At 68.6% G+C, this 53,532-nt stretch carries 62 protein-coding genes and 1 tRNA gene (1 of these 63 running past the window's edge); 29 read left to right on the top strand and 34 right to left on the bottom strand.

Annotated features, from left to right (window positions below):
* Positions 1-140: 140 nt before the first annotated feature.
* Both AB0M24_RS38125 and AB0M24_RS38120 read right to left on the bottom strand, forming a co-directional pair.
* A complete protein-coding gene (locus tag AB0M24_RS38125) occupies positions 141-1,016 on the bottom strand; it encodes a CU044_5270 family protein (RefSeq protein ID WP_363778347.1) in 876 nt (291 codons plus the stop codon).
* Entirely contained in the window at positions 1,009-1,578 is a 570-nt protein-coding gene (locus tag AB0M24_RS38120) for an RNA polymerase sigma factor (RefSeq protein ID WP_363778346.1), read from the bottom strand. The genes AB0M24_RS38125 and AB0M24_RS38120 overlap by 8 nt, the downstream gene beginning before the upstream one ends.
* A gap of 85 nt (positions 1,579-1,663) precedes the next feature.
* Here AB0M24_RS38120 and AB0M24_RS38115 point away from each other — a divergent pair, with 85 nt between their 5' ends.
* The 3 genes from AB0M24_RS38115 to AB0M24_RS38105 all read left to right on the top strand — a co-directional run bounded on the left by AB0M24_RS38115 (position 1,664) and on the right by AB0M24_RS38105 (position 5,649).
* Positions 1,664-3,082, top strand: coding sequence for a gluconokinase (locus tag AB0M24_RS38115; protein ID WP_363778345.1), 1,419 nt, complete (start codon positions 1,664-1,666; stop codon positions 3,080-3,082).
* Between the two features lie 195 nt (positions 3,083-3,277).
* Positions 3,278-4,462 (top strand): MFS transporter, encoded by a 1,185-nt coding sequence (locus tag AB0M24_RS38110; protein ID WP_363778344.1) that lies wholly within the window; start codon positions 3,278-3,280, stop codon positions 4,460-4,462.
* An 11-nt stretch (positions 4,463-4,473) separates the two neighbouring features.
* Complete coding sequence (locus AB0M24_RS38105; protein ID WP_363778343.1) at positions 4,474-5,649, top strand: MFS transporter; 1,176 nt, start codon at positions 4,474-4,476, stop codon at positions 5,647-5,649.
* On the opposite strand, the gene AB0M24_RS38100 is transcribed toward AB0M24_RS38105, so the two are convergent.
* Positions 5,625-6,677, bottom strand: coding sequence for an alpha/beta hydrolase (locus AB0M24_RS38100; RefSeq protein ID WP_363778342.1), 1,053 nt, complete (start codon positions 6,675-6,677; stop codon positions 5,625-5,627). The two genes, AB0M24_RS38105 and AB0M24_RS38100, sit on opposite strands and share 25 nt — an antisense overlap.
* A gap of 65 nt (positions 6,678-6,742) precedes the next feature.
* On the opposite strand from AB0M24_RS38100, the gene AB0M24_RS38095 reads away from it, so the two are divergent.
* Together AB0M24_RS38095 and AB0M24_RS38090 are read left to right on the top strand one after the other, a co-directional pair.
* Positions 6,743-7,318, top strand: a complete 576-nt coding sequence (locus AB0M24_RS38095) for an NAD(P)H-dependent oxidoreductase (RefSeq protein ID WP_363778341.1) — start codon at positions 6,743-6,745, stop codon at positions 7,316-7,318.
* Between the two features lie 79 nt (positions 7,319-7,397).
* Complete coding sequence (locus tag AB0M24_RS38090) at positions 7,398-7,820, top strand: organic hydroperoxide resistance protein (protein ID WP_363778340.1); 423 nt, start codon at positions 7,398-7,400, stop codon at positions 7,818-7,820.
* 1 nt (position 7,821) lies between these two features.
* Here the strand turns inward: AB0M24_RS38090 and AB0M24_RS38085 are convergent, their stop codons facing one another.
* Positions 7,822-8,718, bottom strand: coding sequence for a DUF4872 domain-containing protein (locus AB0M24_RS38085; RefSeq protein WP_363778339.1), 897 nt, complete (start codon positions 8,716-8,718; stop codon positions 7,822-7,824).
* Between the two features lie 279 nt (positions 8,719-8,997).
* On the opposite strand from AB0M24_RS38085, the gene AB0M24_RS38080 reads away from it, so the two are divergent.
* A complete protein-coding gene (locus tag AB0M24_RS38080; RefSeq protein ID WP_363778338.1) occupies positions 8,998-10,224 on the top strand; it encodes a transposase family protein in 1,227 nt (408 codons plus the stop codon).
* A gap of 69 nt (positions 10,225-10,293) precedes the next feature.
* Here the strand turns inward: AB0M24_RS38080 and AB0M24_RS38075 are convergent, their stop codons facing one another.
* The 4 genes from AB0M24_RS38075 to AB0M24_RS38060 form a co-directional block, all read right to left on the bottom strand.
* Positions 10,294-11,112 (bottom strand): hypothetical protein, encoded by an 819-nt coding sequence (locus tag AB0M24_RS38075; RefSeq protein ID WP_363778337.1) that lies wholly within the window; start codon positions 11,110-11,112, stop codon positions 10,294-10,296.
* A gap of 77 nt (positions 11,113-11,189) precedes the next feature.
* Positions 11,190-11,918 carry a trypsin-like serine protease gene (locus tag AB0M24_RS38070; RefSeq protein ID WP_363778336.1) on the bottom strand — a complete coding sequence of 243 codons (729 nt, stop codon included), beginning with the start codon at positions 11,916-11,918 and terminating at the stop codon, positions 11,190-11,192.
* Between the two features lie 45 nt (positions 11,919-11,963).
* Positions 11,964-13,034, bottom strand: a complete 1,071-nt coding sequence (locus AB0M24_RS38065; RefSeq protein WP_363778335.1) for a hypothetical protein — start codon at positions 13,032-13,034, stop codon at positions 11,964-11,966.
* A 24-nt stretch (positions 13,035-13,058) separates the two neighbouring features.
* Positions 13,059-14,870: a prolyl oligopeptidase family serine peptidase gene (locus AB0M24_RS38060; RefSeq protein WP_363778334.1), complete on the bottom strand. Its 1,812-nt coding sequence runs from the start codon at positions 14,868-14,870 to the stop codon at positions 13,059-13,061.
* Between the two features lie 87 nt (positions 14,871-14,957).
* Here AB0M24_RS38060 and AB0M24_RS38055 point away from each other — a divergent pair, with 87 nt between their 5' ends.
* Complete coding sequence (locus tag AB0M24_RS38055) at positions 14,958-15,368, top strand: hypothetical protein (protein WP_363778333.1); 411 nt, start codon at positions 14,958-14,960, stop codon at positions 15,366-15,368.
* A complete protein-coding gene (locus AB0M24_RS38050; RefSeq protein ID WP_363778332.1) occupies positions 15,365-15,814 on the top strand; it encodes a DUF3291 domain-containing protein in 450 nt (149 codons plus the stop codon). Before AB0M24_RS38055 ends, AB0M24_RS38050 begins: the two co-directional genes overlap by 4 nt.
* Here AB0M24_RS38050 and AB0M24_RS38045 read toward each other — a convergent pair.
* The gene (locus tag AB0M24_RS38045; protein WP_363778331.1) at positions 15,793-16,545 is read right to left on the bottom strand and encodes a heparin lyase I family protein; all 753 of its coding nucleotides are present in this window, start codon (positions 16,543-16,545) and stop codon (positions 15,793-15,795) included. The genes AB0M24_RS38050 and AB0M24_RS38045 overlap by 22 nt on opposite strands.
* Positions 16,546-16,697: 152 nt before the next feature.
* Between AB0M24_RS38045 and AB0M24_RS38040 the strand changes: the two genes are divergently transcribed.
* The gene (locus AB0M24_RS38040; protein WP_363778330.1) at positions 16,698-17,177 is read left to right on the top strand and encodes a GAF domain-containing protein; all 480 of its coding nucleotides are present in this window, start codon (positions 16,698-16,700) and stop codon (positions 17,175-17,177) included.
* Here the strand turns inward: AB0M24_RS38040 and AB0M24_RS38035 are convergent.
* The 5 genes from AB0M24_RS38035 to AB0M24_RS38015 all read right to left on the bottom strand — a co-directional run bounded on the left by AB0M24_RS38035 (position 17,174) and on the right by AB0M24_RS38015 (position 19,286).
* On the bottom strand, positions 17,174-17,467 hold the full coding sequence (locus tag AB0M24_RS38035) for an antibiotic biosynthesis monooxygenase family protein (RefSeq protein ID WP_363778329.1): 294 nt from the start codon (positions 17,465-17,467) through the stop codon (positions 17,174-17,176). The genes AB0M24_RS38040 and AB0M24_RS38035 overlap by 4 nt on opposite strands.
* A 10-nt stretch (positions 17,468-17,477) precedes the next feature.
* On the bottom strand, positions 17,478-17,705 hold the full coding sequence (locus AB0M24_RS38030; protein ID WP_363778328.1) for a hypothetical protein: 228 nt from the start codon (positions 17,703-17,705) through the stop codon (positions 17,478-17,480).
* A gap of 281 nt (positions 17,706-17,986) precedes the next feature.
* Positions 17,987-18,163, bottom strand: a complete 177-nt coding sequence (locus tag AB0M24_RS38025) for a hypothetical protein (RefSeq protein ID WP_363778327.1) — start codon at positions 18,161-18,163, stop codon at positions 17,987-17,989.
* A gap of 76 nt (positions 18,164-18,239) precedes the next feature.
* Positions 18,240-18,313: transfer RNA gene (locus AB0M24_RS38020), tRNA-Pro, on the bottom strand.
* A gap of 19 nt (positions 18,314-18,332) precedes the next feature.
* Positions 18,333-19,286 (bottom strand): metallophosphoesterase, encoded by a 954-nt coding sequence (locus AB0M24_RS38015; protein WP_363778326.1) that lies wholly within the window; start codon positions 19,284-19,286, stop codon positions 18,333-18,335.
* Positions 19,287-19,354: 68 nt separating this feature from the next.
* Here AB0M24_RS38015 and AB0M24_RS38010 point away from each other — a divergent pair, with 68 nt between their 5' ends.
* On the top strand, positions 19,355-19,825 hold the full coding sequence (locus tag AB0M24_RS38010) for a GatB/YqeY domain-containing protein (protein ID WP_363778325.1): 471 nt from the start codon (positions 19,355-19,357) through the stop codon (positions 19,823-19,825).
* A gap of 44 nt (positions 19,826-19,869) precedes the next feature.
* On the opposite strand, the gene AB0M24_RS38005 is transcribed toward AB0M24_RS38010, so the two are convergent.
* Positions 19,870-20,577: a haloacid dehalogenase type II gene (locus AB0M24_RS38005; RefSeq protein WP_363778324.1), complete on the bottom strand. Its 708-nt coding sequence runs from the start codon at positions 20,575-20,577 to the stop codon at positions 19,870-19,872.
* Positions 20,578-20,631: 54 nt separating this feature from the next.
* Between AB0M24_RS38005 and AB0M24_RS38000 the strand changes: the two genes are divergently transcribed.
* A complete protein-coding gene (locus AB0M24_RS38000; protein WP_363778323.1) occupies positions 20,632-21,279 on the top strand; it encodes a GntR family transcriptional regulator in 648 nt (215 codons plus the stop codon).
* On the opposite strand, the gene AB0M24_RS37995 is transcribed toward AB0M24_RS38000, so the two are convergent.
* Entirely contained in the window at positions 21,276-23,726 is a 2,451-nt protein-coding gene (locus tag AB0M24_RS37995; protein WP_363778322.1) for a penicillin-binding protein, read from the bottom strand. The two genes, AB0M24_RS38000 and AB0M24_RS37995, sit on opposite strands and share 4 nt — an antisense overlap.
* 237 nt (positions 23,727-23,963) lie before the next feature.
* Here AB0M24_RS37995 and AB0M24_RS37990 point away from each other — a divergent pair, with 237 nt between their 5' ends.
* Entirely contained in the window at positions 23,964-24,254 is a 291-nt protein-coding gene (locus AB0M24_RS37990; protein WP_045311615.1) for a WhiB family transcriptional regulator, read from the top strand.
* Between the two features lie 3 nt (positions 24,255-24,257).
* On the opposite strand, the gene AB0M24_RS37985 is transcribed toward AB0M24_RS37990, so the two are convergent.
* From AB0M24_RS37985 to AB0M24_RS37975, 3 genes are read right to left on the bottom strand one after another with little or no spacing between them, the layout of a single operon-like run.
* Entirely contained in the window at positions 24,258-25,385 is a 1,128-nt protein-coding gene (locus tag AB0M24_RS37985; RefSeq protein ID WP_363778321.1) for an ArsA-related P-loop ATPase, read from the bottom strand.
* The gene (locus AB0M24_RS37980) at positions 25,382-26,374 is read right to left on the bottom strand and encodes an ArsA-related P-loop ATPase (RefSeq protein WP_363778320.1); all 993 of its coding nucleotides are present in this window, start codon (positions 26,372-26,374) and stop codon (positions 25,382-25,384) included. The genes AB0M24_RS37985 and AB0M24_RS37980 overlap by 4 nt, the downstream gene beginning before the upstream one ends.
* A gap of 44 nt (positions 26,375-26,418) precedes the next feature.
* Positions 26,419-26,670 (bottom strand): hypothetical protein, encoded by a 252-nt coding sequence (locus AB0M24_RS37975; RefSeq protein WP_363778319.1) that lies wholly within the window; start codon positions 26,668-26,670, stop codon positions 26,419-26,421.
* Between the two features lie 68 nt (positions 26,671-26,738).
* Between AB0M24_RS37975 and AB0M24_RS37970 the strand changes: the two genes are divergently transcribed.
* From AB0M24_RS37970 to AB0M24_RS37955, 4 genes are read left to right on the top strand one after another with little or no spacing between them, the layout of a single operon-like run.
* Positions 26,739-26,894, top strand: a complete 156-nt coding sequence (locus AB0M24_RS37970) for a DUF4177 domain-containing protein (protein ID WP_156213051.1) — start codon at positions 26,739-26,741, stop codon at positions 26,892-26,894.
* The gene (locus AB0M24_RS37965; protein ID WP_363778318.1) at positions 26,891-27,346 is read left to right on the top strand and encodes a RidA family protein; all 456 of its coding nucleotides are present in this window, start codon (positions 26,891-26,893) and stop codon (positions 27,344-27,346) included. The genes AB0M24_RS37970 and AB0M24_RS37965 overlap by 4 nt, the downstream gene beginning before the upstream one ends.
* A gap of 1 nt (position 27,347) precedes the next feature.
* Entirely contained in the window at positions 27,348-27,950 is a 603-nt protein-coding gene (locus AB0M24_RS37960; protein ID WP_045311610.1) for a hypothetical protein, read from the top strand.
* Between the two features lie 11 nt (positions 27,951-27,961).
* Positions 27,962-29,104, top strand: a complete 1,143-nt coding sequence (locus AB0M24_RS37955; RefSeq protein WP_363778317.1) for a hypothetical protein — start codon at positions 27,962-27,964, stop codon at positions 29,102-29,104.
* Here AB0M24_RS37955 and AB0M24_RS37950 read toward each other — a convergent pair.
* Both AB0M24_RS37950 and AB0M24_RS37945 read right to left on the bottom strand, forming a co-directional pair.
* Positions 29,098-29,907: an MBL fold metallo-hydrolase gene (locus tag AB0M24_RS37950; RefSeq protein WP_363778316.1), complete on the bottom strand. Its 810-nt coding sequence runs from the start codon at positions 29,905-29,907 to the stop codon at positions 29,098-29,100. The genes AB0M24_RS37955 and AB0M24_RS37950 overlap by 7 nt on opposite strands.
* Complete coding sequence (locus tag AB0M24_RS37945) at positions 29,904-30,698, bottom strand: NUDIX hydrolase (RefSeq protein ID WP_363778315.1); 795 nt, start codon at positions 30,696-30,698, stop codon at positions 29,904-29,906. Before AB0M24_RS37945 ends, AB0M24_RS37950 begins: the two co-directional genes overlap by 4 nt.
* A gap of 39 nt (positions 30,699-30,737) precedes the next feature.
* Here AB0M24_RS37945 and AB0M24_RS37940 point away from each other — a divergent pair, with 39 nt between their 5' ends.
* From AB0M24_RS37940 to AB0M24_RS37930, 3 genes are read left to right on the top strand one after another with little or no spacing between them, the layout of a single operon-like run.
* Complete coding sequence (locus AB0M24_RS37940; protein WP_363778314.1) at positions 30,738-31,094, top strand: hypothetical protein; 357 nt, start codon at positions 30,738-30,740, stop codon at positions 31,092-31,094.
* Between the two features lie 14 nt (positions 31,095-31,108).
* Positions 31,109-31,999 carry a Gfo/Idh/MocA family oxidoreductase gene (locus AB0M24_RS37935; protein WP_363778313.1) on the top strand — a complete coding sequence of 297 codons (891 nt, stop codon included), beginning with the start codon at positions 31,109-31,111 and terminating at the stop codon, positions 31,997-31,999.
* Positions 31,996-32,409 carry a tetratricopeptide repeat protein gene (locus tag AB0M24_RS37930; RefSeq protein WP_363778312.1) on the top strand — a complete coding sequence of 138 codons (414 nt, stop codon included), beginning with the start codon at positions 31,996-31,998 and terminating at the stop codon, positions 32,407-32,409. The genes AB0M24_RS37935 and AB0M24_RS37930 overlap by 4 nt, the downstream gene beginning before the upstream one ends.
* Here the strand turns inward: AB0M24_RS37930 and AB0M24_RS37925 are convergent.
* Complete coding sequence (locus AB0M24_RS37925) at positions 32,381-32,827, bottom strand: HIT domain-containing protein (RefSeq protein ID WP_363778311.1); 447 nt, start codon at positions 32,825-32,827, stop codon at positions 32,381-32,383. The genes AB0M24_RS37930 and AB0M24_RS37925 overlap by 29 nt on opposite strands.
* Positions 32,828-32,884: 57 nt before the next feature.
* Here AB0M24_RS37925 and dnaN point away from each other — a divergent pair, with 57 nt between their 5' ends.
* Positions 32,885-33,976 carry a DNA polymerase III subunit beta gene (gene dnaN, locus AB0M24_RS37920; RefSeq protein ID WP_363778310.1) on the top strand — a complete coding sequence of 364 codons (1,092 nt, stop codon included), beginning with the start codon at positions 32,885-32,887 and terminating at the stop codon, positions 33,974-33,976.
* On the opposite strand, the gene AB0M24_RS37915 is transcribed toward dnaN, so the two are convergent.
* The 3 genes from AB0M24_RS37915 to AB0M24_RS37905 form a co-directional block, all read right to left on the bottom strand.
* Complete coding sequence (locus AB0M24_RS37915; protein ID WP_363778309.1) at positions 33,973-35,229, bottom strand: MFS transporter; 1,257 nt, start codon at positions 35,227-35,229, stop codon at positions 33,973-33,975. The genes dnaN and AB0M24_RS37915 overlap by 4 nt on opposite strands.
* 330 nt (positions 35,230-35,559) lie before the next feature.
* The gene (locus AB0M24_RS37910) at positions 35,560-36,234 is read right to left on the bottom strand and encodes a Crp/Fnr family transcriptional regulator (protein WP_030469453.1); all 675 of its coding nucleotides are present in this window, start codon (positions 36,232-36,234) and stop codon (positions 35,560-35,562) included.
* 207 nt (positions 36,235-36,441) lie between these two features.
* A complete protein-coding gene (locus AB0M24_RS37905) occupies positions 36,442-36,681 on the bottom strand; it encodes a hypothetical protein (RefSeq protein ID WP_363778308.1) in 240 nt (79 codons plus the stop codon).
* 136 nt (positions 36,682-36,817) lie between these two features.
* Between AB0M24_RS37905 and nth the strand changes: the two genes are divergently transcribed.
* Genes nth through AB0M24_RS37885 form a run of 4 tightly spaced genes read left to right on the top strand, consistent with a single transcriptional unit; the run spans position 36,818 to position 39,944 of the window.
* Positions 36,818-37,525, top strand: coding sequence for an endonuclease III (gene nth / locus AB0M24_RS37900; protein ID WP_363778350.1), 708 nt, complete (start codon positions 36,818-36,820; stop codon positions 37,523-37,525).
* Complete coding sequence (locus AB0M24_RS37895) at positions 37,522-38,085, top strand: TlpA disulfide reductase family protein (protein WP_363778307.1); 564 nt, start codon at positions 37,522-37,524, stop codon at positions 38,083-38,085. Before nth ends, AB0M24_RS37895 begins: the two co-directional genes overlap by 4 nt.
* Positions 38,082-38,741, top strand: coding sequence for a CoA pyrophosphatase (locus AB0M24_RS37890; protein WP_363778306.1), 660 nt, complete (start codon positions 38,082-38,084; stop codon positions 38,739-38,741). Before AB0M24_RS37895 ends, AB0M24_RS37890 begins: the two co-directional genes overlap by 4 nt.
* A 15-nt stretch (positions 38,742-38,756) precedes the next feature.
* Positions 38,757-39,944, top strand: coding sequence for a MarP family serine protease (locus AB0M24_RS37885; protein ID WP_363778305.1), 1,188 nt, complete (start codon positions 38,757-38,759; stop codon positions 39,942-39,944).
* Here AB0M24_RS37885 and AB0M24_RS37880 read toward each other — a convergent pair.
* Positions 39,922-40,632 carry a TetR/AcrR family transcriptional regulator gene (locus tag AB0M24_RS37880; protein WP_363778304.1) on the bottom strand — a complete coding sequence of 237 codons (711 nt, stop codon included), beginning with the start codon at positions 40,630-40,632 and terminating at the stop codon, positions 39,922-39,924. The two genes, AB0M24_RS37885 and AB0M24_RS37880, sit on opposite strands and share 23 nt — an antisense overlap.
* A 69-nt stretch (positions 40,633-40,701) precedes the next feature.
* On the opposite strand from AB0M24_RS37880, the gene AB0M24_RS37875 reads away from it, so the two are divergent.
* The gene (locus AB0M24_RS37875; protein WP_363778303.1) at positions 40,702-42,186 is read left to right on the top strand and encodes an FAD-dependent oxidoreductase; all 1,485 of its coding nucleotides are present in this window, start codon (positions 40,702-40,704) and stop codon (positions 42,184-42,186) included.
* Here the strand turns inward: AB0M24_RS37875 and AB0M24_RS37870 are convergent.
* From AB0M24_RS37870 to acs, 4 genes are all read right to left on the bottom strand, one after another.
* Positions 42,158-43,075: an alpha/beta hydrolase gene (locus AB0M24_RS37870; protein WP_363778349.1), complete on the bottom strand. Its 918-nt coding sequence runs from the start codon at positions 43,073-43,075 to the stop codon at positions 42,158-42,160. The genes AB0M24_RS37875 and AB0M24_RS37870 overlap by 29 nt on opposite strands.
* Positions 43,072-43,512 (bottom strand): phage holin family protein, encoded by a 441-nt coding sequence (locus tag AB0M24_RS37865; protein ID WP_363778302.1) that lies wholly within the window; start codon positions 43,510-43,512, stop codon positions 43,072-43,074. Before AB0M24_RS37865 ends, AB0M24_RS37870 begins: the two co-directional genes overlap by 4 nt.
* Positions 43,509-44,675: a Na+/H+ antiporter NhaA gene (nhaA, locus tag AB0M24_RS37860; protein ID WP_363778301.1), complete on the bottom strand. Its 1,167-nt coding sequence runs from the start codon at positions 44,673-44,675 to the stop codon at positions 43,509-43,511. The genes AB0M24_RS37865 and nhaA overlap by 4 nt, the downstream gene beginning before the upstream one ends.
* A 131-nt stretch (positions 44,676-44,806) precedes the next feature.
* Positions 44,807-46,789: an acetate--CoA ligase gene (acs, locus tag AB0M24_RS37855; protein ID WP_363778300.1), complete on the bottom strand. Its 1,983-nt coding sequence runs from the start codon at positions 46,787-46,789 to the stop codon at positions 44,807-44,809.
* Positions 46,790-47,048: 259 nt separating this feature from the next.
* Between acs and AB0M24_RS37850 the strand changes: the two genes are divergently transcribed.
* Positions 47,049-47,777: an oxidoreductase gene (locus AB0M24_RS37850; RefSeq protein ID WP_363778299.1), complete on the top strand. Its 729-nt coding sequence runs from the start codon at positions 47,049-47,051 to the stop codon at positions 47,775-47,777.
* Here AB0M24_RS37850 and kynU read toward each other — a convergent pair.
* Both kynU and AB0M24_RS37840 read right to left on the bottom strand, forming a co-directional pair.
* Positions 47,767-48,867, bottom strand: coding sequence for a kynureninase (gene kynU / locus AB0M24_RS37845; RefSeq protein ID WP_363778298.1), 1,101 nt, complete (start codon positions 48,865-48,867; stop codon positions 47,767-47,769). The two genes, AB0M24_RS37850 and kynU, sit on opposite strands and share 11 nt — an antisense overlap.
* Positions 48,864-49,679, bottom strand: coding sequence for a tryptophan 2,3-dioxygenase family protein (locus tag AB0M24_RS37840; RefSeq protein ID WP_363778297.1), 816 nt, complete (start codon positions 49,677-49,679; stop codon positions 48,864-48,866). Before AB0M24_RS37840 ends, kynU begins: the two co-directional genes overlap by 4 nt.
* Positions 49,680-49,785: 106 nt before the next feature.
* Here AB0M24_RS37840 and AB0M24_RS37835 point away from each other — a divergent pair, with 106 nt between their 5' ends.
* The 3 genes from AB0M24_RS37835 to AB0M24_RS37825 are packed head-to-tail and all read left to right on the top strand — an operon-like array spanning position 49,786 to position 51,823.
* A complete protein-coding gene (locus AB0M24_RS37835) occupies positions 49,786-50,226 on the top strand; it encodes an Lrp/AsnC family transcriptional regulator (protein WP_197288838.1) in 441 nt (146 codons plus the stop codon).
* A gap of 38 nt (positions 50,227-50,264) precedes the next feature.
* Positions 50,265-50,693, top strand: a complete 429-nt coding sequence (locus tag AB0M24_RS37830) for an Rrf2 family transcriptional regulator (protein ID WP_363778296.1) — start codon at positions 50,265-50,267, stop codon at positions 50,691-50,693.
* An 11-nt stretch (positions 50,694-50,704) separates the two neighbouring features.
* Positions 50,705-51,823 (top strand): globin domain-containing protein, encoded by a 1,119-nt coding sequence (locus AB0M24_RS37825; RefSeq protein WP_363778295.1) that lies wholly within the window; start codon positions 50,705-50,707, stop codon positions 51,821-51,823.
* Here the strand turns inward: AB0M24_RS37825 and AB0M24_RS37820 are convergent.
* Positions 51,812-52,723, bottom strand: coding sequence for an N-acetylmuramic acid 6-phosphate etherase (locus AB0M24_RS37820; protein WP_363778294.1), 912 nt, complete (start codon positions 52,721-52,723; stop codon positions 51,812-51,814). The two genes, AB0M24_RS37825 and AB0M24_RS37820, sit on opposite strands and share 12 nt — an antisense overlap.
* Positions 52,720-53,532, bottom strand: the 3' portion of a protein-coding gene (locus AB0M24_RS37815) for a MurR/RpiR family transcriptional regulator (RefSeq protein WP_363778293.1). Its footprint extends 108 nt past the window's final position; 813 of the gene's 921 nt are visible here — the last part of the coding sequence; its start codon lies off the right edge, out of view — the gene reads right to left on this strand; it ends in the stop codon at positions 52,720-52,722. The genes AB0M24_RS37820 and AB0M24_RS37815 overlap by 4 nt, the downstream gene beginning before the upstream one ends.

Here is a 53,532-nt window from a genome sequence, read left to right as displayed (position 1 = left end):
CGCAGCTCACAAACCCACGACAGACAACAAGAGACGGGCCGCCGCTGACGCGACGACCCGTCTCAAGGAACTCACCCCTGGTTAAAACACCAGGTCCACCTGAGGTGCACAAAAGCGCCGTTCATCGTTTTCAGCAGGTGCTAGAGGCGGTCGCCCACCTGGTTGACGAACCCGGACGCGTCCAGCGGCTCGTTCTGCGTGCCGAGGTACTCGTAGGTGTCCTTGTCGAACACCATCACCGTCGGCTTGGCCTTCGGTGACGAGCCCGCCGGCACCGGCCAGCTGATCCCGATCCCCGGCCGGCCGGACGAGACGTTCTCCACCACCGTCAGCCCCGGCACGTGGGTCGCCGCCTCGAACAACGCGGCCCGCTGCGGCCCCGGCAGGTACGAGCCGCTGACCATGCCCAGCACGTCCTTGCCGTACGAGTTGACCGACCGGTCCTTGTCCGTGCCCTGCAAGAACTTCAGCATGGCGTCAGCCGTGGTGGGCAGATCGTCCCGGTATGCGCGGCGTGGCGTGCACTCCTCGGTCGAACCCGTCGGCTGGTCGTACTTGTCGAGCACCTTCCTGCGGCCGCCGACGCAGCCCGGGAGGGTGTTCGGCGCGTCGTCCCCGCCGGTGCTGATCCTGCCGTCACGGGTGCCATCGGCCGAGAACCACGCCTCCCACTCGCCGTTGCGCACGTAGTAGAACTGGTCTGGCCGAGGCACCTCGTCGGGCTTCGAACGGGCTGCCGCGGCGGCGTGGTTCAGCAGCTGCACGGCGGTGTCCACCGGAGCCGTGGACGTGGGCGCCGCGTCGTGCCGGGCCGAGTCCGGTGAGGCGGACGGCAGCACCATCGCCACGGCGGTGACCGCTGCCGCCGCGGCGAGCGTGGCGACGGCGATGACGCCGGCACGGCCGCGCTTCGGTGGCTTCATGCCCGCCACGAACTGGGCACGTGCGGCCGCCAGCTGGTCGGCGGACTTGAGCGGGGTGTCGTCCAGTTCCCGGACGAGCTGAAGGTCATCCATTGTTGAGCAGCTCCTCTACTTCGGTGTGGTTGTCGGTTCCCAGCGCTTCCCTGACCTTGCGGCGGGCGCGGTTCAGCCGGGACCTCACCGTGCCCACGGGGATCGCCAGCGCCTCCGCGATCTCGAGATAGCTGAGCTGTTCCCACGCGACCAGCAGCAGCACGTCCCTGTCCTCGACGGACAACGCCGCCAGCGCGCCGGTCAACATCGACCGCATGGCCTGCGCGGTGACGTCCGCGGCCACTCGGTCGGCGTGGTCGGCAGCGGAGCGCACAACCGAGGGCATCCGGTACCGGCGCACCTCCTCCCGCCGGTGCTGACCGACCAGGTTGGTGGCGATGCCGTACAACCACGGCCGGGCGTCCTGGCGGGAGGAGTCGTAGCGCTCCCGTTTCGAGAACGCCACGAGGAACGTCTCGGCGACCAGGTCGTCTGCGACGTGCCGGCCGAGGCGCCGGGCGAGGTAGCGCTCGATGTGCGGTGCGTGCCGGTCGAAGATGCGAGCGAAGCTCTCCGGCACGCGAAGCGAAGCCGCGATGAGCTCCGCGTCGGTTGCTGTCATGGTGGCCTTTCCAGCGTTGGGTCTTCGCCCTGTTATCGGTAGATCGCCCCGAACGGGTTCACGGACCCGCCACTAGGGTGGCCGCATGGCGCTAGTTCTGGCGGTAGATCTCGGCACCACGGCCACGAAGGTCGTCGCGGTCGATGCCCAGGCCCGCGTTGTGGCGTCGACGGAACGCGGCTACCCGATGCGCACGAGTGGATCGGAAGCCACGCATGATCCGCGGCAGGTCCTGAACGCAGCCCTGGACGCGTTGGCCGAACTGGCTTCTGACGACGTCCGTGCCATCGCACTGACCGGTGCCATGCACTCGATCATGGGCCTCGACGCCTCGCTGAACCCCGTCACGGAGTCGCTGAGCTGGGCCGACAACCGGGCCGTCGAGCAGACCGAACGCCTGCGAGGTACCGAAGAAGGCCGCGAGCTGCACCAGCTCACCGGCGCCCCGATCCACTCGTTCACGCCGCTGATGAAGCTCGCGTGGTTCCACGAGAACGGGGTGCGGGCCGCGAAGTGGTGCGAGATCAAGGACTTCGTCCACCTGCACCTGACCGGAGAGCTGCTCAACGAGCACTCGAGTGGCTCCGGCACAGGCTTGATGAACATCAACACCCTGCAGTGGCACGAGCCGTCGCTGGAGTTCGCGGGCGTGACGGCCGACCAGTTGCCACCGCTCGTGGAACCGACTCACTCGACGCCGTTGGTGGCCGAGATTCCCGGGCTGCGCAAGGGAATCCCGGTGATCATCGGCGGTGGCGACGGCCCGCTCGGCAACCTCGGCGTCGGTGCGGCCACCCCAGGTGCAGGAGCGGTGTCGCTCGGCACCTCGGGCGCACTCCGCGTGGCACAACAGGGTCCTGGCGTCGACGAGGAAGGCCGCACGTTCAGCTACGCCATCGCCGAGGGCCTCTGGGTTCGCGGCGGCGCGATCAGCAACGGCGGCGTCGTGGCCCAGTGGGCGGCGGAAACGTTCAACATCCCGGTCGGTGATCTCCTCGACCAGGCCGCGGCCGTGGACTCCGACGGCCTCGTCGCGCTGCCGTACCTGCTCGGCGAGCGAGCGCCGTGGTGGGACCCGACCGCCCACGCGGCACTGCTCGGCCTGCGTCGCGAACACACCCCGCAGCAGATCACGAAAGCGCTGGTGGAGGGTGTGTGTCAGCAACTCGCGCTGGTGCTCGACGCCGTCCCTCAGGTGGACTCGCTGCGGATCACCGGCGGAGCGTTCCGCGCCCCGATCTGGGCTCAGACCCTGGCCAACACGCTCGGCATGCCGTTGCACCTGACCGAGGACGCGGGTGGGTCGGCCGTCGGCGCGGCCCTGCTGGCGTGGCGTGCCCTGGACGAGATCCCGAGCCTGACCGTCGACCTGGTGCGGCCGACGCGGACGATCACGCCCGACGAGGACGCGATCGTCAGGTACGCGAAGGCCCGGCCGTTCGTGGCGCGGGCGTACCGGGCGCTGGAGGAGCTGTACAGCGAGGGCACCGGCCCCAGAACGTGACCTCGGCACGTTCCACGTGGAAACCGGCTACCTCGACCGCCGGCTCGAAGGCGCAGTCCACGTCTTCGATCCGCCCGCATTCGCGACACACGAGGTGGTCCAGTGCCTGCACGGCCATCACCCTAGTCCTGCGATTTTGAACACATCAAGAAAACGAAGGGTTAAACATTTTGCCATCCGAGTGAGGATGGCTGTGTGGATCTCGCCCCCTTCAAACACGTCCTCATGCTGCCCAGGGTTCGTCCACTAGCGCTGTTGTTGTTCTTCGCGAGGATGCCTCCCGCGGCGACCGGCGTGATCCTGACCCTGCACGTCGCGGTGACATTGGACCGGGGCTACGGCGCGGCGGGCCTGGTGGGGGCGGCGGGCACGGTCGGCATGGGGCTCGGGGCTCCGCTGATGGGCAAGCTGATCGACAGCAGGGGGCTGCGGTCGATGCTGGCCCTGAGCGTCACGGCGACCGCGGTCTTCTGGCTGACCGCGCCGCTGATGAGCTACTGGACGTTGCTGGTCTGCTCGTTCCTCGTCGGTCTGCTGGGCGTGCCGATGATGTCGATCGGCCGCCAGATCATCACCGCGCTGGTGCCGGAGAGCCGCCGGCGCGTTGCCCTGTCGATCGACTCGATCTCGGTCGAGCTGTCGTTCATGGGCGGTCCGGCGCTCGGCGTGCTGGTCGCGACCAAGGTCTCCACGAACGCCGCGCTCGTCGCGATCGGCTGCTCGATCCTGGCCGTCGGAGTCGTCCTGTACTGGGCGAACCCGCCGATGGTGCACGAGGACGAGGTCGTCGACGGGCCGCAGCCGAAGATCTTCGAGTGGCTGCGCGGCCGTCTCGTCGGTGTGTTCGTCGTGTGTGTCGGTGCGACCGTGTGCCTCGGTGGCATGGAGGTCTCGGCCATCGCGTCGTTGGAGCACATCGGCAAGCAGAGCTGGCTGGGCGCGGTGTTCTTCGCGATGTGCGCGGCGTCGATCATCGGCGGCCTGGTCTACGGCGGTGTGAAGCGGGTGCCGAGCGTGCTGGTGCTGCTCGCGTTGATGGCGGCGCTGGAGATCCCCGTTGGGCTGGGCGATGGCAACGTGCTGCTGTTGTGCCTGCTCCTCGTGCCGATGAACCTCATGTGCGCGCCGTTGATCGCGGCTTCCGGTGAGCACATCTCCGGGCTCGCGCCGCCCACGGCTCGCGGGTTGGCTCTGGGGCTGCAGGGCTCGGCGTTCACCCTCGGCAACGCGATCGGCCAGCCGCTCGCGGGCGTGGCGATCGACCGCGCCGGGGCTCCTGCCGGGTTCGCGATCGTCGGCGTGATCGGGCTGCTGGTGGCGGGCGTCGCGTGGGTGCTCGCCCGGCAGCGCCAACAGGTAAATCCATTGCCAGTGGGGTGACGATGAGGGGCGTGAATCTCGCCCCGTTCAAACACGTCCTGGCGCTGCCGGGGGTTCGTCCCCTGATGCTGCTGATGCTCTTCGCCAGGATCCCTCCGACGGCGGCGGGCGTCACGGTGACCCTTCACGTCGTCACCACGCTGCACCAGGGTTACGCGGCCGCGGGCACCGTCGGTTTCGCGACCATGATCGGCTTAGGTCTCGGGTCGCCGTTGATGGGCAGGCTGGTCGACAGCAAGGGCCTGAGGTTCGTGCTCGCACTGAGCCTGCTCGAAGGCGTCTTCTGGGTCACCGCACCGCTGATGAACTACTACGTCCTGTTGGTGCTCGCGTTCGCCAACGGGCTGGTCGCGGTGCCGATGATGTCGATCGGGCGGCAGGCGTTGACCGCGCTCATCCCCGAACCGCAACGACGGCCGGCGTTCTCGCTGGACTCGATCTCGGTCGAGCTGTCGTTCATGGTCGGACCCGCTGCCGGTGTGGCCATCGCGACGAAGTTCTCGACCGGCACGGCGCTCATCTCGATCGGTGTGGCGATCCTGGTGGCCAGCGCGGTGCTGTTCGTGGTGAACCCGGCGCTGGTGCACGAGGACGAGGTCGTCGACGGTCCGCAACCGAAGCTCTTCGAGTGGCTGCGCGGCCCGGTGATCGCGGCGTTGATCATCCCGTTCGGCGCCACGATGACGTTGTCGGGCATGGAGATCGCCTCGATCGCGTCGCTGGAACGGGTGGGCGAGCAGAGCTGGCTGGGCCTGATCTTCGTGGTGATGTGCGCGGCGTCGGCGCTGGGCGGGCTCGTCTACGGCAGCCTGAAACGGGTGCCGAGCGGGGTCGTGCTGCTCGCGGTCATGGCGTTGCTGGAGATCCCGGTCGGGCTGGGTGACGGCAACGTGGCGCTGCTCGCGATCGCGTTGATCCCGATGAACTTCGCGTGCGCGCCGACCATCGCGGCCTCGACCGAGCTGATCAGCAAGCACGCGCCCGCGTCAGCTCGGGGACTCGCTCTGGGGCTGCAGGGTTCGGCGTTCACGTTTGGTGTCGCCGCTGGTCAGCCGCTCGCGGGGGTCGCCGTGGACCACAGCGGACCCCCGCTCGGCTTCGTCGTCGCAGGTCTGGCCGGACTGCTGATCGCCGGGCTGGGCTGGGCGTTCTCCCGCCAGCGTCAGGCGGTCTCGGCCACGTCCTGAGCAGAGTTCGTCAGCGCGAAGCCGGTCCGGAGCGCACCCACCGCCTCGGACACGGCCTCGCGGAAGATCCCGCCGACGCCGAGCACGTTCGCGAAGCCGTGGAACAGGCCCTCGTGCCTGCGCAGCACGACCGGAACACCCTCGGCGGCCAGGCGTTCCGCGAAGGCCTCGCCCTCGTCGCGCAACGGGTCGTAGCCCGCGGTCGCGATGTAGGTCGGGGGCAGCTTCGACAGGTCGTCGGCGAGCATGATCGACAGACGCGGGTCGTGCCGGTCCTTGCCGCCCTCGCTGTACTTGTCGAGGAACCAGTCCATCTTCTCGTCGGTCAGGAAGAACCCCTCGCCGAAGATCTCCCGCGACCGGCGGCGCACCGACGCGTCGACGCCGGGGTAGAAGAGCAGCAGGAACGCGAGGTCGATCTCGGCGGCGTGCGCGGTCACCGCGGCCAGGTTGCCGCCGGCGCTGTCACCGCCCAGCGCGATCCGTTTCGCGTCGATGCCCAGGTCCTCGGCCTTCGCGACGGCGTAACGCAGCACCTCGGCGGCGTCGTCGGCCGCGGCGGGGAACGGGGCCTCCGGTGCGAGCCGGTAGTCGGCCGCGAGCACCCGCACCCCGGCCTCCTTGGCGAGGAAGCGGCACAGCTGGTCGTGGCTCTCCAGGCTGCCGGTCACCCAGCCGCCACCGTGGTAGAAGATCAGCAGCGGCGAGCCCTCTGCCAGGCCATCTGGTGTGTAGAGGCGTCCGGCGAACTCGCCGATCGTGAGCTCCCGCGCCCCCACTCCGGTGATCTTCGGACCCGCGACGAGCTTGGAGCTCAGCTCCAGGTCGAGGCGGCTCTCGGAGGCTGACTTCGTGCGCCAGTCCGTTCCGGACAGCTGCTGGAGCCTCAGCAACAGCTGCGCCTCCGGGTGCAGGTCCTGGCCGTCCAGACGGATCGGCGTGCCGGCGATGAGGCGGCGCACGGGGCCGGGAAGACCGAACGCGAAGCGCAGAGCACCGGCCAGCACGGCCGCCTGGAAGTTCGACATGTGTTTCACGTTACTAGCGAGTAGTGCTAGATCTCCAGGTATCTGGAGGTGGAAGGATCGATGTCATGACGGTGACGGTGGTGGGCATCGGGGGCTCGATCAGGTCCGACTCGCAGTCCGAGCGGGCGCTGCGCGTGGCTCTGGAGGGTGCTCGCGAACTCGGTGCGGAGACGATCCAGTACAGCGGGCCTGAGCTGGTGCTTCCGTTCTACGACCCGTCCGTGCCGGAACGCACCGACGTCGCCCTGCGGATGGTGGAGGACCTGCGCAAGGCGGACGGCGTGATCCTCGTGTCGCCCGGCTACCACGGCACCGTGTCCGGTCTGGTCAAGAACGCCCTCGACTACATCGAGGATCTTCGTGACGACGAGCGCCCGTACCTGGACGGCCGCGCGGTTGGCACCATCACCGCCGCGTACGGCTGGCAGGCGGCGGTGAACACGTTGTCCGCGGTGCGCTCGATCGTGCACGCGCTGCGCGGCTGGCCGACGCCGCTGGGTGCCGCGATCAACTCCGCGCAGGTCAAGTTCGACGGCGATGGTGCCTGCTCAGACGTCGACGTGGACCGGAATCTGCGCGTCATCGGCCGCCAGGTCGTGGAGTTCGCGATGCGCCAGGCGTCTCATCTCGACGTGAACTGACTCACGATCGGGCAGATAAGTCGTGTGCGATCCGTTGGTACCAGTGAGTAACAAAACCACTGACTCAAGGGAGAGCGGAATGAACACGCTGTACACGGCCGAGGCGACTGCTTACGGCGAGGGACGCAACGGCGAGGTGCGCTCCTCCGACGGCGTGATCGACGAGGTTCTCTCGGTGCCGAAGGAGATGGGCGGCCCCGGCGGCGACGCGACCAACCCCGAGCAGCTCTTCGCAGCCGGCTACGCGGCGTGCTTCAACTCCGCCCTGGCGGCGGTCGCGCGCGCCGGGAAGATCCAGCTCCCCTCCTCCGAGGTGACCGCCAAGGTCGGCATCGGCCCGAACGGCGCTGGCGGCTTCCAGCTGACCGTCGCGCTCGCGGTGACGATCCCCGGCTTCGAGCAGGCCGTCGCGGAGAAGCTCGTCGAGCAGGCGCACCAGGTGTGCCCGTACTCCAACGCCACGCGCGGCAACATCGACGTGGCGCTGACCGTCGCGGTCTGAGCTACATCAGCTGACGGATGGCCCGTTCCTCGATGGAGCGGGCCTCGTCCACTTTCCGGGCCAGTTCGTCGTAGTCGCCGCCTTGGGCGATCTCCGACCAGAGCTTCCCGCTCGCGCGGAACTCCTGTGCGCCGGGGAGATTCACCTCGTCGAGGAAGTCGGCGTAGAGCGGGCGGGTGGCTCCTGGCCCCGTGTACTCGACCTCGAGGCAGTCGTGCAGGCGCTGTTTCACGAAGCCGGGGTCGTCGGCCCAGCGCTGCGTCCAGCCCTTCTTCCCCTTGTCTCGCAACTGTTCCGCGAGCTTGCGCATGCCGGAGAAGCCGAAGTTCACGTCGAAGTTGTTGCCCAGCACCGGTCCGGTGAGGTGCTCGCAGGTCATCTTGACCGCTTTGGCGACGTCCGGCTCACCGGTGCGTTCGCCGATGCTGATCATCTCGTGCTTGCCGTTGCCCCACCGCAGCATGAACTCGTCGATCGGCTCGTGCGTGGTGCCCTGGTTGAGCATCGTGACCGTGTCGCCGTCGACGCCGAGCACGCCGACCGGGTGCTTGTACTGGCCGAGCATGCAGATCACCGGCCCCTCGGCGTTCCTGAGCTGCTGCTCGGCTTTCTTCTTCGACGTCGTGGTCGTGACGTCGTGCGCGATGCCGGCGTGGGTGAGCGCGGCCTGGATGAACGGCGGCGCCGGGTGGTGGCGGGCGATGATCGTCATGGTCGGCGGGTGGCCCTTGTACTCGAACACGAAGTACATGAACCCGATGCCGCCGGCTAGTCCGGCCAGCATCGCCTCCGACCACTCGTCGTCGAGGAGCTCCCGCAGCAGCCACGAGTCGTGCATCTGGCCGGGGCCTGCGCCTCGCGCGGGGCCTGCCGGGCGGGCGTTTTCGTGCTCGGTCACAGCTGGCTATCGCGCGCACGGAACCCGGCGTTTCCGACACCGGCCCCGTGGTGTGTCACGGTGGCCGAGCAGCCGCACCCACCGCCCCCCGCGCGCTTCCTCCTGGCGCAACGCGCGAACTCCGGTTTTGGTTCCCGCGTTGTCCACAGGCTACCCGACCCCCGATAACCGCAGGTCAGTCGCGTTGACTCACAGAAAATGCCCGCGTAGCGGCTTCGTTGCCTCATGAGGAAGTGCCCGCGAAGCCATGTCGGCGCATCGTTGGCGATGGGGTTGAGCATGGGTGAGCGCAAGGTGGTGACCGGTCAGCTCGCCCGCCGCTATCACGCCGCGGGCCGGGCTCAGAAGGCGGTGATGCTGACCGAGCTGTGCGCGTTGACCGGGTGGCATCGTGATCACGCCCGCACAGCACTGCGGCAGGCTTACCGGCCGGGAGCCGTTGTGCGGCAGCGGAAACCGCGTGACCCGTACTACGGTGAGGCGGAGTTGGCCGCGTTGCGGAAGGTGTGGGCGATCCTGGACGCCCCGGCCGGGAAACGCCTGGCGCCGTTCCTGCCCGAGATCGTCGACCGGCTGATCGCCTGCGGTGAGCTCGACCTGCCCGACGAGGTCCGCTACCGGCTGGTGCGGATGTCCGCCGCGACCATCGACCGCCGGCTGGCCGCGGAGCGGGCCCGGTGGAAGACGAAAGGCCGGCGGTTGACCAAGCCGGGCAGCCTGCTCAAGTCCCAGATCCCGATCCGGACCTGGCGTGAGTGGGACGACGCCCGGCCGGGGTTCGTGGAGGTCGACCTGGTCGGCCACGAGGGCGGCAACCCGTGCGGCGAGTTCGCCTGCACCCTGACCGTCACCGACATCGCCACCGGCTGGACCGTGGTGCGGGCGGTGCGCAACAAAGCCCGCGTGCACGTCGTCGCGGCGATCCGTGAGATCGCCGCGACGTTCCCGTTCCCGGTGCTGGGGATCGACTCCGACAACGGCGGTGAGTTCATCAACGCCCACCTGTTCGCTTACTGCGCCGAGCAGGAGATCACCTTCACCCGGTCCAGGCCGGGCAACAAGAACGACGGCGCCCACGTCGAGCAGAAGAACTGGTCGGTCGTGCGCCAGGCCGTGGGCTACCACCGCTACAGCGGCGACCTGCAGGTCGATCTGCTCAACGGGATCTACGCCCTGCTCAACGAGCAGATCAACTTCTTCACACCACAACAGAAGTTGATCAGCGCGGTTCGCGACGGCCCGAAACTGATCAGGCACCACGACACGGCGCAGACCCCGTTCCAGCGAGCCTGCGCCGACCCGACCGTCGACATCTACGACAAATCACGCCTGCACGGCCACTACCTGACCCTCAACCCCGCCGCCATCCGCCGCGAGATCCACGCCCTCACCGACGCCCTCGCCACTGAAGTGACCAGGAGATACTTCCCAGTCAAGCCCTACCGAGGCCTGTCCGTCACGGGCATTTCCCATGAGGCAACGAAGCCACCTACGCGGGCATCTTGACGTGAGGCAATGGGCAGTGAATCGGCAGCCTGTGGACAACTCGCGATCAAGGCCAGCGCGTCCCCGGCGTCAGGGCGCGACGAGCTGAATTTCGCGGTGCAACTTGCCGTCGACGTCCGGGTAGTAGCTCAGCTCGCCGTCGCTCCACCGCACGACGATGCCGTTGCCGCGCCCGGCCGTGACCGTGGCGTGCTTCCAGAGGTCGTTCGGCGCCTGGACCTGGTGCTCCTGGCCGAGGCTCGCGGTCGCGACGTCGCTGTAGATCGTGAACTCGCCGTCACTCCACCGGACCAGCAGATCCGGCGTGTTGGAGCCGGTCCAATTGCCTCCGGAGATCGTCTGGGCGTGCGTCCAGATGCTCTTGGGTGCGGCGAGCTGACGTTCCGAGCCCAGCTTGTTCGCGGCGATGCCTTGGTACAGCGTGGTCTCACCGTCGTTCCACACCACGACGAGGTCGCCGCCGAGGCCGGCGATGTAGGAGGCGTGGTCCTTCCACAGGGCGTTGGGCGCGGCGAGCTGGACCTCGTTGTGGAAGCCGCTCTCGTTCACCGACCCGTAGTAGGTGACCTCTCCGTCGTCCCACGTGACGACGAGCCCGTTGTTGACGGTCGCGATGCCCTTGGCGTGCGTCCAGATGCTGCCCGCCGCTGCCAGTCGCGTCTCACCGGCGAACGGCTTCTGCGGGTCGTTGGTCGAGCCGCCCTGGTAGAGCGTCACCTCGCCGTCGCTCCACCGCACGATCATGTCCGGCTGCGTGCTGCCGGTGAACCTGCCCGAGGTGATCAGCTGCGCGTGCTTCCACGTCCCGGCGCCGCCGAGCGGGTAGCCGAGATTGCCGTTGCCGGGCGGGACCGGTGCCGCGACCGCCTTGTCGTACAACGCTTTCACGCGGCTGTCGAAGCGGACGCTGTAGTTGCGCGGGTCGGTGGCTGGCAGGTTCTGCCCTTTGCCGCCGATGACGCCGATCAGGTCCTTCGTGCCGCGACCGCCTTGTCGTACAACGCTTTCACGCGGCTGTCGAAGCGGACGCTGTAGTTGCGCGGGTCGGTCGCCGGCAGGTTCTGCCCCTTGCCGCCGATGACACCGATCAGGTCCTTCGTGCCGCGCAGCACCCACGGCCCGCCGCTGAACCCGCCCGGAATCCCGAGGCACTGCAACGTTTCCCAGTACTGCCCGTCCTTGTTCGCCGTGCTGTCGCACAGGTACGGCTTGTCCTTCGCGGACGGATACCCGTACACCGTCATGTCTGCGGGCAGCGTCGCGTCGATCTTCAGGTTGAACGACCCGGTGACCTCGGCGATGTTCTTCCCGTTGCGCGGCTGCAGAACCACGAACGCGAAGTCGTACGGCGACCCGGCGTTGTTGTCGTGGTTCGTCGCGTAGCCGGGGTCGACGTAGATCGCCGCCGACTGCCACGTCCCGTACGGCGCCTGCCCGTCGTGGTAGCCGGGCGTGAAGTACACCTTGCTCTTGCCGTAGACGCAGTGCGCCGCCGTCGCGATCACGTTGCCGCGCGGGCTGCCGACGACGCTGCCCGAGCAGTGGTGGTCGGTCGGGTCGCCGCCGTCGGACAACGACCCGACCTCGGCCCGCGGTGTGGCGACCTTGCTCTGCGGCGTGGCGGCTTCCGCGGCGTGCACCGGCAGCATCAACGCCACCAGCGCGAACGCCGCTCCCCAGTGAGCTTTCCTCATGCTCGCGACTTTATGGACACCCCGGTGACGTTTCCCTGACTCCGCTCACCGCGGGCTGATCGCCACGGCGTCCTCGTCGCGCAGCGGTAGCCGGATCCCTCGCCCGACATCCCACTCGCCCTTGAAGTTCTCGGTCAGCCAGCCGAGCCTGACCACGACGCCGGACGACGTGGTGAAGTCGACCGGATCACCGCTCTTCAGCTCGGCGGGCCCGGTCGGCGTGAAGGTCAGAGTGCCGTTCGGCCGGGTTTTGAGCACACCGGGGACGTCTGCGGATCCGATGCGCACCGTGCCCTTGCCCGGCTGGGTGATGGGGGAGATGTCGACCCGACCGGAGTCGTCCACGACCACACCCACCAGCACGTGCCAGTTGACGATCAGGTCCCCGACCGCCGGCTTCGGATACCGGGCGGTGATCGTGTCGCCCTCGCTGGACACCGGCGCCGCGGTCATCGCCGTGTCGCGTACCCCGGCGCCGGGCCACGTCGGCCGCCCGTCGGAGTCCTCGTCGGTGTACGTGGTGATCGTGCGGTTCCACGCCCCTTCCCCGCGCGGCAGGATCCGCCAGATGATCTCCCCGGACGATCCGCCGCCGAACAACATCGAGGGCAGTCCAGGCGCGGCCAGCGCGAACGCCAGGCTGCCCCCGTCCGGGATCGGCGCGTCGGCGGGGTCCTGGCGGTTGGCGATGAAGCCGATGGCCATCGGTTCCGGGTCCGGGAAGCTCAGCGCGCGCACGAACAACTGATCGCTGCTCGGTGTGCCGGTCGTCGCGGGGCTGGTCACGAAAGCCACCACCGGCCGCTCGTCCGCGGTCTCGCCGGCCAGGGCCACCAGCACGACGTTCACCGGCAGCGACGACGACCGGCCGGCGTAGACCGGCTCCACGTCACCGACCGGGACACCCGTGTCGCGCCACACCTGCTCGGCCCGGTCGAGCAGCGCCTCGTCGGCGGCCAACTCGCCCCGCAGGGCCCAGTCGTCGTGGTCGTCCGGCTGGTAGACCGTCGCGTCGACCACGACCCACATGACGGCCACCCCGACCGCGACGAACAAGACGCAGGCGAGCGCTGCACTGAACAGCGCTCGCCCGATCCACGTCAGGTTGTCGTCCAACTCCGGCCGCCCCCCAGCTGCCCTCTACTTCGCCAGATGCCTCCGCGCGAAGTCCACCTCGGCCGCCGTCTGCCGCATCGTCTCGGCGACGACCAGCGAGCCGTGTCCCGCGTCGTAGCGGTACATCTCGTAAGTGTGATCACGAGCCGCGAGAGCGTCGAGGTAATTGTCGATCTGGCGAATCGGGCAGCGCGGGTCGTTCTCACCCGCGAGCACCAGCACCGGCGCGGTCACCTGGTCGATGTAGGTGAGCGGCGAGCACTCCTCGTAGAGCTCGGGCAGCTCCTCCGGCGAACCGCCGAACAACGCCCGGTCGAACGCGCGCAGCGGCTCCATCTCGTCCTCGTACGCCGCGAAGTAGTCGGCCACCGGGACACCCGCGACGCCGACAGCCCAGCGTTCCGGCTGCACACCGATGCCGAGCAGCGTCAGATAGCCTCCCCAGCTCGCGCCGCTGAGCACGGACTTCGACGGTTCGGTGAGCCCGGACTCGACCGCCCAGTCGTGGACGGCGGCGATGTCCTCGAGCTCGGTGAGGCCCGGCCTGCCCTCGATCGCGTCGCGCCACTTCGAGCCGTAGCCGCTGGAGCCGCGGTAGTTCACGTGCACGGTGGCGAACCCGGCGTCCAGCCACACCGCGCGGTAGGCGGAGAAGCGGTCCTCGTCCGACGAGTGCGGGCCGCCGTGGATCAGGAAGACGGTCGGGAACGGGCCCTCGCCGTCGGGCTTCGAGACGAGCGCGTGCACCTCGCCGACGAAGACGTCCTGCAACGGCGCGGACGTCGCGGGAACGGCGCCGACCGGCTCGACCAGCACGCTCTCGGTGCCGTCGGTCGCCAGCGCGCGGATCACCGTGGACCTCTCGGCGGACGACCACGAGTACTCGACGGTGCCGTCCGGACGCACGCCCGCGGAGCCGACCACACCCGGTGCGGTGTCCAGAGTGGACAGTTCGCCGGTCGTGAGGTCGTAGCGGTGCACGGTGTTGCGCGCGTGGTGGGTGTGCACGATCAGCAACGCGGAGGCGTCCGGGTACCAGTCCGCGGCGACCTCACCCGGCAGGTCGAGGACGATCTCGGTCTCGGTGTCCGTGGCGACGTCCCAGACCAGCAGCTCCTCGCGGCCGCGGCGCTCGTGCAGCACGAGCAGCCGCTGGTCGCCGCGCACCGGGCTGAACGAGATCGCGTCCAGCCCGAGGCCCTTGCCGTCCCACTTCTCGGCCACGACCGAGCCATCCGAGGCGTTCAGAGCACGCAGGGCCATGTGCCGGTTGTCGCCGTGCTCGGAGTGCGCGATCACGACCAGCGACTCGTCCTTCGACAGCGCGGTCACGCCGGCGTCGTTGACGTGCTGGTAGATGACCTCGGAGGTGCCGTTGCGCGACAACCACACCGTGGTGCCGTCATCGGTCGACGCGGCCACGGCGACGACGTCCCGGCCGAGCTCGAGCCCGGCGGGGTAGCCGGCGTGGACGTCACGAAGAGCGGGCTCGGCCTTGCTGCCGTCGGCGTCGAACGGTTCGCGCACCCAGACACCGAACTCGTCGCCGTCGTGGTCGTCGAACCACCAGATCTCGGAGCCGTCCGGGTTCAGCGTGGCGTGCGACGTGCCGTTCGGGCGGTCCGTGACTTTGCGGTGCTCGTCCTTCGCGCGGTCCCAGGCGTAGATCTCCCAGACGCCACTCGCGTTGGAGACGTACAGCGTGCGGTCCGGTGCGTCGTCAGCCCAGCCCGGCAGGCTCATCCGGGGAGCGGTGAACCGCTCGCGCCACCGGGTCTCGGCGGCCGGATCGTCGAAAAGCTGGTCCGGAACGTTCGGAGCGGGGTGCGTTGTCACGTCTCAACACTAGAGTCAGAGCCGGTTCTAGGGGGATTCGAAATGACACAACCACCGCAGTGGGGTGCACAGCTGCACCCACCTCCGATGTCTCTCCAGATGCCGCCGCGTCTCATGACGGCGGCCCTGCTGCACTGGTTCCTCGCCGTCGCGAGCTGCGCTCTCGCCGCGGTCACCGCCGTGGGCCGCTCGATCTCCGAGGACAGCGTGCTCTGGGGTGCCTGGTACGGCAGCTACATCGCGTTTCTCGGGCTGATCAACGTGTTCGCGGTGCTGGGGCTGTACCGCCAGAACGCCCCCGAGGTGACGACGTCGCGGCTCGCGAGCGGCCTCACGTTCCTCCAGTTCGGCAACGCGCTGCAGCGCTCGGTGCTGCGGGAGGGCTTCCCGACCGTCCCAGGGGTCCTGGTCGCGGTGATCGCGGTGTTGTGCGTGGTCGCCTTCGTCCTCACGTTCGGGCCGCGGGTGAAGCACTGGAAGGCAGCGAACCGCCGATGACGTTCGAACTCGCCCAGGTCAACATCTCGCGGCTGCTGGCACCGCTGGACAGCCCGCTGCTCAAGGAGTTCGTCGACGCCCTCGACGAGGTGAACGCGGTCGCGGACGCCGCATCGGGCTTCCGCTGGCGGTTGCAGAGCGAAGCGGGCGACGCGACCGCGATCCGGGTCTTCGACGACGACTGGCTGATCGTGAACATGTCCGTGTGGGAGTCGCCGGAGACGTTGCTGGACTTCGTCTACGGCGACGCCCACCGGGCTGTGTTGCGTGGCCGGCGCCAGTGGTTCCACCACCCGGCCGAGGCGATGACGGCGTTGTGGTGGGTGCCTGCTGGGCACCGGCCGTCAGTCGCCGAAGCCGAGGAACGGTTGGTGCACCTGCGTTCGCACGGCCCGTCGTCTCATGTGTTCACGCTGAAGCAGACCTACGGCGCGACGTCCGCGTAGCTGGTGCCGAGCTTGGCGCTGTTGAGCCAGGCCGTGGCGCGCCCGCTGTTGGGACCCGACCGGTAGACACCCCACTTGGTGTTGACGTGCGTGCCCCACAGCGTCGCGCCGGCGTAGCGTTTCTGGCCGTTGTCGAACGTCTGCTGCACCCCGTTGCGGTACAGCTCGACCCAGCCGTCGTTGCCGCGGCTGAGCTTGAAGCCGATCACCCAGTCGTTCCACTGGCCGGTCGGGAACGGCACGGTCCAGATGTGCTTGGTGCCGCCGCTCGGCGCGGTGAGCTGGAAGTGGAGCTTGCCGTCGCCGAGCGTCCGCAGCACGAACGGCCCCGACTTGGGCTGCGACCCGCTCGACCCGGAGATGTGCAGCTGGTAGACCGCGATCCAGTGGCCGCCGTTGGGGTTGACGTCCCACTTCGCCCGCCAGCCGAAGTAGAAGGTCTTGCCGACGTCCGCCGAGCCGATCCGGTAGGGCGAGCCGTTCTTGCGCATGCCCCGGCTCTCGCAGCGCTCCTTGCCGTTGCTCCAGTCCCAGGTCTCGTACTTGATCGACGCGCCGTACTTCGCGTCGTTGGCGACGGTGATGCTGCCCGGATCCTGTTCCAGCCCGTCGAACACGGCCGCCGGTCCCTTCGCGGGATCGGCTTCCCACAAGACGTTCGCGGCGTGTGCCTGGCTCGGGGTGAGCAAAGCGGCAATGATCGTTGCGGTGAGCGCCCAGTGTGCGCGCATCAGATCTCCTTCGGTACAAAGCCCGCGGCGAAGGCATAGATCGGATGTCTGCGGCGTGGTCAGCACACTATCGGCGATCAATTGATCGCACCAGGTTTCGCCGCGCCCCGGAATATCTAGGTTGCACGCCCATCGGGAGTTAATGTTCATACATGTCCGAAACGATGGAACGCCTCGCCGGGGCAGCCACGTTGGAGGAAGTGCAACGGATCGTCCGCACCACGGCCCGTTCCTCGCTGGCAGCCCACGGCGCCACGTTGGTGCTGCTTGACGGCGACCTCTGCTACTACGCGGACGAGGACTCGATGAGCCCGCTGTGGAAGGGGCAGCGCTTTCCCGCGGTGAACTGCATCAGCGGCTGGGCGATGATCAATCGCCAAACCGTCGCGATCAGGGACATTCGCTTCGACGCGAGGATTCCTCAAGAAGCGTATCGCCCGACATTTGTGCGAAGCCTGCTCATGGCCCCGATCCTGCGCCCTGATCCACTCGGCGCGATCGGTTGCTACTGGGCCGTCCCGCACACCGCGACGCCCGCGGAAACCGAGACGCTGGAATCGCTGGCCCGCGTTGCCGGCGAGGCGCTGGAACGCTTCCCGGAAGGCCTGCCCGCGCGGGGCTTCTTCAACTAGACGACCCGGAAGTGCCGCAGCGTCAACGGCTGCTGCAGGTACTCGTCCTCGTCGGGGAAGGTCACGGGGTCGGTGCGCCACCCAGGCCCGGCGTAGTTCTGCAGCGCCTGCTCGTCGCGCCAGTGGCTCACGTACTGAACCCGTTGCGGCTCTTGAAGGTCGACCAGGACCTCGTGGCCGATCAGGCCGTCGTACGTCTCCGGGAACGTCCGGACGAGATCTCGCACCCGTTCGACGAACTCCTGCTCACGCCCCGGCTTCACGAGCGCTTCGGACACACGGGTCAGCATGCATCCGAACTTAGGAGCGGCCGAGCTCTTCCTCGAAGATCTGGTCCATCTGCTTGTTGGCCCGCGACAGGGCCTTGACCGCGCCCACCACCACAACGAACCCGGCGGCCACCGCGGCAGCGACCCAGGCGGACGTGAGCAGGTAGACGATCGCGAGTGCCTGAAGCACCACAATGGACTTGGCCGCAATGACGATCCACGACCTATGGACAGGTTTGGCGGCGGCGGAGTCCATCATCTACATCTCCCGACTTTTTCAACGAGTGCCGAACCACTGCGTTCGTCGTTTGGATCAAGACGCCCGTTACGGAACGTGAGTTGAACCGTCAACCTTCACTCGTAAGGGTTAACGCTACGTGCGCGTTCCGTATAGTTTGGTGCGGAACGGTGGCGCTCCGTCATATCAACACGGTGACCTCTAGGGCCGCTCGTGTCGAGCCAGACCACACGATCGGGTGGTATTAACGACCGGCAGTGACCTTTCGCGTGAAGGCCGCAGCCATTCGACCCTGTCCGAATTCAGCCGACCCGCACCCAGGGCGCGTGCGGGTCCGGCGTGGTGGGGCTGGCGGCTGGAGTTGGCCTCGCGTCGGATGCGGAAGCGGCTCGTTCGAGGTCCCTCGCCGGGGAGATCTGGACCTGGACGATCTTCACGGCGGTCGCGGCCGGGTTGCCCGGCGGACTTGTCGACTGCATCGCGCGGCATTCAGGCTGATTGAAAACAAAAAATGGGGCCGATTCCAAAACAGATTGGAATCGGCCCCATTTTCAATCGGGGTGACAGGATTTGAACCTGCGACCTCTTCGTCCCGAACGAAGCGCGCTACCAAGCTGCGCCACACCCCGGCTGGGAACGAGTAGAACTCTACATCATGTCCGCCCCAGCTCCGAATCGGACCCCCTCATTTCGGCCCTGACCTGGCGTAACGGGCCGCGGCACCAGGGTCAGCAGGGAAGCCTCGGGAGGGCAGCAGAAGCGCACTGGCGCGTACGGCGAAGTGCCCATGCCGGCGGAGACGTTCATCCACATGTGCGAGCCCCAACGTGAGACTCCGCGCGCGCGGCCGCGGTCCAGTTCGCAGTTGGTCACGAGAGCGCCGTAGAAAGGCACGCGCAGTTGGCCGCCGTGGGTGTGGCCGGCCATCACGAAGTCGTAGCCGTCGGCGGCGAACGGGTCGAGCACGCGCGGTTCGGGGGAGTGTGTGACGCCGAGACGAAGGGCGGCAGAGGCGTCCGGGGCACCGGCGATGTCGGCGTAGCGGTCGCGCTTCAGGTGCGGGTCGTCGAGGCCTGCGGCGAAGATCGTCTGGCCACCGACCTCGATCGAGCGGCGCACGTGGGTCAGGTCCAGCCAGCCGCGCTCGATCATGCCCGCGCGGAGGTCGCGCCACGGCAGCGTCACGCCGTGGATGCGCTTGGTCTTGGCGGACGGCAGCAGGTAGCGCACCGGGTTCTTCAGGCGCGGGGCGTAGTAGTCGTTGCTGCCGAAGACGAACACGCCCGGCTTGTCGAGCAACGGGCCGAGGGCTCGCAGCACGCCCGGTACGGCGTCCTTGTGCGCGAGGTTGTCGCCCGTGTTGACCACGAAGTCCGGGTTCAGGTCGGCCAGGGAGGCGACCCAGCGCTGCTTCGACACCTGGTTCGGCGTCATGTGCAGGTCTGAGATGTGCAGCACACGGATCGGGCGCGCGCCGGGCGACAGGACCGGCACCGTCGCTGTGCGCAGCGTCCAGTGCCTTCTCTCGATTCCCGCCGCGTACGCGATGGTCGCGGCGCCTACAGCGGTCGTGGCGAGGAGGGCTCGGCCGAGCTTGTTCACGTGTCAAGGGTACGGAAGGCGGTTAACTCGATCGGCGCGGCATCCTGCGGGCGGTACCGTTCTGCGCCATGGCGGAGTTGAAGACGCGGCTGCAGAACGACCTGACTGTGGCGATGAAGGCCCGGGAGACGGTCACGGCTGGTGCGCTGCGGATGGCGCTCACGGCTGTCACGAACGAGGAGGTCTCGGGCAAGCAGGCCCGTGAGCTCACCGACGACGAGGTCGTGAAGGTCCTCACGCGCGAGGCGAAGAAGCGCAAGGAGGCCGCGGAGGCCTTCGACGGTGCCGGCCGGGCCGAGAAGGCCGAGCTGGAGCGCCAGGAGCTCGCCGTGCTGGAGACCTACCTGCCCGCCCAGCTCGACGACGCCGAGCTGGCGTCCATTGTGGACAAGGCGTACGAGGCCGTCGCCGCGCAGCTCGGCGAGGCGCCGGGCCAGAAGCAGATGGGCCAGGTCATGAAGGCCGTCAACGCCGAGGTCGCGGGGCGTGCCGAGGGTGGTCGTGTCGCCGCCGCGGTGAAGTCCAAGCTCGCGAACTAGCACGAACTGCCGCAGCGGACCCACGTCCGCTGCGGCACCCGCGGCTAGACCACCGCGTCGGCGAACTCGCCCATCGAGCCGAACTCGAGCGAGTAGCCCACCTCGCCGGACGGCTGCGGCGTCGCGCCCCAGCCCGGCTTGTCCCGCCGGCGGTTGATCCACACGGACGGCAGTCCCTCGCGACGTGCCGGAACGTGGTCGTGGAACAGGCTCTGCGCCACGTGCAGCAGCCCGGAACGTTCCACGCCGAGCTCTTCCAGCTTCGCGTCCAACGCCCGGAAGTGGGCCGGAGCAGGCTTGTACGCGCCGACGTCCTCGGCGGTGATGATCGCCGCGAAGTCTCCGCGCAGCCGCAGGTTGCTGCCCGCGAACCCGGCGCGGTGCACATTGGACAGAATGATCAACTGGTAGCGGGATGCCAAGCGCGCCAACGCATCCGCCGAGTCGGGGAACGCGGGCCAGTCCGGCACGGACGCACCCAGCCGGGACGCCCACTCCGAGCTGACTGAGCGCCCCAGCGCGGCACCTGTCCGCCGGAACGCCTCGGCCAGCACCTCCGGGTACAGCCGGAACGGCGCCGATGCCTCCACCTCCGCCTCATGAGTGCTGTACGCGAGCAGCAGCTCCTCGTCGGTCAGTGAGAGCCCCTCCGAACGCGCCCAAGGCGAGAGAACCGCGGCGAGCCCGCTCTCCCAGTCGATGAGCGTGCCGTAGCAGTCGAAGCTGAGTGCCTTGAACTGAGTGAGGTCCATGCCGACAAACTGTAGTACAGTTCAACTGTAGAGCAAGCGAGTTAGACTCGACACATGTCAGCCCTCGACGGCCTCGAAGTCCGGCGCACCACCACGGCTCAGCAGCTCGCCGACGGCCTCTCCGAACGGATCATGGCCGGCGCTTTCGGCCCTGGTGACAGGCTCAGGGAGAGCGCGATCGCGGCCGAGCTGGGGGTCGCGCGCAACACCATCCGCGAGGCCGTCCGGATCCTGGAGCTGACCGGCCTCGTGCGCTACGAGGTCAACCGCGGCGCCGTCGTCATCGCCCCGACACCGGAGACCGTCGAGGCCCTCTACACCGCCCGCGAACGCCTCGAAACGGCCGCAGCGGCCCGCGAACCACGTCCAGAACAGCTCGAAGCGATCACCAAAGCGTTCACAGACCTGGAGACAGCCGCGCACACCGGCGACACGAGCCAGATCGTCGACAGGGACCTGGTCTTCCACCAGAAGATCGTCGCGCTGCTCGACAGCTCACGGCTCGACGAGTTCTTCGCCGCGATGACAAAGGAGCTGCGCTTCTACCTCACCGTGCTCACCAGGGAGGAGAAGCCGGAGGAGGTCATCGCCGAGCACCGCGTCATCCTCGACGCGATCGAGCTCGGCGACCGCGACAGGGCGGTCGCCGAGATCCGAAAGCACATCGACGCCAGCGTGCAGCGCCTCAAAGCCATGCTCTAACGAGGAACCGGGTCGGTCGGCAACGTGATCGGCGGCGGCTCGTTCGGGTTGCCGGGGTTGCGAGGCGGCTCGTTGGGGTTGCTGTTCGGCGGCTCGGTCGCCACCGGCGGCGGCACGTACCCCGAGCTCACCGACAACGTGATGATCGTGCCGCGCAACGCGTTGCCGCGCGGCGTCTGGCTCACCACGGTGCCCTTCGGCTGCTCCGAGTTCACCGTCTGCTGGCTCACCTTGTAGCCGGCCCGCTCCAGGATCCCGGTCGCGTCGTTGATCTGGCGCCCCACGACGTCCGGAACCTGGATCTCCCTGCCGCCCTTGAGGTAGCGCGGCTCTACCGGGGCCAGGTTCGAGGCCGGGATCGACCCGTGCACCTTCGTCATCGTGTCGAACCACGTCTTCGCCGGGATCGTGCCGCCGAAGATGTTGCCGCCACCGCACAACCGCGGCTGACCCGCGCCGGCCAGGCAGATCGGGCGCGGTGCCGTGCCGTCGTTGTACACCTGCACGGCGCCCGCGAAGTCCGGGGTCGCGCCGATGAACGCCGCCGACTTGTACTCCTCGGTGGTGCCCGTCTTGGCGATCATCGGGCGGGTCCACTTGGCGGCACGGGCGGCGGCCGCGGCGGTGCCGTTGCCCTGGTCGTCCTTGCTCATGCCGGCGGCGAGACCGTTCGCGAGGCCCTCGGCGACGACCTGCTCGCACGGCGCCTCGTTCACCGGCACCGCCTTCTGGTTGCGGTCCAGCACCTTGGCGATCGGCGTCGGCGGGCACCACTTGCCACCGCTCACGATGGTCGCGGCCACGTTCGCGAGCTCCAGAGTGGACACCGGCGCGGGCGACAGCGTGAACGACGCGTTGCCGCCGCCCTGCTTGTAGAACTCGGTCTGCGAGATGCGGTTCTGCTTGTCCTTGGCCTTCGGGTCAGGCCTGGTGCCCTGCAGGTTCGTCGCCATCGTCTCGCGCATGCCGAGCCGCGAGGCCATGTCGACGACCGCGTCCATGCCGGTCTGCTCCTCCAGGATCACGAAGCCGGTGTTCGGCGAGGTCGCGAGTGCCTGCTGCAGCGTCATCGACGACGGGTAGCTGCCGTCGAAGTTCGACAGGCAGTACCAGCGGGTGCCGGGCTCACCGGTGCTCGGGCAGCGCTGCGCACCACCCTTGAAGACCTTGGAGACGTGGTGGGTCGGCGTCGGGATGACGTTGTCGATGCCAAGACCCTTCTCCAGCGCCGCGGCGGCCGTGAAGACCTTGTAGACCGATCCGGCGCCGAACTTGTTCTCCACGCCGCTGGGCAGGTCGAACGTCGTCTGGTTCTGGTCGGCCTTCAGGCCGTAGTCGCGGTTCGCGACCAGCGCCAGCACCTCGTGGCGTTCCTTGCCGGGCTTCACGACGGCCATCGTGTTCGCGATGCCGTCGTTGTTCTTGGCCACGCCCGCCTCGGCCGCGGCCTTCGCCGTCGAGGTGACGCTTCTGTCCAAAGTGGTCTGAATGGTGTAGCCGCCGGTGCGCAGCTGTTCCTCGCTGAAACCCGCGCGCTGCAAGTAGTTCACGACGTACGAGCAGAAGAAACCGTTTTCCGGACCGGCACCGACACAACCGTTCGGTGGCGTGCGGACGGGGTTCTGCAGACCCAGTCCTTCCTTCTTCGCGGCTTCACCGGCATCGCGCGAGAGCTTGTCGTTCTCGACCATCCTGTCGATCACTTTGTTGCGCCGCTCCAGCGCTTTGTCCGGATACGCTTCGGGGTCGAGCGCTGACGGACTGTTCACCATTCCGGCGAGCATCGCGGCTTGAGGAACGTTCAACTTGTCGGGCGTCGTGCCGAAGTAAGCCTGCGCCGCCGCCGCGATGCCGTAAATCGTCGAGCCGAATGGAACGACGTTCAGGTACCGGGCGAGGATCTCCTCCTTGCCGAGCTTTCGCTCCAGCTGCAAGGAGATCCGGGCCTCGCGCATCTTGCGCGCGATGGTCTGCTCCTGCGCCTTGGCCTGCTCCAGCTTGTTGTTCCGCGCGACGACGTGAACCAGGTAGTTCTTCACGTACTGCTGCGTCAGTGTGGAGGCACCCTGCGACACGGAGCCGCTGACCTGGTTCGTCAGGCCGGCCCGGATGGTGCCCTTCCAGTCCACGCCCTGGTGCTCGTAGAACCGGCGGTCCTCCACCGAGATCAGCGCCGCCTTCATGGTCGGCGAGATCTTCTCGGGCGGTGTCAGGACTCTGTACTGGTCGAACAGGTAGGCGATCGGTACGCCGTCCTTGTCGGTGACCGTGGTGATCAACGGGGGATCCGTGGTCACGAGGTCGGCGGAGATGCTGTCCACGGTGTCGCTGGCGCGGTTCGACACGAGGCCTGTCGCACCCACCACCGGGAACAGCATGCCGGCGAGGAGAACCCCAGCCAGCAGGCACAGGCCGAGCATCTTGAGCACGCCATTCCTGACTCGCACGCGGGTCAGCGTACGCCGTACACGAACGGGTGAAGGTGATCAGTAAGGGTCGTTACTCAGCATGAGTAGAGATACGCAAGACAGGTAACAACTCGGTGGCCCAGGGTTGGACGTGGAACCGAACGGCACTACAGTCCGTCAACGTCCAAGGAATGCAGCCGTAGCTCGAACGCTACGGCATCCGTGGCAGGGGTGTGGCGGATTTCCACATTTGGACAGCACTGAGGAGTGGGGGATATGAACCAGGGGGATTGGCGTATCAACGCTTCGTGCCGAGATGAGGAGCCGGATCAGCTCTTCGTCCGAGGTGCGGAGCAGCGCAAGGCGAAGCTCGTGTGCCTGGGTTGCCCAGTTCGCATGGAATGCCTGGCCGAAGCGCTGGACAACAAGATCGAGTTCGGGGTCTGGGGAGGCATGACCGAGCGCGAACGCCGTGCTCTGCTGCGCCGCCGTCCGGACGTCGACTCGTGGTTCGAGCTGCTCGACAACGCACGTCAAGAGCACCTCGAAGACACCAGGGTGGGCTAAAGCTCACTCCCCGGCCAGGCGCCGACCTATCTCTCGGAGGCCGTCCAGGTCGTGCACGTCCGCGGGCAACGCGGGCACGCCGACCAGCGCCACACCGGGGTGAGCACGTGTGAACCGGGCCAGCAGTCGCCTTTCCCGATCGGCGACTGCTACCCGGTCCGCATGCAGCCTGAGCACTGCCGATGCCAGCGGCGCGTCACCGGAGCGGTCGAGCTCGTCCGCCGCGGCGACGGCGTTGGCCGCGGACAGGTCCGTCGCGATGACGGGATGCGTCCTGTTCGCGACGAGCCCGCACAACGGCATGTTCTCGGCGCTGAGCCGTTCAACGAAATAGCTCGCTTCGCGCAATGCGTCCGGTTCCGCCGCCGCCACCACGACAAATCCGGTGCCCGGTGAGCGGAGCAGCTCGTACGTGCGCTGAGCGCGTTCGCGGAATCCTCCGAACATGCTGTCGAACGCCTGAACGAAAGTTGACGCGTCCTGCAACAGCTGGCCGCCGACGATCGTCGACACGGCACGTGTGAAAAGGCTGAAACCGGTTCCGACGATCTTGAGCAGGCCGCGTCCGGAAGCGCGCGCGGGTGCCGAGAGCATGCGGATGAACTTGCCGTCGAGCACTGTCGAGAGTCGCTGCGGCGCGTCCAGGAAGTCGAGCGCCGACCGCGACGGCGGGGTGTCGACGATGATCAGGTCCCACTCGTCCTGCGCCACCAGCTGGCCCAGCTTCTCCATCGCCATGTACTCCTGCGTGCCGGAGAACGACGAGGAAATGGTCTGGTAGAAGGGGTTCGACAGGATCTGGTCGGCCCGGTCGCGGCCCGCGTGGGTCAGCACCATGTCGTCGAACGTGCGACGCATGTCCAGCATCATCGCGAACAGCTCGCCCTTGGGCTCGAAGCCCTCGACGACGACCTCGCGCGGATGGTTGTCGAGTTCGCGCAGGCCCAGAGACTGCGCGAGCCGCCGGGCCGGGTCGATGGTCAGCACGACGACGCGCCGGCCGCGTTCAGCCGCCCGCAACGCCAGTGCCGCCGCCGTCGTCGTCTTGCCGACGCCACCGGAACCGCAGCAGACCAGGACTCGGGTCGCCGGGTCGTCCAGCAGCGGGTCGAAGTCGAGCCTCTCGGTCACCGCACACCCGCCGCGACCAGCACCTCGGCCAGCTCGTACAGCGCGGCCACGTCCACCCCGTCCGTCAGCTCCGGCAGCTCCAGGGTCGGCAGGTCGGACTCCTGGAGCAGCTCCATGGCTTCCTGTTGCGACTGCACCCGGATGGCGTGCTCCACGGTCTCGTCGACCAAACCTTCGAGCGTGAACTCGTCGAGCTCCAGTCCTGCCGTCTTCAGCCCGGCGAGCACGCGGGACGAGTCGACTCGACCCTCGGCGGCGACCGGGACGGAACGGGCGGGCAGCCGTGCCGGGTGGACCCGGTTGACCAGCACCGCGCCCGGCCGCAGATCCGCCGCGTCCAGCTCGGCGACCGCGTCCAGGGTCTCGCGCACCGGCATCTCCTCCAGCAGCGCCACCAGGTGCACCGCCGTGTCGCCGGAGTGCAGCAGCCGCACCACGCCCTCGCTCTGCCCCTTGATCGGCCCGACCTTCGCGAGGTCGGCCATGGCCTTCGTGACGTCCAGGAACTTGACCACGCGCCCGGTCGGCGGCGCGTCCAGCACCACGGCGTCGTAGAGGTGGCGGCCGTCCTTGCCGGTGCGGTTGACGCACTCCTTGACCTTGCCGGTCAGCAGGACGTCCCGGAGTCCGGGGGCGAGCGTGGTGGCGAACTCGATGGCGCCCATCTTGCGCAGCGTCCGTCCGGCGAAACCGAGGTTGTAGAACATCGCCAGGTATTCCAGCAGCGCGGCCTCGGCGTCGATCGCGAGCGCGTGGATCTCACCGCCGCCAGGAGCGGACGCGATCCGTTCCTCGGAGTACGGCAGCGGGGCGCGGTCGAAGAGCTGGGCGATGCCCTGACGGCCCTCGACCTCGATCAACAGCACCCGGCGGCCACCGGTGGCGAGCGCCAGGGCGAGCGCGGCGGCGACAGTGGTCTTCCCCGTGCCGCCCTTGCCGGAGACCACGTGCAGGCGGGCTCGGGTCAGCTCCTCGGTCCACGACGTCACACGTCCAGACTAGGTGTGAAATCGCCCGAAGGTGGACTGGTCGGTCAATCCATCATGGTGAGGAAGAAGACGGCCATCGCGGTTGCGGCGACCAGCGCCCACGCCACGACCGACGGCAGCCACAGCGCGATGCTGAGCGTGATCACCGCCACGATCACGAGCCCGATCAGCCCTGCTTTGACGACGTCCGAGTGGTGGCTGTGCTTGCGATCACGCACCTGCGCCATGGCGACGAGCACCATCACCAGCCCGCCCACCCCGAACAGGCTGGTGGCGATGATCCGCCACGTCTCCATGTGATCAAGGTAGCCCGAAGTGCGAGAACCGCGCAGGCGTCGTTCGGGTGGCAAGTTAGGCTCCGCGCATGACGAAGTGGGAGTACGCGACCGTGCCGTTGTTGATCCACGCCACGAAGCAGATCCTCGACCAGTGGGGCGAGGACGGCTGGGAGCTGGTCACCGTGCTGACGAACCCGACCGGTGAGCAGCACGTCGCGTACCTGAAGAGGGCGAAGGCATGAGCACCTGGAGCACCCGCCTGAAGGAGCTCGGCATCGAGCTGCCCGGCGTCGCCGCCCCGCTCGCCGCCTACGTTCCCGCCACGCAGAGCGGGTCCTGGGTCTTCACGTCCGGCCAGCTGCCGTTCGTCGACGGCAAGCTGCCCGCCACCGGCAAGGTCGGCGCCGAGGTCTCCCCGGAGGAGGCCAAGGAGTACTCCGCGACCTGCATCCTCAACGCTCTCGCGGCGGTCCACGCGCTCGTGGGGATTGACTCGATCAAGCGTGTCGTGAAAGTTGTCGGTTTCGTAGCCTCCGCCGAGGGCTTCACGGGACAGCCGGGTGTCATCAACGGCGCCTCGGAGCTGCTCGGGGAGATCTTCGGTGACGCGGGCAAGCACGCCCGGTCGGCTGTGGGGGTGGCCGAGCTGCCGATCGGCGCCCCGGTGGAGATCGAACTGATCGTCGAGGTGTGACATGTCGGACACGTGCCACGAACTGCTGCTGCGACTCGCCGGACGCCTTCCGGACGACCTGCTGTGGCGGTACCGGGACTGGGCGGCTTCGGACGCGTATGCGGTGCTAGCGCGGTCGTTGCCGCGCACTCTGCTGCACGGACGCATCCCTCTGACTGATCATGAACTGCGCCTTTTGCAGGACGCGCTGGTCCCCTACGGGGCGGAACCCGGTGCTGTCAGTTCGGTCAAAGGGCTGGACGAACTGCCACCCACCGACTACACCTTTTCCCCGGAATCACCTGATCGGGTGCCGATGGGGGATTCCGCGACCGTCGTGCTCGGTGCCACGCTGCGAGGCCGCCACGGGGTCGGTGAGGTTCGCTCCTGCTGGCGCATCGGTCCCTCCGGGATCAACCGCGTCCTGCTGGTAGCCGCCACCACCGGCCACGCCCGGCTGACCGGCGAGCTGCAGCGCGTGCTGCGGGCGTTGGGCGAGCACGACCCGTGTGTCGAGGTCGTGCCGTCCGGTCTGGATCTTCCGCCCTACCACCGGGCGGCGTTGGCGGCATCGGAGCTGGTGTGCGCCGGCGCCGAGTCCGAGGAGCACCTGGTGCTCAGCTAAGGAGAGTTGACGTGACGAACGACGGTGTCGGTCTGCCGGTCCGTCTCCACGATCTCCTGCTGTCGATGGCCGGGCGTGTCGACGACGACGCCCTGTCGCAGGCACGAGAGTTCCTCGCGGTAGGCGAGCTCGACCGGGCGGTCGAGCTGCTCGTCGGCACTCTGCTCGCGGGCAGCATCCCGGTGCTGCCGGACGAGAGAGCAGCCATCACGTGGGCGTTGCACGAGGTGCGTTCCGACGCGTCTCTGACCGACCGCCTGCCGGTGGTCGAGGTGCTGCCGTTCCTGCGTCACCGGTTCACCGCCGAGCACGACCCGGCGGCGGATCTGGCGGGCGTGCTGACCCGAGCGGTCTCGGTGCTGCCGGACGTCCGCTCGGTGCGCTGCGTCTGGCGTTCCTCGCCGGCCGGTTCGACGCCGGGACCGTTGCCGCAGCGCATGGTTCTGGTGGACATCGGTCCGCAGGGCTTCGCGCCCGCGACGGCGTACCGGGTCGACGCGGTGCTGCGCAAGGCCGGCATCCGGGCCGCGGTCGAGGTGTTGACGGTCGGCACGCAGCTCAGCGACTACCACGCCTCCGCGGTGACGGCGTCGCGTCCGGTGTCGATCTCAGGCGCCCCGCTCTCACCGCCGCCGACGCCGGCGGCCGTGTCGCAGTCGCACGAACAGCCCACCTGGTTCGACCAGTCTGAAGACGTTTCCGCTCCGGCACCGGTGGCCGAGCCGACACCGGTGCCGGAGCCAGTAGTGGAAGAGACCGGCTCACGTCGTATGCGCACACCCTCCCTGGAGGGCTCGCAGCCGTTCCCGCCCAAGCCCGTGAAGCGGATCTCGATGGCACCGGCAGAGCCGGAGATCGAGGCCCTGCCGGAGCCGATGCCCATCAACCGGGCCGAGGTGACCACGGAGCTGAAGCCGGACGAGCTGGCGGCCCTGCAGGCCGCTCTGGCCGAGTCGGAGCCGGCCGAGCCGTCGTCCGTCGACGCGAACCTGAGCGAGCGGGAACGGGCCCTGCTGCAGCAGCTGCACGAGGAGCTGGCGCAGCGGGAGCAGACCGGTGCCAAGACGACCGACTCCGGTCGCTGGCAGATCGACCGGTCGTCGGCGCGTCAGTCGGCGTTCGGGACGTCCAACAACGGACACCAGTCTCAGTAGCCGGTGCGCAGGTACTCCAGCTGGGCCCGCACGGACCACTCCGCGGCGGGCCACAGCACTTTGTCGACGTCCGCGTAGACGATCTCGACGACCTGGCGCGGGGTCGGTTCGCCACCTAGTTCGACGACGGCCTTGCGGACCTGTTCCAGCCGTTGGGTGCGGTGGGCCAGGTACATCCGCGCCGCCTCACCGGCGTCCGCGAGCTCGGGGCCGTGGCCGGGCAGAACCGCCGTGTGCTCGGGGAGCTCGGCCAGGAGCTTGAGCGACTCGAAGTAGTCGCCCAGCTTGCCGTCCGGGTGGGCGACGATCGTGGTGCCGCGGCCCAGCACCGTGTCGCCGGTCAGCACCGCCTCGCCGTCGATCACGAAGCAGAGCGAGTCGCTGGTGTGGCCCGGCGTGCCGAGGACCCTCAGCTCCAGGCCGGCGCTGGTGATCACGTCGCCGTCGCGGAGTCCTTCCGAGCCGTAGGTGAACGTCGGGTCGAGCGCGCGCACCGGGGCTTTCACCAGTTCGGCGAACTCCCTGGCGCCCTCGGAGTGGTCCGGGTGGCCGTGGGTCAGCAGGATCTCGGCGATCGGGCCTGTCTCGGCGATCCGCTTCAGATGGGCGTGATCGAGCGGGCCGGGGTCTATGACGACGTAGCTGGTCGCGTCCGGGGCCTTGAGCAGCCACGTGTTGGTGCCGTCGAGCGTCATGGGGCTCGGGTTGTCGGCCAGCAGCACGGCGGCGTGTTCGGTCACCTGACGAAGCTCGCCGTACCTCGGGTGCGCGGCACGGGCGCCGATCAGCGGGGAGCCGCTCACTGGAACACCACCCGGATCTGGTCGCCGTCGCGGATCAGCTTGGGGATGATCTTCTCGACGCTGCGCTGTTCGGCCATGACCTTCTCGACCGTGTTCAGCGCGCCGACCTCGTCGAGCGTGCGCCAGGTGGGCGGCATCAGCATGCGACGGCCGTCCTGGGCGTCCTGGATCGCCTCCGCGGGCGTCTGCCAGGTCGCGTCGGAGGCTTCGGTGGTCTCGCCGTCGGCGCGCTGGCCTTCGGGGAGTGCGGCGACGAAGAACCTCGTGTCGTAGCGGCGCGGTTCCTCCAGCGGGGTCACCCAGTTCGCCCACGGGCGCAGGAGATCAGCGCGCAGCACCAGGTTGTTGGCGGCCAGGAACTGGGCGAGCGAGATTTCCCGGTCCACCAGCTGCTGCCGGGCCTGGTGGAAGGTCGAGGTGTCGGCGACGACCGACTCGCTGTCGGGTCCCGCGAGCAGGACGCCCGACTCCTCGAACGTCTCCCGAACCGCCGCGCACACGAACGCGCGGGCCGTGGGGGCGTCCACGCCGAAGACCTCGCCCCACCACTCCGGCGGCGGTCCGGCCCAGGCGACGGACGTGTCGGCGTCGCGCTGATCCACGCCACCACCGGGGAAGACGGTCATGCCGCCCGCGAACGCCATGCCCTTCACGCGGCGCAGCAGGAAGGCTTCCAGGCCGTCCTCGGTGTCCCTGAGCAGCACCACGGTGACGGCGTCGCGGGGCTCGGCGGGTTGAGCCACCGGATTCGCGGGTACCAGGTTTCCCGGCAAGGTCATGTCGTCGGGCATCCTCCGAGCGTACGACCGTGCTTACCCGAGGATGGTGTGATGGCGACGAACGTCTCCGGCTGCCTGGTGAAGATCCTGCTGTTCCTGCTCGGCGCGATCCTGGGCACCGGGATGACCGCGGTGGCGGGCGTGGTCATGTTCGTGCCGGACCGCACGACCGTGATCAGCGTCGATCCGACCTCGACCGCACCCGGCGTGTACGTCAAGAAGGTCTCGCGGCTCGTCGGCGGCACCTACTACGAGATCTGGCTCGGCCCGGCGCCGGACCGCGGCCACGTCGTGACGGTGCCGAATGGCTGGGAACACGACCCGGACCGCGAGGTCTCGTCCGGCGGCATGAGGCTGAAGTTCGACAACGGGGGCGAGATCTTCGTCCCCAAGGCCAGTTACTCCTGAGGCAGGATGTGCGAGTGGACGAACAGCTGCGCGTAGGACTTGTCGGTGCGGGCCCGTGGGCCGAGATGATCCACGCTCCGGGCATCGCGAACCACCCCGGCACCACCCTGACCGGGGTGTGGGCCCGCCGTCCGGAGGCAGCGGCTTCCCTGGCCGGTTCCTACGGCGCCGAACCCTTCGCGGACTACGCGTCGATGCTGTCCACTGTGGACGCTGTGGCGTTCTGCGTGCCGCCGGACGTCCAGGGCCCGATGGCGATCGAGGCGGCTCGCGCGGGCAAGCACCTCGTGCTGGAGAAGCCGATCGCGTCGTCGGTCTCAGTGGCCGCGGAGCTCGTCGCTGCTGTGGAGGAGGCGGGGGTCGCGTCGCTCGTCGTCCTGACCCGCCGCTACGCCCCGGAGACCAAGGAGATGCTGGCCCAGCTGCACCGCACGGGCGGCTGGACAGGAGCCGACAGCCGCTGGCTCGCGGGCGCCCTGCTGGACGGCCCGTTCTCGAACTCCCCGTGGCGCCACGAGAAGGGCGCTCTCGACGACGTTGGCCCGCACGCGTTCGACCTGCTCGACGCCGCTCTCGGCGAGATCACCGACGTGATCGCCGCCCATGTGTCCGCCACCGGTCTGTGGCAGCTGATCCTGCAGCACGCGGGTGGCGCCACCAGCACGGTGTCCTTGTGCCTGTCTTTGCCGATGCAACCGCCCTTCGCGGATTTCACCGTCTTCGGAACCAACGGGCACCGAACGCTGTCCAACCGTGACACCCCTGCTTTGGACTGCTTCACCAACCTGCTCGACGACTTCGTGGCCATGGTGCACAGCGGCACCACGACCCACGAGTGCGACGTGCGCCGCGGCCTGCACCTGCAACGGATCATCGATCTCGCCAGGCGCAAGGCCGGGGCGTGAAGTTCACGATCGACCCGGAGACGCTGCGGGAGATCCCGGACTCCTACGAGGCCTGGACTCAGATCGGCGTCGCAGCGCGCATGCTCGGCGAACTTTCGCTCGCCGAGCGCGCCCTGCTCAACGCTCTCGACCTCCGCCCGTCCACGGCGGCGCGGCTGCGGCTGGCGCACGTGTTCCAGTGGCAGGGCCGGCTCGCCGAAGCCCACGAGCTGTTCGCCGCGTGCCTGGCGACGGGCGAGATGCCTGACTTCGTGCACCAGCACTGGGGCAAGTGCTACTTCGACGAGGGCAGGTACGCGGAGGCTCGCGAACACTTCCGGCGCGCCCTGGAACTGCGCGAAGGCGGTGATCCCGCGTTGGTCGAGTCGACGCGGGTCGCGCTCACCGCGGCCGAGGCCCGCTGTTCGTGAAGTACCTGCCGAGCCCGGCGGAGAACGCGACCACGTCGCCCGTCGGCGCTCCGGACCACTCCTCGTCCCACGGCAACGCTTCCGGTGTCCCCTGATGCCGCGCGAACACGTGCTGGTGGAAGTGGGCCACCGCCCGTCCCACGATCGCCGAGAACACGAACTCGAGATCCAGCTCGGCCCGCAACCCCGCGGCTGCCGACCTCGCCGCGCGGCCCACCGCCTCGGCCTCTTCCACCGTCAGCTCGTCCAAGTACGGCACGTGTCGTCGCGTCTCCACGAACAGGTACCCCAGCACGTCACCTGGCCGATGTGAGACGACGACAAGATCGTCCTCGAACACCACTGGTCCGACCAGCGGTCCCACCCCTCGGTGCTTGGCGCAGACCAGGCACCCTTCCGTCACCCGCTGAGACGGCATGCTTGCGCTCCGTTCTCGCCTCCGAAATTGTCAGACCCGCTCGCTAGCGTCCCAGCCATGGACCTCACCGCCACGACAGCCGACCTGGCCGGGGCCGCCGCCGAGGTGGCACGGCTGCTCCCCACCCGCGTGCTCGACCCGGTGCTCGCGGGGTTGCGCATCAAGGCGGCCACGCAGGTGGAGATCGCGGGCAGCGACCAGGAGCACGGCGTCCGGCTGACCGTGAACGCGACAGTCCACACCGAAGGCGAGGTGCTCGTGCCCGCGAAGCCGCTGGCGGCGACGCTCCAAGCCCTCGACGACCCGCAGGTGGGGCTGAAGGTCGAAGGTCAGCGGCTGGCGATCCGCACGCCGAGCTCGCGGTTCGCGATCCCGTTGCTCGACCTGGCCAACCACCCCGGCATCCCGGAGCTGCCGCCGCGCAAAGGCCACGTCGACGCCGACCACCTGCGGATCATCGCGGCGGTGGCGGGCGCGGCCTCGAAGGACGACGCGTTACCGATCTTCACCGGCATCCGGATCCAGTCGGACGCCGAGAAGCTGCACGTGATGGCCACTGATCGCTACCGCATGGCCTACGCCACTCTGCCGTGGGAACAAGAAGGTCAACTCGACCTGTTGGTACCAGCGAAGCCGATCACCGAGGCGGCCCGTCAGGCCACCGGCGGGGTCGCGCTGCACGCCGACGCCGACCGCATCGGCCTCACCTGGCACGGCAACGAAATCTCCACCGCACTACTGGCCGCTCCGTTCCCGGACGACCGGGCGCGCCGACTCCTGGAGGCAGTCATCGACAGCACGGTGCTCGTGGACGCGGACGCGTTGGCTCGCGCCGTCCGCAGAGCCACGCCCTACGGCGGTCCGCACCAGGCGGTCACCCTGCAGGTCGAGGACAGCGAGATCAGGGTCAAGGGAAGCGACCCGCAGCAGGGCGAGTCGGAGGAGTTCGTCAAGGCCACGGTCGAGGGCGACCACCTGACCAAGACGTTCCAGGCCCGCTACCTCGCGGACGCGCTGAAGGCGTTCGCAGGCCGCCGGATCGAGCTGAAGATCCAGGACGGCCTGCGTTCCACCGTGCTCACGTCGACACCGGGCGAAGACGGCGTCGAACTGACGTACCTGGTGGTGCCGATGCGTTCCGTGGCCTAGCGAGCGGCCAGGTCCATCTCGGAACGCGCCGGCAGCGGCTCCTCCGACCGGGGCACGCCACGGCGAACCGTGCCGCGCAGCAGCCAGACAGCCGCGGCGATCAGCAGCCCCGCCACACCGGAGGCGACGAACGCCGGCCGCGTGCCGAAGTGCTCGATCAGCTGGCCGGACAGGCCCTGGCCGATGGCGAGGCCGACGGTCACCGAGGTGATCACCCAGCCGAACGCCTCCGCGGCCATGCCGTTGGGCGTGACCTGCTCGATCGCGGCGGAGTGGGCGGTCGACTGAGGCGTGATCAGCGTGCCGACCACGAACAGCGCCAACCCGAGGCCCAGCAGCGACGCGGGGATCGCCAGCAGCAGCGACAGCAACCCGAACCCGCCCAGCAGCACCGGCAGGCGCAGGTGCATCGGGCGCGGCCACGGGCGCATCCCGTAGAGCACGCCGAAGATCACCGAGCTGATCGACCACAGCGACAGCATCAGGCCACCCATCGAGGCGTGACCCGCGGCCTTCGCGAACGCCGGCACGGCCACCTCGACGAAACCGATCGTCACGCCGAAGCCCAGCGCGGCCAGTGCGACGGTCCGCATGCCGGGGTAGGCGAACGCACCGAGCAACGGACGAGGCGTGGACGCGACCGGGCCCCAGGCGCGCACGACGGGGTTCGTCGCGAACCACAGCGCACCGAAGACCATCATCACGGCCCCGGCGACGACACCGGTGCCCGCCCACGGCGCCGCCAGCAGCAGACCGGCGAGACCCGGTCCGAGGATGAAGAAGACCTCCATGCTGATCGACTCGTAGGCGTAGGCCGCCATCCGCGTCGCGCCGGACGGCAGCATCCGCTCCCACAGCGCCCGCGACGCCGAGCCCACCATCGGCTCGGAAGCGCCGACGCCGAGGGCCAGCGGGACCAGCACGAACACGGAGGCACCGGCCTCGACCGCGATCACGGAGACGGTGACGAATAGTGCGAACAGGCCCGTCACAAAAATCAACGGCCGGGTCGGGCCGAAGCGGTCCATCAGCCGGCCCTGGACGACCGAGCCGAGCGCCACGCCCACCAGCGCCGCCGCCGAGACCATGCCGGCAACCGCGAACGACCCCGTCGCGCGCTCCACGTAGAGCAGCAGCGAGAGCCCGACCATGGCGATCGGGAGGCGGGCGAGCAGAGACGCGACCACGGGGCCGCGCATGCCGGGGGTCGTCAGAGCAGCACGGTAGTCGGAGAGACGAGCGGAGTGGGACATGCGTACCAGTATGCCAAATCTGGTACGGAAGTACCAGGTCGGGTGCCGAGAGTCACCATGGTTGCGATTGGGTCACAGGAATGGGATGACCGGGTGAAACATGCAACGAATCGGCCACGCCGGGGGTCCTTGAGGGTGAAAGGGCTTGAGCGGTCGGGGTGGAGACGTGCGAAAGTTGACTCATCCACCGAGACCAACCTCTGGCTTGAGGGTCGGGGCCTGCGCGCCAGAGGGATGGAAGGCACGGTTCGTCGGGGGATGGGCCGTGCAACACAAAGGACCGGTGCGCCACGTCGGGGGTGGCGCCCGGTCCTTTGTGTTTCTGAAAACCTAGCGAGCCCGGCGAGCCAGTCGCTCCGGGTCCAGGATCAGCACGCTCTTGCCTTCGAGCCGCAGCCAGCCGCGGTGCGCGAAGTCGGCCAGAGCCTTGTTCACGGTCTCGCGGGACGCGCCGACGAACTGGGCGATCTCCTCCTGCGTCAGGTCGTGCGTGACGCGGAGCAGACCGGCCTCCTGCGAGCCGAAGCGCTGCGCCAGCTGCAGCAACGCCTTGGCCACGCGGCCGGGCACGTCCGTGAAGATCAGGTCGGCCAGCATCGAGTTCGTCCGGCGCAGCCTGCGGGCAAGTGCCCTCAAAAGCTGCTCGGCGATCTCCGGCCGGTTGGTGATCCACTGACGGAGCGCGGGGCGGTCCATGGACACCGCGCGCACCTCGGTCACCGTCGTCGCAGTCGACGTGCGGGGGCCGGGATCGAAAATGGACAGTTCACCGAACATGTCGGAGGGTCCGAAGATCCCCAACAGGTTCTCGCGGCCGTCCGGCGACTTGCGGCCGATCTTCACCTTGCCGGACTGGATGATGTACAGGCGGTCGCCCGGCTCACCCTCCGCGAAGATCACGTGGCCACGCGGGAACTCCACCGTCTCCAGGGTCTGAGCCAGTGCCTCTGCGGCAGCCGGGTCAACCCCCTGGAAGATGCCCGCTCGCGCCAGGGTCTCGTCCACCTCGTCCCTCCTAATCGACGCGACGGCACGCCTACCACCATCTTTGGTGGAGTCAGCGCCGTGCCGCCGATCACTGCGTTGCAGTCTAAGGGCTGTGTTGTGGATCGCCGCTCGGCTCGCCGTCTTACTAGGAACAACCCGACTGACTCGATCCAGAGCCCAACGAATCAGTCTACGCCATTCGGATGACGGTCAGCACGCGGCCCGTCAGCGGACGCGCTTGCGGGCCGAGCCACGGCCGCGGCGACGCAGGCGGAAGAGCTCGAGGGCGCGACCGATGCCGTGTCCGTAGAGCGCCTTGACCTCTTCAGGCCTGGCGGACTCCAGGAACTCCTCGACCTCGTTCTCCTGCACAGCGCCGTGCCGGAGCTTCGCTTCGACCCGCTCCATGAAGAGCGCGAAGAACATGATCACGATCGGGACGACGATCACAAACCAGGCAGTCATGATGCTCCGCAGTGTGGCGCATGAGGGATTCGAGTACGCGTCTAGGGGGTCGTGTCGGCGTGTTGACTACGCTGAATCAGTGCCCGCAACCAAGAAGCCGGAAACCAAACTCGGTCTGACCCGCAGGGCCCGCCGGATGGTGCGCGTGCTCGCCGAGGGATACCCCGACGCGCACTGCGAGCTGGACTTCACCACGCCACTCGAGCTGATCGTGGCCGTGGTGCTGTCCGCCCAGTGCACCGACAAGAAGGTCAACGAGGTCACTCCCGCGCTCTTCGCGAAGTACCCGACGGCCGCCGACTACGCCGGCGCCGACAGGGTCGAACTCGAAGAGATGATCCGCCCGACCGGTTTCTACCGGAACAAGGCAACGTCTCTGCTAGGTCTCGGTGCTGCTCTTGTGGAGCAGTACGACGGTGTGGTTCCCGGCACTCTCGAGGAGCTGGTGAAGCTCCCAGGTGTAGGACGCAAGACGGCCAACGTGGTTCTCGGCAACGCGTTCGATGTGCCCGGCATCACAGTCGACACCCATTTCGGGCGCCTCGTCCGCCGCTGGGGCTGGACGGAGCTCGAGGACGCGGTCAAGGTCGAGCACGCCATCGGCGAGCTCATCGAGAAGCGCGACTGGACGATGGCCTCGCACTGGATCATCTTCCACGGCCGCCGCGTCTGCCACGCCAAAACCCCAGCTTGCGGCGCCTGCCTGCTGATGAAGGACTGCCCGTCGTACGGCCTCGGCCCGGAGGACCCGGACAAAGCGGCCAAGCTCGTGAAGGGCGACGAGAAGCCACACCTGCTCGAGCTCGCCGACCGAGTGCGGTCCGGTGAGAAGCTGGTGGGGTGAACAACCGCACGCGCTGGCTCGTCCTCGTGCTCGTCCTGGGCGTGGCAGGTGTCGTGGCGCTGTGGCCGCGTGACAAGTCACCGCAGCCGCCGCCCACGTCGTCCCGCCCTGCCCAGGACGTCGACGCGTTGCGCGCGCAGGCTCAGCTGCGAGCGTGCCAACCCACGGCAGAGGGCGGCGTCGACGTCACGTGCCTCGGCGACGGAACCCGGACGGCCCTCGCGCTGAAGGGGCCGCTCCTGATCAACTTCTGGGCGACCTGGTGCCAGCCGTGCCAGGAGGAGCTGCCCGTGCTCGATTCGTACGCGAAGCAACCAGGTGCGGTCCCGGTCGTCCCAGTTCTTGTGGACAGCAGGGAAGCAGACGGCCTGGAGCTGCTCGCGCGGCTCGGCGTGCGGCTGCCCTCGGTCTACGACGGTGCCGACGAGTTGCGCAAGCGCGTCAAGGCGCCGATAACGCTTCCCGCTACGTATTACGTAGCAGCGGACGGCTCGGTGCGGCTGATCACGGATCCGCCGTACTTCAAGGCGGCCGAGCAGGTGGAGAAGGCGGTTCGATGACGGAGGCAGCAGAGCCACCCGACTGGATGCAGCGCCTGGCCAAGGCCACCGAGGACATCGACGCGCAGGTGTTCATGCGGGTGCCGCGGGCGCCGTCCGACGGTGTGCGCAAGGCGTCCGTGCTGATGTTGTTCGGCGAGGACGAGAACCACGGGCCGGACCTGTTGCTGCTGCGCCGTTCGGACACGCTGGGCTCGCATCCGGGCCAGGTCGCGTTCCCCGGTGGAGCCGCCGACCCGACCGACGACGGGCCTCTCGCCACGGCATTACGCGAGGCTTACGAGGAGACAGGTGTACTGGCGGAAGGAGTGAGACCGCTCGCCCTGCTGCCGGAGCTGTACGTGCCGGTGTCCGGGTTCGTGGTCACACCCGTGCTCGCCTACTGGGAACAGCCGAGCCCCGTCGCACCTGTCGACCCGGCGGAGACCGCCGCCGTCGCGCGGGTGCCGGTCGCGCACCTCGCCGATCCTGCGAACCGGTTCCGGGTGCGTCACCCTGCGGGTTACGTCGGAGCGGCCTTCTCCGCGCCGGGCATGCTGGTGTGGGGCTTCACCGCGGGGTTGATCAACGGCCTGATCGCACTCGGCGGCTGGGAACAGCCGTGGGATGCGACCGATGTGCGTGACCTTGAACTAGCGTTGCGCGCTACACAGTGAGGCGGAGGTTCTGGGTTGAACTGGGTTGACCTGCTCGTGCTGGGCCTTGCCGCGATCGCCGCGGTGTCCGGGGCCAGGCAAGGCATGGTCGTCGCGCTGCCCGCTTTCGTCGGTGTGCTCGTCGGCCTGATCCTCGGCACGCAGATCGCACCGCTGCTGGTGTCCCAGTTCGAGAACGTCGTCACGAAGGTCGTGTTCGCGGTCGGCATCGTGGTGCTGCTCGTGGCACTGGGCGAGACGATCGGCGTCTACATCGGCCGGACGATCAAGGCCAGGGTCAACGCCTCGCCGCTGCGGGGCGCGGACAACGCGCTGGGCGCCATCGTGCAGGGCCTGGTCGTCTTCATCGTGGCGTGGATGATCGCGCTCCCGCTGACCTCGGTCGTCGGCCTGCCGGACCTCACCTCGTCGCTCAAGCAGTCGGTGATCCTCGGCAAGGTCAACGAGACCATGCCGCAGGCCGCCAGGGTGCTGTCGAACGACCTGCAGAAGCTCTTCGACGTCTCGGGCTTCCCGCAGGCGATGGACCCGTTCAACCGCACGCCGCTCAAGGAGGTCGAGCCGCCGGACGGCCAGCTCGCGAACTCTCCCGTGCCGAAGCGGCTGCAGTCGTCGGTGCTGAAGGTCCGCGGCCGCGCGCCGTCGTGCTCGCGTGCCCTGGAGGGCACCGGGTTCGTGATCGCGCCCGAACGCGTCATGACCAACGCGCACGTCGTCGCCGGCACCAACGAGGTGACGGTCGAGGTCGGCCGCGGCCAGTTCGACGCCACCGTCGTGGCCTACGACCCGCGCGTGGACATCGCCGTGCTCGCCGTGCCGGACCTGGAGGCCACGCCGCTGCAGTTCCGCACGGACGCGGTGCAGCCGGGCGAGGACGGCATCGTGCTCGGCTACCCGCTGGACGGCCCGTACAAGCCCTCTCCCGCCCGTGTGCGCGAGCGGATCGAGCTGCTGCGCGGCCCGGACATCTACGACGCGCAGACGGTCACCCGTGACGTCTACACGGTTCGTGCCGAGGTCCGCTCCGGCAACTCCGGTGGTCCGCTGGTGGACACGCAGGGCCGGGTGATGGGCGTGGTCTTCGGCGCTGCCGTGGACGACCCGGAGACCGGCTTCGTGCTCACCGCCCAGCAGGTGCAGTCGATGGTGCAGAAGGCGCCGACGCTGACCCGCCGGGCCTCTACGCAGGGCTGTGCCTCGTAGCGATCCCGTCCAGCACGTAGTTCAGGCCGGTGTCGAACCACGGTTCGGCGTTGGTGTGCTCGGCCTCGAACATGACCTTGGCGAGCGTCGGGAACTTCCCGGTGGCCAGCATCCGCTGCATGTAGGGGCCGGACGCGGCCTGCCACTGCTCCTCGGTCATGCCGCTGGACCGCTCCTCGCGGGCTTCGGCGATCTCGCTGCCGACCGCGCCGCGGACGAACGCCATCACCGCGCTGACCGCGCCGAGCACGTGGTCGATGGTCGGGAACTCGGGCCTGCCGTCGAGCGTGGCCAGTGACGCCTCGATGTGCGCCAGCGAGTTCGGGCCGCGGTGCGGGCGGCCACCGAGCAGGTCCACGAGCCACGGGTGCCGCTTCGCCGCCGTGCGGATGCCGTGGGCGATCTGCGTCAGGGCCGCGCGCCAGTCGGTGCCCGGATCCGGCAACGCGATCTCGCCGTAGACCTCGTCGACCATGAGGTCGAGCAGTTCGTCCTTGGTCTCCACGTACCCGTAGAGGCGCATCGGGCCGGCGTTCAGCGCGGCGGCGACCTTGCGGAACGACACTTCGTCGAGCCCGCCCTCGTCGGCGAGCCTGATCGCGGCGTTCACGATCAACTCCCTGCTCAACGGGGTCGGCGACGGCTTGCTGGGCGGCTCTGGGCGGTCCCACACGAGTTCGTTCGACATCGGACTGGACAATACACCGTCTGTCAGCGATACAGTGTATTGAGCGATACAGCGTATTGGGAGGATGCGATGAAGACTTCGGTGTTGGTCGTCGGGGGAGGCCTGGCGGGTACGTCCGCCGCGATGTTCCTGGCGTGGCGAGGCGTGGACGTGATCTTGGTGGAGAAGCATCCCGGCAGCTCACCGCACCCGCGAGCGGTCGGTTTCAACGCTCGGGTGGGCGAGCTGCTGCGCTCGGTCGGCCTGGACGAGGAGCTGCCGGCGAGCCGGATGACCAAGGGCTTCGGCATCCGGCGGGTCAGGGCCGAGAGCCTGGTCGGGAGGAAGTACGACGAGACGTTCTGGTCGCCGCCGGCCGAGCTCTCCGACGTCGAGTACTCGCCGACCACGGGCGTCGGCGTGGCCCAGGACCGGATGGAACCGATCCTGCGCGACAAGGCCCGCGCATTGGGCGCGGACATCAGGATGAGCACGCGGATGCTGGAGTTCTCGCAGGACGACAACGGCGTCACGGCGATCGTCCAGGGCGATGGCGAGCCGTACGAGATCAAAGCCGACTACCTGGTCGCGGCGGACGGCCACCGCAGCCCGATCCGCGAGCAGCTCGGCATCACCCGCACCGGCCGCGGGTTCATGCACACCTCCCGCAGCGTGCTGTTCCGCGCGCCGTTGCAGGAGTACCTCAAGGACGGCATCGGTCAGTTCGTGATCGACGACGTCGGGTTCCTGACCACCTACGGCGACGGCCGCTGGGTCCTGATGCTCGACGACCGCGAGTACACCGAACCCGAGCTGCTGGCGAAGATCAACCAGGCGATCGGTCGCGACGACCTCGACGTCGAGATCATCACCACCGGCCGCTGGACGATCAGCGCGTCGGTGGCCGACCAGTTCTCACATGGCCGGATCTTCCTGGCCGGCGACGCCGCGCACACGTTGCCGCCGAGCCGCGGCGGGTTCGGGGCGAACGTCGGCATCGAGGACGCGCACAACCTCGCCTGGAAGCTCGCCGCCGTGCTGAACGGCGAGTCACGCCCGGAGCTGCTCGACACCTACGACGCCGAACGGCGCCCGGTCGCGACCCTGTGCCACCAGCAGATCTTCTCGCGCAACGACGGCCACAACCGCGACGGCCAGCCGGAAGACGCGCCGCTGTACGACAACTACGCGATGCACTTCGGCCTCCTCTACCGCTCGAACGCCGTGCTCGGCGCCGGTCCGGACCTGCCTCCTGCGCAGTTGCCGGAGCAGTGGAACGGCCAGCCGGGCACGCGCGCCCCGCACCAGTGGATCGAGCCGGGCAAGTCCACTGTGGACCTCTTCGGACGAGGCTGGGTGCTCGTCGCGGACCACCCGCAGTGGGAGGAAGCGGCGGAACGAGTGGGCGTGCGGTACGAGCGGGTCGAGCAGCTGGACGCGTTCGGACTGTCCGAGAAGGGTGCCTCGCTGGTCCGGCCGGACGGCTACATCGCCTGGCGCTCAACGGATCTGCCGGACGACCCGGCCTCCACCCTCGAGGAGGCGTTCAGGACGTCTTCTGCAAGAACTCGGTGATCAGCCTGCTCGTGGTGTGGGACGCCTCCTGGTTCGGGAAGTGCCCCACCTCGGGCAGGCACCGGTACTCCGACCCCGGTCCGAGCCACGGCCGCGACTCACGGGCGGAGGACTCCAGCACGATCGGGTCCAGGGCGCCGTGGATCTGCAGCACCGGCACCTGCACGGGTTTGTCGACGGCCTCGATGAACCGGCGGCCGTCGCTGCGGATCTGCGAGCGCACCGCCCAGCGGAAGTACTCCATCGCGCTGTGGGCCACGCCGGGGATCGTCATCGCCTGCCGGCAGCGCCGGATGACCTCGTCGAACTCGGGCGCCGACCGCCACTTCGGCCCCGACCACGCCGACAGCAGCTTGGCGACCTGCAGGCCGTTCTCGCCGGTCAGCCAGCGTTCGGGGTAGATCGGCAGCTGGAAGCGCAGCACGTGCGAGTTGATCCTGGGGTGCCTGCGGAACGCCCTGCGCATCGCGAGCGGGTGCGGTGCCGCGAGCACCGAGATCGACGAGACCAGGCGCGGGTGGATCGCACCGACCGTCCAGGCGGTGGCGCCGCCCCACGCGTGACCCACCAGGTGTGCGCGTTGGGCGCCGAGCGCCTTGATCAGACCGGCGATGTCACCGGCGAGCGTGAAGCCGTCGTAGCCGCGTGGTGGCTTGTCCGAGTCGCCGTACCCGCGCAGGTCGACGGCGACCGCGCGGTACCCGGCCTCGGCGAGCGTCGTCAGCTGGTGCCGCCACGACCACCAGAACTCGGGGAACCCGTGCAGGAGCAGCACGAGCGGTCCCTCGCCGAGCTCGGCGACGTGCAGGCGGATGCCGTTGGCCGAGACGTCGCGGTGCGTCCACGGGCCCGCGACCCGCACCACGGACGGGTCGGGTTTGCGGCTCAGTTGTCGTCGCCCCGGTTCGTCAGCGCGGCGATCGTGTCCTTGGCGGCCGCGATCGACTTCTCCGGCGCCTTGATCTTCTTGAGCTTGCGCACGCCGAGGACGATGAGGGCGACGGCGGCGGCCACCATGACGCCGGTCACCAGGAAGAAGCCGTTGGACGTCCGCCAGCCGAACCACTCCGAGAAGCCGTACCCCAAGGCCATGAACAGGAAGAACAGCAGGAAGCAGATCACCGCGAGAGCGGCGATCAGGAAGGCGCTGCCGAACGCGCCCTTCTTGAGCTCCTTGACCAGCTCTCCCTTGGCGAGCTCGACCTCTGCTCTGACCAACGTCGACATGTGCGCGGTCGCGTCACGAACCAGACCGCCGATCGAGGCCTCGGCCGTCGGGTCGTCTGCGGTCAGCGGAATCGACGTGATGTGCTCCCTGGTGGTCACCCGGACATGGTGCCATGTGCCCGGCTGCGGCGAATGAGCAACACCGCGGCGAGCAGTGACGCGATCATCGACGCGAGCAGCACGGCGGCCTTCGCGGTCTCGGCCTCGGCCAGCGAGAGGTCCGCGATCAGCAGACTGACCGTGAACCCGACCCCGCCGAGCACCGCCACCGCGACGATGTCCCGCGGCCCCGCGCCGGCCGGCCAGACCGCCGCCTTGAACCACACGGCCAGCGCCGAGGCCCCGACGATCCCGATCACCTTGCCCACGACCAGCCCGACGATCACCCCGATGGCGATCTTGTCCGCGAACAGCTTCGAGAACGCCTCGGCGCCCACCGGCACACCGGCGGCGAACAGGGCGAACACGGGCACCGCCACGCCTGCGGACCACGGCTGCAGCAGGTGTTCCAGCCGCACCGCCGGCGCCTCGTGCTCGTACGGGTCGCGCTTCACCCGCGTCAGCAACGCCAGCGCGACGCCCGCGATCGTGGCGTGGATGCCCGACTCGTGCATGAACCACCAGGTGGCCAGCGCGATCGGCACGTGGAGGAACGGCGTGGTGATCCTCTTGTGCTGCAGGAACCAGTACAGCGCCAGCAGCAGCACGACCGCCCCGGCCGCGAGCAGGTTGAACTTCGCGGTGAACAGGATCGCGATCACGATGATCGCGCCCAGGTCGTCGACCACGGCCAACGACAGCAGGAACACCCGCAGGCTCGACGGCAGCCCCGAAGCCGTCAACGCCAGCACTCCCAAGGCGAACGCGATGTCCGTGGCGACCGGAATCGCCCACGCCTTCTCGATGCCCGGCTGGCCCCAGCCGATCGACAACGCGATCAGCGCGGGCGCGATCATGCCGCCGATCGCCGCCACCACCGGCAGGATCGCCGCCTTGAAGTCCGAGAGCTCTCCGACGACGAGCTCGCGCTTGAGCTCAAGTCCCGCCACGAAGAAGAAGATCGCGAGGAGCCCGTCCTTGGCCCACGCGCCGACGGTCAGCGGGCCGACGTCCAGATCCCGCAGTGCGAAGTAGGTGGGGGACAGCGGCGAGTTGGCCCACAGCAGCGCTATGGCCGTGGCTCCGAGCAGCACCATGCCACCGACGGTCTCGGTGCGGAGGTAGCGGGCGAACTCGGCGACGACGGCCTTCTTGCGCGACAACGGATGCTCCCTGGTCCGGCAGGTACGTCAAATACTCGTGCCGACCAGACTTCCCGGCTCACCCTGATGCGATCTTAACGCGAACGGGCGCCCTCCTCGGAGGACGCCCGTCACGTTTGCGCAGATCAGTGTCAGTCTTCGGACTTGCCCGACTGCAGACCCGCCGAGATCAGGTCCATCACCGACGAGTCGGCCAGCGTCGTCACGTCGCCGACCGCGCGGTTCTCGGCCACGTCGCGCAGCAGGCGGCGCATGATCTTGCCCGAGCGCGTCTTCGGCAGCTCCGGCACCACCATGATCTGCCGCGGCTTGGCGATCGGGCCGATCTCCTTGGCCACGTGGTCGCGCAGCGCCTTGATCGCGTCCGCGCCACCGGCGTCGGAACCCGCGCCGCCGCGCAGGATCACGAACGCCACGATGCCCTGGCCCGTGGTCGCGTCGGACGCGCCCACGACAGCCGCCTCGGCCACGGTCGGGTGCGAGACCAGAGCGGACTCGACCTCGGTCGTGGAGATGCGGTGGCCGGACACGTTCATCACGTCGTCGACGCGGCCGAGCAGCCAGATGTCGCCGTCGGCGTCGTACTTGGCGCCGTCACCCGCGAAGTAGAAGCCCTGCTCGCCGAAGCGCGACCAGTAGGTGTCGCGGTAGCGCTCCTCGTCGCCCCAGATGCCGCGCAGCATCGACGGCCACGGTTCGTCGAGCACCAGGTAGCCACCGCCACCGTGCGGCACCTCGACGCCCTCGTCGTTGACGACCTTCGCGCCGATGCCGGGCAGCGGGCGCTGCGCCGAACCGGGCTTGGTCGACACCACGCCGGGCAGCGGCGAGATCATGATCGCGCCGGTCTCGGTCTGCCACCACGTGTCCACGATCGGGGCCTTGTTGCCGCCGACGTTCTCGCGGTACCAGATCCACGCCTCGGGGTTGATCGGCTCGCCGACCGAACCCAGGACGCGCAACGACGACAGGTCGTACTTCGCCGGGATGTCCGCGCCCCACTTCATGAAGGTGCGGATCAGCGTCGGCGCCGTGTAGTAGATCGAGACGCCGTACTTCTGCACGATCTCCCAGTGGCGGCCCTCGTGCGGGGTGTTCGGCGTGCCTTCGTAGACGACCTGCGTCACGCGGTTCGACAGCGGGCCGTAGACGATGTAGCTGTGGCCGGTGACCCAGCCGATGTCCGCGGTGCACCAGTAGACGTCGGTGTCCGGCTTGAGGTCGAACACGTTGTAGTGCGTGTACGAAGCCTGCGTGAGGTAGCCGCCGGACGTGTGCAGGATGCCCTTCGGCTTACCCGTGGTGCCCGAGGTGTAGAGGATGAAGAGCGGGTGCTCCGCGTCGAACGCCTCGGGGCTGTGCTGGTCGGACTGCGCGTCCACCAGCTCGTGCCACCAGATGTCCTTGTCCGTCCACGCGACCTCGGTGTCGGTGCGCTTGACGACGATGACCTTCTCCACCGACGGCGCGGCGGCGACGGCCTCGTCGACGGCCGGCTTGAGCGGGAAGGGGTTGCCCCGGCGGAACTGGCCGTCGGTCGTGATCACGAGCTTGCACGAGGAGTCCTCGATGCGGGTGCGCAGCGCCTCGGCGGAGAAGCCGCCGAACACCACGCTGTGCATCGCGCCGACGCGGGCGCAGGCGAGCATCGCGAAGATCGCCTCGGGGACCATCGGCATGTAGATCGCGACGCGGTCCTCGGCGCCGATGCCCAGTGACGTCAGGGCGTTCGCGGCCTTGGAGACCTCGCGCTGCAGCTCGGCGTAGGTGATGGCGCGGGAGTCACCGGGCTCGCCCTCCCAGTGGATCGCGACCTGCTCGCCGTGGCCGGACTCGACGTGCCTGTCCACGCAGTTGTAGGCGACGTTGAGCTTGCCGCCGACGAACCACTTCGCGAACGGCGCGTCCGACCAGTCGAGCACCTGGGTCCACTTGGTGTCCCAGTGCAGCCGCTCCGCCTGCTTCGCCCAGAACGCCTCGCGGTCGGCCTTCGCCTCCTCGTACAGGGCGGGCTGTGCGTTCGCCTGAGCCGCGAACTCGTCGGAAGGCGGGAACGTCCTGCTCTCCGTGAGCAGGTTGTCCAGAGCGTTGCCCTGGCCTGGCGACTGCGTCATGGTGCGAGACCTCCTGGAAAATCCAGACCGGTTGGGGATGCGGGTACTGACCGTAGTGCGAGCCAGTTCACTTCCAACAGGCTCCTCCCCCGAAAGGTTCAGACCAATCTTGGGAGGTTGGTTACACGGCCGTCATTGTGTAACCCGTTTTGTCTGGTTGAAGCACGTGCGGGGCGATGAACGGGCGAAGTTGCGCGCTCAACGGTCTGCCTAGTGAGCTGGATCACGCGTTTCACCTGGTCAGGTACTCTGCGCGACCGTGACCGATCCGCTTGCTCCGCTGCTTTCCCTGCCTGGCGTGGCCGACGCCGCCAACGCGGCCAAGGACGCCGTCTTCCAGGTGCACCGCCATCGGGTGAATCTGCGCGGCTGGGCCACGACGGCGGCCGAGGCATCCGTGCGCGCGGCCCGTGCGTCAGCGGCTCTGGAGGGTGGCCCGACCGAGATTCCCTCGTCCGGCGAGGTCTCGGATCCCGTGCTGGCAGGGTCTTTGCGGGTCGCCGAGGCACTGGGTGGGCTCGTCGCGACCTGGCAACGCGCGCCGTTGCAGGCTCTCGCGCGGTTGCACGTTCTGGCTGCCGCGGACCTGACCGCCGACGTCGGCCGGCCGCGTGTTTCCGAGGACGTGTCGCAGCGGCTCGACCTCCTGGGGTCGTTGGTCACCGGCGGAACTTCGGTGCCGGCGCCCATCGTCGTGGCGGTGGTGCACGGCGAACTGCTCGGGCTGGCGCCGTTCGAGGTCGCCAACGGGGTGGTGGCCCGTGCGGCGGCGCGGCTGACGTCGATCTCCACCGGCCTCGACCCCAAGGGCCTCGGCGTGCCCGAGGTGGCGTGCCTGCGCCGATCGGCCGAGTACGAGGCCGCTTCCGTGGCGTTCGCGTCCGGGTCCTTGGAGGGTCTGGGTCAGTGGATCCTGTTCGTCTGCTCGGCTTTGGAGGCGGGCGCCCGCGAGGCTCGCAGCATCGCGGACGCCGCACTCACCGGGTGATCTCCGCGAGAACTTCCGCGGCCTTGATCGCGTCGTCGTCGGTCACGTAGAGCGGCGCGAACCCGAATCGCAGGATGTCCGGCGGCCGGTGGTCGCCGATGACTCCGCGCGCGATCAGTTCGTCCATGACCTTTGATGCGTCCGGGCAGCGGACCGAGATCTGGTTGCCGCGCACCTCCGGGGTGATCACTTCGAGGTTCGTGAGCTTCTCGACGTGCTCGCGGAACAGCTGCGTGAGTTTGAGCCCTCGCTCGCGCAGTTCGACGAGGTCGACGTCGTCCCACACGTCCAGCGAGGCGTCGAGCGCCAGCATCGACAGGATGTCCGGCGTGCCGACCCGTGCCCTGATGACGCCGGGATCGGGCTCGTAGCTCGCTTCCATCGCGAACGGCTCGCGGTGGCCGTTCCAGCCCGACAACGGGTTCTCGAACGTCGCCTGCTTGTGCTTCGGCACGTAGATGAACGCGGGCGAGCCCGGCCCGCCGTTGAGGAACTTGTAGGTGCAGCCGATCGCGAAGTCGACGTTCAACGCGTCCAGCTCGATCGGGAGCACGCCCGCGCTGTGGCAGAGGTCCCAGACCACCTGTGCCCCAACGGCATGCGCCTGCTCGGTCAGCGCCTTCATGTCGTGCAGCTCGCCGGTCCGGTAGTCGACGTGGTTGAGCAGCACCACGGCGGTGTCCTGCGTCAGTTCCAAAGTGGACGGATGCGCGGCCCGGATCTTCAGTCCTGTCAACGAGGCCACGGACTGGGCGATGTAGCCGTCGGTCGGGAACGTCGACTCGTCGCACACGATCTCCGTGCGGCTGGTGCCTTTCACCGCGCCCATCAACGCCTTGAAGACGTTGACCGACGTCGAGTCACCGACGACGACCTGTCCCTCCGCCGCTCCGACCAGCCGGCCGATGCGGTCGCCGATCCGTTGCGGCGCCTCCCACCAGCCCTCGGACCACGACCGGATCAGTCGCGTGCCCCACTGGTGCTTGACGACTTCCTGCACGCGTTCGGCAACGTGCTTCGGCGGCGCGCCGAGCGAGTTGCCGTCGAGGTAGACGACGCCTTCGGGGATGTCGAACAGCTCGCGCTTCACACGTAGCTCCTGGCAGTCCACAACTCGGGGAACACCGCTCGTTGGGTGCGCTTCTCCAGCCATGCAACACCTGCGGAACCACCGGTGCCGACCTTCGCACCCATCGAACGCCGGGTCGCGAGGAGGTGGTCGTAGCGCCAGCGGGCGAACTCCTCGGCGATGTCGGTCAGCGCCTCGCCCAGTTCGAGCAGGTCGCGGTCGTCGCCGCGGTAGATCTCCGCCCACACCTGCTCGACCTCGTGCGACGCCTCGTACGCCTTGGTGGGGTCGCGCTCCAGGATCTCGGCCGGGATGTCGAAACCACGGCGCTTCAAGGCCGCGAGCACGTCGTCGTACAGCGAGGGCTTGGAGAGCGACTCCTCCAGCTGCGCGTGCATCGCCGGCACCGCGCGGTGCGGCACGAGCATCGACGCGGACTTCTCGCCGAGCAGGAACTCCATCTCGCGGTACATGCCCGACTGGAAGCCGGATCCCTCGCCCAGCGCGTCGCGGAACGAGTTGAACTCGGTGGGCGTCATGCGCGCGATCGGCCGCCACGCCGCCGAAAGCGCCTGCAGGTGCAGGTCCGAGCGGCGGAGCGTGCGGACGGCTGCTTTGAGGTCGTCTGCGCGGAGCTCGGTCTGGGCCTGCCGCCACTCGAAGCAGAGCAGGCCGAAGTACAGCTCCATGACCTGCGTGATGACCAGGAACGACATCTCGCGGGGATCTTTGGACCACTGCTGTTGAAGGGTGTGCAACACCGACGCGTGCACGTAGTCCTCGTACGGCGTGGTGCCGCCGAAATCCAGCTTGGGGGACACGGGGCAGCTCATGCCGTCAATCGTCGTCGCTGAGCCCCTTCACCTGAATGGGCGACGAAAGGCGTTCGGCTCGAACTTCTTTCAAACGCAAAACAGATCGCGAGGTAGCTTTGCGTTCATGCTGGACGAGGTCGACAAGGCCCTGTTGGAGGCCCTCCAAGAGGATGCGCGCCTCTCGTACAACGAGCTCGCGCGCCGCGTGCACGTCTCGCCGCCGACTGTCGCCCAACGGGTCCGCCGGCTGGAGAACATGGGCGCGATCACCGGCTACCGGGCCGTGGTCGACCCCACCGTCGTCGGGCGTCCGGTCGTCGCGTTGGTGCGCATGAAGTGCTACGGCCCGCGGTGCATCACGGTCCACCCGGAGCTGCTCGACGATCTTCCGGAGGTCGTCGAGGTCGTGCGGCTGACCGGAGACATCTGCTCGGTGGTGAAGGTCGTCACCACGTCCATCCTCGAGCTGGAACGGCTTTTGGTCCGATTGGCGAGTCACGGTGAGACGTCCAGCGCAATGGTGCTGTCGACGCCGATCCCGTGGCGTCCGGTGTTGCCGGGATAACTGGTATCTGAGATTCAAATTAAGCTAGCCTCGATCTCGTGAGGCTGACCAAGAGCACCGACATCGCGCTGCGGATCGTGATGCGGCTGGCCGTCGCCGACGAGCCGGCGACCACTCGTGAGGTCGCGGAGGCCATGGGCGTGCAGTACACGCACGCGGCGAAGGTCGTCGCCCAGCTCCAGCACCTCGGTGTCGTCGAAGCGCGGCGCGGCCGTGGCGGAGGGCTCGCGCTCACCGAGGCGGGCCGTTCGAGCTCGATCGGATTCCTGGTGCGCGAGCTCGAAGGTAACGGCGACGTCGTCGACTGCGAAGGCGAAGTGCCGTGTCCGTTGAGTTCCGCCTGCCGGTTGCGGCGCGCGTTGCGTCAGGCCCAGGAAGCCTTCTACGCCTCGCTCGATCCACTGCGCGTCGAGGACCTCGTCGCTGATCCCACCGGACCCGTCCTGCTCAGTCTTCGGCTGAGGTGAGGAGCACGTCGATGCTGTCCCCGAAGTCCGCCGAACTCGTCGAAGCCACCTTGCCCGCGGTGGGTGCGTCGATCGGTGAGATCACCAAGCTGTTCTACGCGCGCATGTTCGCCGACCATCCCGTGCTGCTGCGGCACATGTTCAACCGCGGCAACCAGGCCAACGGCACCCAGGCGCAGGCGTTGGCGGGGTCGGTCGCCGCCTTCGCGTCTGGCCTGCTCGCCGGACAGCAGCCCGACGCGATGATGCGGCGCATTGCGCACAAGCACGTCTCGGTCGGCGTCACGTCGGGTCAGTACGCGGTGGTGCACAAGTACCTGCTCGCGGCCATCGCCGAAGTCCTGGACGTCACCCCGGAGATCGGGGCGGCCTGGAGCGAGGTCTACTGGCTGATGGCCGACGCTCTGATCGGCCTGGAGCGCTTCCTCCCGAGGGGACAGCAGGACCACCGGGTGATCGCCCGGTTCCAGGAGACCGAGGACGTGGTGACGTTCGTGGTGAGGCCGCTCGACGGTCCCGTGCCGCCGAACAAGCCCGGTCAGTACGTGTCGGTGCACGTCCCGCTTCCCGACGGTGCCCGGCAGATCCGCCAGTACAGCCTCTCCGGGCGAACCGACGACGCGCTGCAGTTCTCGGTGAAGCGGGACGGTGAGGTGTCGAACCACCTGCACGACTTCGCGGCGGTGGGCAGCACCCTGAAGCTCAGCCAGCCCGCGGGGGATCTCACGCTCGAGCCCGGCACCGGTCCGGTTCTCCTGGCGTCGGCCGGTATCGGCTGCACACCGATGATCTCGATGCTCGCCGAGCTGGCCGCCACCGGCTCGCCGCGCCAGGTGATCGCGGTGCACGGCGACCGCGACCAGTTCACGCACGCGTTCCGGGCCGAGCTCACCCAGCTCGTGGCCAAGCTGGAAGACGCGCAGGCGCACGTCTTCTACGAGCGGCCGGTCGGGCAGTGGCCGACCGAGCGGACCGGGCTCGTCGATCTTGCCGACGTCCCGGTGCCGCTCGACGCCACCGCCTACCTCTGCGGCCCGGTGCCGTTCCTGCGCGCGATGCGGGCCCAGTTGCTCGACAAGGGTGTCACCGACATCCACTACGAGGTGTTCGGGCCGGACCTAACCCGCTAGCCGGTCCAGCGCGTTGCGGACGTGGCCCTTCGTGTCCTCCAGGGCGGCGGCCGCACGTTCGGTCGGTTCGCCCGAGAGCAGGTGCACCAGCGCCACCTTGAGGTCGCCGGCCGCGTCCGCCAACGCCTGCGCGCAGGCGTTCTCGGACAGCCCGGTGGCCTCGTGCAGGATCCGGATCGTCCGCCCGCGCAGCTTCGCGTTCGTCGCCCGCATGCTGACCATCAGGTTCGAGTAGGTGCGGCCGAGTTTGACCATCACCGCGGTGGAGAACGACGTCAGCACCAGCTTCTGGGCCGACCCCGCCTTCATCCGCGTGGATCCGGCGATGGCCTCCGGACCGGTGTCGAGGGCGACCAGGACGTCCGGCGTGATCGGCACCGACGCGTTGTTCGACACCAGTACCGTGTGGGCGCCAAGCGCTTGCGCCTCTTCCAGCGCGCCGATCACGAACGGCGTGCGCCCGGACGCCGTCACTCCCACGACCAGGTCTTTCGGTGTGGCGTGGCGGCGGATCTGGGACGCGCCCGAGCTGTCCTCGACCTCCTCGACCGCGCGGACGAGAGCCTCGGAGCCGCCCGCGTGGTGGGCGACGAACCAGTCGGGCGGGACGTTGAACGTGGGCACGAGCTCGGCGGCGTCCAGCGTCGCGAGTCGCCCGGACGTGCCCGCGCCGACGTAGTGGACGCGGCCGCCCGACATGATCGCGGTGACGCCGAGGTCGACCGCGCGAGCGAGGTCCGGCAGTGCCGCGGCGACGGCGGACGGAACCGTGCGGTCCTCGTCGTTGATCATCCGCAGCACGTCGATCGTGGGGACCCGGTCGATGTCGGTCGTGCGAGGGTTCCGTTGCTCAGTCGGAGATTCCACGCGCACCACCACACCGTTCCGGGGGGAGATCATTTAGTCGTCTCCCGCGGCCGTCGGCGGCCGTCTGGTCTCGCACCGAGCCGGTGGCCGGACACCGCTTCGTACGTGGCCTCCAGCGCCGTCTTCGCCGAGTCGACGTGGTGCTGGGCGACGCCGATGAACAGGCAGTCGATGACCGTGAGCTGCGCGATGCGGCTGGCCATCGCGCCGGAGCGGAACGTGGTCTCGCGCGCGGCTGTCGTCAGCACGAGATCGGCGACCTCGGTGATCGGGGAGCGCGGGAAGTTCGTGAGCGCGACGGTGGTGGCGCCGGCCTCCTTGGCCACGCGGAGCGCCTCGACGGTCTCCACGGTCGAGCCGGTGTGCGAGATGCCGACGGCGACGTCCGCGGGGGTCAGCACGGCGGCGGAGGTCAGCGCGATGTGCGTGTCGTTCCACGCGAAGCAGGTCAGGCCGATGCGGTGCAGCTTCTGCTGCAGGTCGAACGCGACGAACGCACTCGCGCCGAAACCGTAGACGTCGACCCGGCGGGCGCCCGCGACCGCTTGGACGACCTTGTCGAGCGACTCGATGTCGAGCTGCTCGGCGGTCTCCTCGACGGCGCGGGCGTCGGCGAACGCGACCTTGCCCACGACCTGCTTGAGGTCGTCGCCCGGCCCGATGTCGCCGCCCATGTCGTGGTTGGCCCTGGCCTGGCTGCGCGCGGTGTCGGCGGCGAGCGCGATGCGCAGCTCCGGGTACCCGCCGACGCCGATGGCCTTGCAGAACCGCGTCACCGTGGTCTCACTCGTGCCCGCCTGTTCGGCGACCTCGGTGATGCTGCGGTGCGCGACCGTTGCCGG

This window comes from Lentzea sp. NPDC051838, assembly GCF_040681245.1.
Classification (GTDB): Bacteria; Actinomycetota; Actinomycetes; order Mycobacteriales; family Pseudonocardiaceae; genus Lentzea.
This window is presented reverse-complemented; position numbering and strand designations above follow the sequence as displayed.

Coding starts and splice junctions, on each gene's coding strand:
- dnaN (WP_363778310.1), top strand. CDS start 32,885: ATGGACCTCACCGCCACGACAGCCGACCTGGCCGGGGCCGCCGCCGAG.
- AB0M24_RS37915 (WP_363778309.1), bottom strand. CDS start 35,229: ATGTCCCACTCCGCTCGTCTCTCCGACTACCGTGCTGCTCTGACGACC.
- AB0M24_RS38090 (WP_363778340.1), top strand. CDS start 7,398: ATGAACACGCTGTACACGGCCGAGGCGACTGCTTACGGCGAGGGACGC.
- AB0M24_RS38040 (WP_363778330.1), top strand. CDS start 16,698: ATGTCCGAAACGATGGAACGCCTCGCCGGGGCAGCCACGTTGGAGGAA.
- AB0M24_RS37905 (WP_363778308.1), bottom strand. CDS start 36,681: ATGACTGCCTGGTTTGTGATCGTCGTCCCGATCGTGATCATGTTCTTC.
- AB0M24_RS38030 (WP_363778328.1), bottom strand. CDS start 17,705: ATGATGGACTCCGCCGCCGCCAAACCTGTCCATAGGTCGTGGATCGTC.
- AB0M24_RS38080 (WP_363778338.1), top strand. CDS start 8,998: ATGGGTGAGCGCAAGGTGGTGACCGGTCAGCTCGCCCGCCGCTATCAC.
- acs (WP_363778300.1), bottom strand. CDS start 46,789: ATGACGCAGTCGCCAGGCCAGGGCAACGCTCTGGACAACCTGCTCACG.
- AB0M24_RS37840 (WP_363778297.1), bottom strand. CDS start 49,679: ATGAGCTGCCCCGTGTCCCCCAAGCTGGATTTCGGCGGCACCACGCCG.
- AB0M24_RS37825 (WP_363778295.1), top strand. CDS start 50,705: ATGCTGTCCCCGAAGTCCGCCGAACTCGTCGAAGCCACCTTGCCCGCG.
- AB0M24_RS38055 (WP_363778333.1), top strand. CDS start 14,958: ATGTCTCTCCAGATGCCGCCGCGTCTCATGACGGCGGCCCTGCTGCAC.
- nth (WP_363778350.1), top strand. CDS start 36,818: ATGGTGCGCGTGCTCGCCGAGGGATACCCCGACGCGCACTGCGAGCTG.
- AB0M24_RS38120 (WP_363778346.1), bottom strand. CDS start 1,578: ATGACAGCAACCGACGCGGAGCTCATCGCGGCTTCGCTTCGCGTGCCG.
- AB0M24_RS38125 (WP_363778347.1), bottom strand. CDS start 1,016: ATGGATGACCTTCAGCTCGTCCGGGAACTGGACGACACCCCGCTCAAG.
- AB0M24_RS37820 (WP_363778294.1), bottom strand. CDS start 52,723: ATGATCTCCCCCCGGAACGGTGTGGTGGTGCGCGTGGAATCTCCGACT.
- AB0M24_RS38095 (WP_363778341.1), top strand. CDS start 6,743: ATGACGGTGACGGTGGTGGGCATCGGGGGCTCGATCAGGTCCGACTCG.
- AB0M24_RS38025 (WP_363778327.1), bottom strand. CDS start 18,163: ATGCAGTCGACAAGTCCGCCGGGCAACCCGGCCGCGACCGCCGTGAAG.
- AB0M24_RS38010 (WP_363778325.1), top strand. CDS start 19,355: ATGGCGGAGTTGAAGACGCGGCTGCAGAACGACCTGACTGTGGCGATG.
- AB0M24_RS38115 (WP_363778345.1), top strand. CDS start 1,664: ATGGCGCTAGTTCTGGCGGTAGATCTCGGCACCACGGCCACGAAGGTC.
- AB0M24_RS37945 (WP_363778315.1), bottom strand. CDS start 30,698: ATGCCCGACGACATGACCTTGCCGGGAAACCTGGTACCCGCGAATCCG.
- AB0M24_RS37965 (WP_363778318.1), top strand. CDS start 26,891: ATGAGCACCTGGAGCACCCGCCTGAAGGAGCTCGGCATCGAGCTGCCC.
- AB0M24_RS37975 (WP_363778319.1), bottom strand. CDS start 26,670: ATGGAGACGTGGCGGATCATCGCCACCAGCCTGTTCGGGGTGGGCGGG.
- AB0M24_RS37835 (WP_197288838.1), top strand. CDS start 49,786: ATGCTGGACGAGGTCGACAAGGCCCTGTTGGAGGCCCTCCAAGAGGAT.
- AB0M24_RS37925 (WP_363778311.1), bottom strand. CDS start 32,827: ATGCCGTCTCAGCGGGTGACGGAAGGGTGCCTGGTCTGCGCCAAGCAC.
- AB0M24_RS37880 (WP_363778304.1), bottom strand. CDS start 40,632: ATGTCGAACGAACTCGTGTGGGACCGCCCAGAGCCGCCCAGCAAGCCG.
- AB0M24_RS38070 (WP_363778336.1), bottom strand. CDS start 11,918: ATGAGGAAAGCTCACTGGGGAGCGGCGTTCGCGCTGGTGGCGTTGATG.
- AB0M24_RS37970 (WP_156213051.1), top strand. CDS start 26,739: ATGACGAAGTGGGAGTACGCGACCGTGCCGTTGTTGATCCACGCCACG.
- AB0M24_RS38045 (WP_363778331.1), bottom strand. CDS start 16,545: ATGCGCGCACACTGGGCGCTCACCGCAACGATCATTGCCGCTTTGCTC.
- AB0M24_RS37875 (WP_363778303.1), top strand. CDS start 40,702: ATGAAGACTTCGGTGTTGGTCGTCGGGGGAGGCCTGGCGGGTACGTCC.
- AB0M24_RS38005 (WP_363778324.1), bottom strand. CDS start 20,577: ATGGACCTCACTCAGTTCAAGGCACTCAGCTTCGACTGCTACGGCACG.
- AB0M24_RS38000 (WP_363778323.1), top strand. CDS start 20,632: ATGTCAGCCCTCGACGGCCTCGAAGTCCGGCGCACCACCACGGCTCAG.
- AB0M24_RS37960 (WP_045311610.1), top strand. CDS start 27,348: ATGTCGGACACGTGCCACGAACTGCTGCTGCGACTCGCCGGACGCCTT.
- AB0M24_RS38100 (WP_363778342.1), bottom strand. CDS start 6,677: ATGTCGAACTTCCAGGCGGCCGTGCTGGCCGGTGCTCTGCGCTTCGCG.
- AB0M24_RS37940 (WP_363778314.1), top strand. CDS start 30,738: ATGGCGACGAACGTCTCCGGCTGCCTGGTGAAGATCCTGCTGTTCCTG.
- AB0M24_RS38050 (WP_363778332.1), top strand. CDS start 15,365: ATGACGTTCGAACTCGCCCAGGTCAACATCTCGCGGCTGCTGGCACCG.
- AB0M24_RS37890 (WP_363778306.1), top strand. CDS start 38,082: ATGACGGAGGCAGCAGAGCCACCCGACTGGATGCAGCGCCTGGCCAAG.
- AB0M24_RS38035 (WP_363778329.1), bottom strand. CDS start 17,467: ATGCTGACCCGTGTGTCCGAAGCGCTCGTGAAGCCGGGGCGTGAGCAG.
- AB0M24_RS37990 (WP_045311615.1), top strand. CDS start 23,964: ATGAACCAGGGGGATTGGCGTATCAACGCTTCGTGCCGAGATGAGGAG.